Source organism: Ramlibacter sp. (assembly GCF_035655895.1).
Taxonomy (GTDB): domain Bacteria; phylum Pseudomonadota; class Gammaproteobacteria; order Burkholderiales; family Burkholderiaceae_C; genus Ramlibacter.
In genome coordinates this window covers 167284-224124 of record NZ_DASRTN010000011.1, presented here as the reverse complement: position 1 = coordinate 224124, position 56841 = coordinate 167284, and the positions used below count along the sequence as shown (strand labels likewise).

Annotated in this window: 47 protein-coding genes and 4 tRNA genes (2 of these 51 cut by a window edge); 36 read left to right on the top strand and 15 right to left on the bottom strand. The window is 68.9% G+C overall.

Translation table 11 applies throughout. The annotated features are described in order from the left end of the window. Together VFE82_RS13435 and VFE82_RS13430 are read right to left on the bottom strand one after the other, a co-directional pair. Nucleotides 1-474 carry the start of a sensor histidine kinase gene (locus VFE82_RS13435; protein WP_325000823.1) on the bottom strand. 951 nt of this gene lie to the left of the window's left edge, so only the first 474 of its 1425 coding nucleotides appear in the window; the start codon lies at nucleotides 472-474; its stop codon lies beyond the left edge, outside the window. Then, on the bottom strand, nucleotides 471-1142 hold the full coding sequence (locus VFE82_RS13430) for a response regulator transcription factor (protein WP_325000822.1): 672 nt from the start codon (nucleotides 1140-1142) through the stop codon (nucleotides 471-473). The genes VFE82_RS13435 and VFE82_RS13430 overlap by 4 nt, the downstream gene beginning before the upstream one ends. Nucleotides 1143-1272: 130 nt before the next feature. On the opposite strand from VFE82_RS13430, the gene VFE82_RS13425 reads away from it, so the two are divergent. From VFE82_RS13425 to VFE82_RS13370, 12 genes are all read left to right on the top strand, one after another. Then, nucleotides 1273-2226, top strand: coding sequence for a Bug family tripartite tricarboxylate transporter substrate binding protein (locus VFE82_RS13425; RefSeq protein WP_325000821.1), 954 nt, complete (start codon nucleotides 1273-1275; stop codon nucleotides 2224-2226). Between the two features lie 79 nt (nucleotides 2227-2305). Next, a complete protein-coding gene (locus VFE82_RS13420) occupies nucleotides 2306-2824 on the top strand; it encodes a tripartite tricarboxylate transporter TctB family protein (protein ID WP_325000820.1) in 519 nt (172 codons plus the stop codon). 10 nt (nucleotides 2825-2834) lie between these two features. Next, the gene (locus VFE82_RS13415; protein WP_325000819.1) at nucleotides 2835-4343 is read left to right on the top strand and encodes a tripartite tricarboxylate transporter permease; all 1509 of its coding nucleotides are present in this window, start codon (nucleotides 2835-2837) and stop codon (nucleotides 4341-4343) included. A 35-nt stretch (nucleotides 4344-4378) separates the two neighbouring features. Continuing rightward, nucleotides 4379-5839, top strand: a complete 1461-nt coding sequence (locus VFE82_RS13410) for a sigma-54 interaction domain-containing protein (RefSeq protein WP_325000818.1) — start codon at nucleotides 4379-4381, stop codon at nucleotides 5837-5839. Nucleotides 5840-6001: 162 nt separating this feature from the next. Next, nucleotides 6002-7198 (top strand): substrate-binding domain-containing protein, encoded by a 1197-nt coding sequence (locus VFE82_RS13405; RefSeq protein WP_325000817.1) that lies wholly within the window; start codon nucleotides 6002-6004, stop codon nucleotides 7196-7198. Between the two features lie 115 nt (nucleotides 7199-7313). Next, nucleotides 7314-8813: a hypothetical protein gene (locus VFE82_RS13400; RefSeq protein WP_325000816.1), complete on the top strand. Its 1500-nt coding sequence runs from the start codon at nucleotides 7314-7316 to the stop codon at nucleotides 8811-8813. 11 nt (nucleotides 8814-8824) lie between these two features. Further along, a complete protein-coding gene (locus VFE82_RS13395) occupies nucleotides 8825-9661 on the top strand; it encodes an ABC transporter ATP-binding protein (RefSeq protein WP_325000815.1) in 837 nt (278 codons plus the stop codon). Continuing rightward, a complete protein-coding gene (locus tag VFE82_RS13390) occupies nucleotides 9658-10380 on the top strand; it encodes an ABC transporter ATP-binding protein (RefSeq protein WP_325000814.1) in 723 nt (240 codons plus the stop codon). Before VFE82_RS13395 ends, VFE82_RS13390 begins: the two co-directional genes overlap by 4 nt. Then, nucleotides 10377-11351, top strand: coding sequence for a branched-chain amino acid ABC transporter permease (locus VFE82_RS13385; RefSeq protein WP_325000813.1), 975 nt, complete (start codon nucleotides 10377-10379; stop codon nucleotides 11349-11351). Before VFE82_RS13390 ends, VFE82_RS13385 begins: the two co-directional genes overlap by 4 nt. Nucleotides 11352-11362: 11 nt before the next feature. Beyond that, nucleotides 11363-12520, top strand: a complete 1158-nt coding sequence (locus VFE82_RS13380) for a branched-chain amino acid ABC transporter permease (protein WP_325000812.1) — start codon at nucleotides 11363-11365, stop codon at nucleotides 12518-12520. Further along, nucleotides 12492-14684 carry a 3-hydroxybutyrate oligomer hydrolase family protein gene (locus VFE82_RS13375; RefSeq protein ID WP_414708756.1) on the top strand — a complete coding sequence of 731 codons (2193 nt, stop codon included), beginning with the start codon at nucleotides 12492-12494 and terminating at the stop codon, nucleotides 14682-14684. The genes VFE82_RS13380 and VFE82_RS13375 overlap by 29 nt, the downstream gene beginning before the upstream one ends. A 174-nt stretch (nucleotides 14685-14858) precedes the next feature. Further along, nucleotides 14859-15767, top strand: a complete 909-nt coding sequence (locus VFE82_RS13370; RefSeq protein ID WP_325000811.1) for an alpha/beta hydrolase — start codon at nucleotides 14859-14861, stop codon at nucleotides 15765-15767. On the opposite strand, the gene hemH is transcribed toward VFE82_RS13370, so the two are convergent. Next, nucleotides 15748-16851 (bottom strand): ferrochelatase, encoded by a 1104-nt coding sequence (gene hemH, locus VFE82_RS13365; RefSeq protein WP_325000810.1) that lies wholly within the window; start codon nucleotides 16849-16851, stop codon nucleotides 15748-15750. The genes VFE82_RS13370 and hemH overlap by 20 nt on opposite strands. A 17-nt stretch (nucleotides 16852-16868) precedes the next feature. Between hemH and VFE82_RS13360 the strand changes: the two genes are divergently transcribed. After that, the gene (locus tag VFE82_RS13360; protein ID WP_325000809.1) at nucleotides 16869-17561 is read left to right on the top strand and encodes an HAD-IA family hydrolase; all 693 of its coding nucleotides are present in this window, start codon (nucleotides 16869-16871) and stop codon (nucleotides 17559-17561) included. Here the strand turns inward: VFE82_RS13360 and hpnE are convergent. From hpnE to hpnC, 3 genes are read right to left on the bottom strand one after another with little or no spacing between them, the layout of a single operon-like run. Beyond that, on the bottom strand, nucleotides 17533-18834 hold the full coding sequence (hpnE, locus tag VFE82_RS13355; protein WP_325000808.1) for a hydroxysqualene dehydroxylase HpnE: 1302 nt from the start codon (nucleotides 18832-18834) through the stop codon (nucleotides 17533-17535). The two genes, VFE82_RS13360 and hpnE, sit on opposite strands and share 29 nt — an antisense overlap. Beyond that, nucleotides 18831-19670, bottom strand: coding sequence for a presqualene diphosphate synthase HpnD (gene hpnD / locus VFE82_RS13350; RefSeq protein WP_325000807.1), 840 nt, complete (start codon nucleotides 19668-19670; stop codon nucleotides 18831-18833). Before hpnD ends, hpnE begins: the two co-directional genes overlap by 4 nt. Nucleotides 19671-19680: 10 nt before the next feature. Further along, on the bottom strand, nucleotides 19681-20529 hold the full coding sequence (gene hpnC / locus VFE82_RS13345; RefSeq protein WP_325000806.1) for a squalene synthase HpnC: 849 nt from the start codon (nucleotides 20527-20529) through the stop codon (nucleotides 19681-19683). A gap of 76 nt (nucleotides 20530-20605) precedes the next feature. Here hpnC and VFE82_RS13340 point away from each other — a divergent pair, with 76 nt between their 5' ends. From VFE82_RS13340 to VFE82_RS13285, 12 genes are all read left to right on the top strand, one after another. Beyond that, on the top strand, nucleotides 20606-21766 hold the full coding sequence (locus tag VFE82_RS13340; RefSeq protein ID WP_325000805.1) for an efflux RND transporter periplasmic adaptor subunit: 1161 nt from the start codon (nucleotides 20606-20608) through the stop codon (nucleotides 21764-21766). Between the two features lie 7 nt (nucleotides 21767-21773). After that, nucleotides 21774-24956 carry an efflux RND transporter permease subunit gene (locus tag VFE82_RS13335; RefSeq protein ID WP_325000804.1) on the top strand — a complete coding sequence of 1061 codons (3183 nt, stop codon included), beginning with the start codon at nucleotides 21774-21776 and terminating at the stop codon, nucleotides 24954-24956. 175 nt (nucleotides 24957-25131) lie between these two features. After that, nucleotides 25132-25218: transfer RNA gene (locus VFE82_RS13330), tRNA-Leu, on the top strand. 26 nt (nucleotides 25219-25244) lie between these two features. After that, nucleotides 25245-26552, top strand: coding sequence for a trigger factor (tig, locus tag VFE82_RS13325; RefSeq protein WP_325000803.1), 1308 nt, complete (start codon nucleotides 25245-25247; stop codon nucleotides 26550-26552). A 172-nt stretch (nucleotides 26553-26724) separates the two neighbouring features. Then, nucleotides 26725-27333: an ATP-dependent Clp endopeptidase proteolytic subunit ClpP gene (gene clpP, locus VFE82_RS13320; RefSeq protein ID WP_325000802.1), complete on the top strand. Its 609-nt coding sequence runs from the start codon at nucleotides 26725-26727 to the stop codon at nucleotides 27331-27333. A gap of 133 nt (nucleotides 27334-27466) precedes the next feature. Further along, nucleotides 27467-28732, top strand: a complete 1266-nt coding sequence (gene clpX / locus VFE82_RS13315; RefSeq protein WP_325000801.1) for an ATP-dependent Clp protease ATP-binding subunit ClpX — start codon at nucleotides 27467-27469, stop codon at nucleotides 28730-28732. 115 nt (nucleotides 28733-28847) lie between these two features. Further along, a complete protein-coding gene (gene lon / locus VFE82_RS13310; protein WP_325000800.1) occupies nucleotides 28848-31286 on the top strand; it encodes an endopeptidase La in 2439 nt (812 codons plus the stop codon). A 58-nt stretch (nucleotides 31287-31344) separates the two neighbouring features. After that, a tRNA-Gly gene (locus VFE82_RS13305) sits at nucleotides 31345-31420 on the top strand. A gap of 59 nt (nucleotides 31421-31479) precedes the next feature. Beyond that, a tRNA-Cys gene (locus VFE82_RS13300) sits at nucleotides 31480-31553 on the top strand. Nucleotides 31554-31609: 56 nt separating this feature from the next. Next, nucleotides 31610-31701: transfer RNA gene (locus VFE82_RS13295), tRNA-Leu, on the top strand. Between the two features lie 55 nt (nucleotides 31702-31756). Further along, on the top strand, nucleotides 31757-32386 hold the full coding sequence (locus tag VFE82_RS13290) for a DUF6806 family protein (protein ID WP_325000799.1): 630 nt from the start codon (nucleotides 31757-31759) through the stop codon (nucleotides 32384-32386). Nucleotides 32387-32481: 95 nt separating this feature from the next. Next, nucleotides 32482-33810, top strand: coding sequence for an MFS transporter (locus tag VFE82_RS13285; protein WP_325000798.1), 1329 nt, complete (start codon nucleotides 32482-32484; stop codon nucleotides 33808-33810). Between the two features lie 12 nt (nucleotides 33811-33822). Here VFE82_RS13285 and VFE82_RS13280 read toward each other — a convergent pair whose 3' ends face one another. Continuing rightward, a complete protein-coding gene (locus VFE82_RS13280; protein WP_325000797.1) occupies nucleotides 33823-35376 on the bottom strand; it encodes a fumarate hydratase in 1554 nt (517 codons plus the stop codon). Nucleotides 35377-35434: 58 nt separating this feature from the next. Beyond that, nucleotides 35435-36454 (bottom strand): DUF2279 domain-containing protein, encoded by a 1020-nt coding sequence (locus VFE82_RS13275; protein WP_325000796.1) that lies wholly within the window; start codon nucleotides 36452-36454, stop codon nucleotides 35435-35437. A 194-nt stretch (nucleotides 36455-36648) separates the two neighbouring features. Here VFE82_RS13275 and fumC point away from each other — a divergent pair, with 194 nt between their 5' ends. Both fumC and gloA read left to right on the top strand, forming a co-directional pair. Continuing rightward, complete coding sequence (gene fumC, locus VFE82_RS13270) at nucleotides 36649-38040, top strand: class II fumarate hydratase (RefSeq protein ID WP_325000795.1); 1392 nt, start codon at nucleotides 36649-36651, stop codon at nucleotides 38038-38040. 23 nt (nucleotides 38041-38063) lie between these two features. Further along, nucleotides 38064-38603: a lactoylglutathione lyase gene (gene gloA, locus VFE82_RS13265; protein ID WP_325000794.1), complete on the top strand. Its 540-nt coding sequence runs from the start codon at nucleotides 38064-38066 to the stop codon at nucleotides 38601-38603. A gap of 113 nt (nucleotides 38604-38716) precedes the next feature. Here gloA and rpoD read toward each other — a convergent pair whose 3' ends face one another. Then, complete coding sequence (gene rpoD, locus VFE82_RS13260) at nucleotides 38717-41104, bottom strand: RNA polymerase sigma factor RpoD (RefSeq protein ID WP_325000793.1); 2388 nt, start codon at nucleotides 41102-41104, stop codon at nucleotides 38717-38719. Between the two features lie 260 nt (nucleotides 41105-41364). Continuing rightward, nucleotides 41365-43167, bottom strand: coding sequence for a DNA primase (gene dnaG, locus VFE82_RS13255; RefSeq protein WP_325000792.1), 1803 nt, complete (start codon nucleotides 43165-43167; stop codon nucleotides 41365-41367). 101 nt (nucleotides 43168-43268) lie between these two features. On the opposite strand from dnaG, the gene VFE82_RS13250 reads away from it, so the two are divergent. Next, nucleotides 43269-44141: a YihY/virulence factor BrkB family protein gene (locus VFE82_RS13250; RefSeq protein WP_325000791.1), complete on the top strand. Its 873-nt coding sequence runs from the start codon at nucleotides 43269-43271 to the stop codon at nucleotides 44139-44141. An 11-nt stretch (nucleotides 44142-44152) separates the two neighbouring features. Here VFE82_RS13250 and VFE82_RS13245 read toward each other — a convergent pair whose 3' ends face one another. The 3 genes from VFE82_RS13245 to VFE82_RS13235 form a co-directional block, all read right to left on the bottom strand. Beyond that, the gene (locus VFE82_RS13245) at nucleotides 44153-45949 is read right to left on the bottom strand and encodes a gamma-glutamyltransferase family protein (protein ID WP_325000790.1); all 1797 of its coding nucleotides are present in this window, start codon (nucleotides 45947-45949) and stop codon (nucleotides 44153-44155) included. A gap of 50 nt (nucleotides 45950-45999) precedes the next feature. Further along, nucleotides 46000-46758, bottom strand: coding sequence for a 3-hydroxyacyl-CoA dehydrogenase (locus tag VFE82_RS13240; protein WP_325000789.1), 759 nt, complete (start codon nucleotides 46756-46758; stop codon nucleotides 46000-46002). Between the two features lie 179 nt (nucleotides 46759-46937). Continuing rightward, nucleotides 46938-47984, bottom strand: a complete 1047-nt coding sequence (locus VFE82_RS13235) for an extracellular solute-binding protein (protein WP_325000788.1) — start codon at nucleotides 47982-47984, stop codon at nucleotides 46938-46940. A 43-nt stretch (nucleotides 47985-48027) separates the two neighbouring features. Between VFE82_RS13235 and VFE82_RS13230 the strand changes: the two genes are divergently transcribed. Continuing rightward, entirely contained in the window at nucleotides 48028-49014 is a 987-nt protein-coding gene (locus VFE82_RS13230; RefSeq protein WP_414708765.1) for a patatin-like phospholipase family protein, read from the top strand. Between the two features lie 201 nt (nucleotides 49015-49215). On the opposite strand, the gene VFE82_RS13225 is transcribed toward VFE82_RS13230, so the two are convergent. After that, nucleotides 49216-49761, bottom strand: coding sequence for a phasin family protein (locus VFE82_RS13225; RefSeq protein ID WP_325000786.1), 546 nt, complete (start codon nucleotides 49759-49761; stop codon nucleotides 49216-49218). 183 nt (nucleotides 49762-49944) lie between these two features. Here VFE82_RS13225 and VFE82_RS13220 point away from each other — a divergent pair, with 183 nt between their 5' ends. Genes VFE82_RS13220 through VFE82_RS13210 form a run of 3 tightly spaced genes read left to right on the top strand, consistent with a single transcriptional unit; the run spans nucleotide 49945 to nucleotide 52039 of the window. After that, a complete protein-coding gene (locus VFE82_RS13220) occupies nucleotides 49945-50871 on the top strand; it encodes a histone deacetylase (RefSeq protein ID WP_325000785.1) in 927 nt (308 codons plus the stop codon). Continuing rightward, entirely contained in the window at nucleotides 50868-51317 is a 450-nt protein-coding gene (locus tag VFE82_RS13215; RefSeq protein ID WP_325000784.1) for a thioesterase family protein, read from the top strand. Before VFE82_RS13220 ends, VFE82_RS13215 begins: the two co-directional genes overlap by 4 nt. Further along, the gene (locus tag VFE82_RS13210) at nucleotides 51314-52039 is read left to right on the top strand and encodes a nitroreductase (RefSeq protein WP_325000783.1); all 726 of its coding nucleotides are present in this window, start codon (nucleotides 51314-51316) and stop codon (nucleotides 52037-52039) included. Before VFE82_RS13215 ends, VFE82_RS13210 begins: the two co-directional genes overlap by 4 nt. A gap of 119 nt (nucleotides 52040-52158) precedes the next feature. On the opposite strand, the gene VFE82_RS13205 is transcribed toward VFE82_RS13210, so the two are convergent. Next, nucleotides 52159-52377, bottom strand: a complete 219-nt coding sequence (locus VFE82_RS13205; protein WP_325000782.1) for a CsbD family protein — start codon at nucleotides 52375-52377, stop codon at nucleotides 52159-52161. Between the two features lie 171 nt (nucleotides 52378-52548). Between VFE82_RS13205 and VFE82_RS13200 the strand changes: the two genes are divergently transcribed. The 4 genes in view from VFE82_RS13200 to VFE82_RS13185 are tightly spaced (at most 8 nt apart) and all read left to right on the top strand, a layout consistent with a single transcriptional unit that may run on beyond the window. Next, on the top strand, nucleotides 52549-53958 hold the full coding sequence (locus tag VFE82_RS13200) for a sodium:proton antiporter (RefSeq protein WP_325000781.1): 1410 nt from the start codon (nucleotides 52549-52551) through the stop codon (nucleotides 53956-53958). Between the two features lie 8 nt (nucleotides 53959-53966). Continuing rightward, the gene (locus VFE82_RS13195) at nucleotides 53967-54953 is read left to right on the top strand and encodes a D-glycerate dehydrogenase (protein ID WP_325000780.1); all 987 of its coding nucleotides are present in this window, start codon (nucleotides 53967-53969) and stop codon (nucleotides 54951-54953) included. Beyond that, entirely contained in the window at nucleotides 54953-56308 is a 1356-nt protein-coding gene (locus VFE82_RS13190; RefSeq protein ID WP_325000779.1) for a DNA recombination protein RmuC, read from the top strand. Before VFE82_RS13195 ends, VFE82_RS13190 begins: the two co-directional genes overlap by 1 nt. Further along, nucleotides 56305-56841, top strand: partial view of an MFS transporter gene (locus VFE82_RS13185; protein ID WP_325000778.1) — the beginning only. 633 nt of this gene lie beyond the right edge of the window; the window shows 537 of its 1170 coding nt (coding positions 1-537); it begins with the start codon at nucleotides 56305-56307; its stop codon lies off the right edge, out of view. Before VFE82_RS13190 ends, VFE82_RS13185 begins: the two co-directional genes overlap by 4 nt.

Here is a 56841-nt window from a genome sequence, read left to right as displayed (position 1 = left end):
CTCGGCCACCTGCACCACGGCCATGCCGCGCCCGTGCGCCCCGGCCACCGGCTGCAGCAGCACCGCCACGCGCACCTCCTCGCCGTGGAACCGCTCGTCGTAGAAGTCGACCAGCGCCGCGTACGGCGGGCGGGCCGGAATCTCGCCGTGCCAGAACGGCAGGTCATCGAAGCCCGACACCAGTTCGCCATGCAGGCTGGAGACCCGGTAGAACAGCCGGCTGCGGTTGTCGGCCTCGAAGGCCTCCAGGGCGGAGTAGGGCACGGTGGCGCGGATGCGGGCGGCGCCGTCCACGCCGTCGACCTCGAGCTGTTCGCCGATCACCTTGGCCGAGGCCAGCAGCGTGCGGTCGTACGCGGTGTTCAGCGCCGCCAGCGCGCGGCCGTACAGGCTGATCCCGTTGGCGATGATCAGGGCCAGCACCGGCACCAGGATGCCCACCAGCAGATGGCGCCGCAGCGAGCCGGCCCTCATGCCGCCTTGATCAGGTAGCCCAGCCCGCGCAGGGTCATCAGGGTCGCCGCCGTCCCCTGCAGCTTCTTGCGCAATCGGTACACCACGACCTCGACCGCTTCCGGATGCACGTCCTGCTCGCCCGGGAACACCAGCTCGAACAGGCGCTCCTTGCTGACGGCATGGCCCGGCCGCGCCATCAGCGCCTGCAGCAGTGCGGCCTCGCGCGGCGTGAGTTCGAGCACCTGCGCACCGTGGTAGACCGCGCCGCTGGCGCGGTCCAGGCGCAGGTCCGCCACGTGCAGGTCCTCGGGCGGCGCCGCGGCCTCGCCGCGCCGGCGTCCCAGCGCGCGGAGGCGGGCCTCCAGCTCGTCCAGATCGAACGGCTTGGGCAGGTAGTCGTCGGCGCCGGCGTTCAGGCCCACCACCCGGTCGCCAACCGTTCCGCGCGCCGTCAGGATCAGCACGGGCGTGGCCAGGCCGTCGCGCCGGGCGCTCTCCAGCACCTGCAGCCCGTCCAGCCCGGGCAGGCTGAGGTCCAGCACCACGACGTCGGGCGGGGCCATCCGCCAGCGCGCGAGCGCGTGCGCGCCGTCGCCGCAGCAGTCGACGGCCAGCCCGCGGCGCGCCAGGGTCCGCTCGAGCGCGGCGCGCATGGAAGGGTCGTCCTCGACCAGCAGCACTTTCATGGGAGAGGGCGAGGGTAGCGGGGCCGTGCCCGCCCCCCGGTTCAGTAGTTTCCCCAATCCGCTGGACAGCCGATTGACAGCCGGCCAGCGCATGATCCCCGGACCACGAACGAACGCCACAGGAGACACCATGCGTCGCGACACCTTCCTCAAGAGCCTGGCGGCGCTGGCCGCGAGCGGCGCGCTGCCGCTGTCGGTGCAGGCCGCCACGGCGGTCAAGCTGATGATCCCGGCCAATCCAGGCGGCGGATGGGACACGACAGGCCGCGCGCTGGGCAAGGCGCTGCAGGAGGCCAAGGCGGCCGACAGCGTGACCTACGACAACAAGGGCGGCGCGGCCGGCGCGCTCGGCCTGGCGCAGTTCGTCAACGCCAGCAAGGGCGACCCGAACGCGCTGATGGTGATGGGCGCCGTGATGCTGGGCGGCATCATCACGGGCAAGCCGCCGGTGAACCTGTCGCAGGCCACGCCGATCGCCCGCCTGACCAGCGAGTACAACGTGTTCGTGCTGCCGTCGAACTCGCCGTTCAAGACCATGGCCGACGTGGTCGCCCAGCTGAAGAAGGACCCGGGGAGCGTCAAGTGGGGTGGCGGCTCGCGCGGCTCCACCGAGCACATCGCGGCGGCCATGATCGCCCAGAAGGTCGGCGTCGACCCGTCCAAGATCAACTACGTGGCCTTCCGGGGCGGCGGCGAGGCCACGGCGGCCATCCTCGGCGGCAACGTCACGGTCGGCGGCAGCGGCTACAGCGAATTCGCCGAGTACATCAAGGCGGGCAAGATGCGGCCGGTCGCGGTCACCTCGGGCAAGCGCCTGAACGACGTGCCCACGCTCAAGGAGCAGGGCATCGACGTCGAGATCGGCAACTGGCGCGGCGTGTACGGCGCCCCCGGCATCACCGATGCCCAGAAGAAGGCCCTGACCGACATGGTGCTGGCCGCCCTGAAGACCAGGTCCTGGCAGGAATCACTCGAGAAGAACGACTGGACGCCGGCGGTGCTCGCCGGGCCGGCGTTCGCCAAGTTCGTGGACGACGAGTTCGCCAGCCTCCGCGCCACGATGGTCAAGTCCGGCATGGTCTGACCGGCGGCGCACCAACTGCCCAGACCTTCGCACGCCCGGTCCTGCCGGGCGTTTTCATGCGCATCCCGTGGAGGCTCCCATGCCAGACCGCTCCCCATCCTCTCCCCGCCGGGCCCAGGCAGTCGTCGGCGCCGGCATCGTGCTGCTGGGCCTGGGCATCGCCGCGGGCGCGGTGGACATCCCGTCGGGGGCAGGGTACGGAGGTGTCGGCCCGAACTTCCTGCCGTGGGCGGTTGCCGGCGTGCTAGCCCTGTGCGGCGTCCTCATCGTGCGCGAGGCGCTGGGCGGCGGGTTCCGCAACATGGAGGCACCCTCGGGTGCCGCGCGGGCCTGGTGGCCGGGCCTGGCGTGGGTGTCGGCGGGCCTGCTGGCCAACGCGGCGCTGATCACCGTGGTCGGCTTCATCCTCAGCTGCACCCTGTGCTACCTGCTGGCGGTGCAGGGCTTGCGGCGTGCGACGGGACAGGCGGCCGCGGGCGCGCGCACGCTGCTGGTCGACGCCGCCACGGGACTGGCGATCGCCGCACCGGTGTACTGGATGTTCACCCGCCTGCTGGCCATCAACCTGCCGGGCCTGACCGGCACCGGCTGGCTCTGAAGGAGGCCCCATGGACATCCTCGGTGCGCTCCTGCATGGCTTCGCGGTCGCGATCACGCCAGCCAACCTGCTCTGGGCCCTGGTCGGCTGTGCCCTGGGCACGGCGGTCGGCGTCCTGCCTGGCATCGGCCCGGCCGTGGCCGTCGCGATGCTGCTGCCGATCACCGCGAAGGTCGACATCACCTCGTCGATGATCTTCTTCTCGGGCATCTACTACGGCGCGATGTACGGCGGCTCGACCACCTCGATCCTGCTGAACACGCCGGGCGAGACGGCCAGCATGGTCACCGCCATGGAGGGCAACAAGATGGCCAAGAGCGGCCGCGCCGGCGCAGCGCTCGCGACCGCCGCGATCGGTTCCTTCGTCGCCGGCACGATCGCCACCGTCATCGTCACGCTGTTCGCGCCCTACGTGGCCGATGTCGCCGTGCGGCTCGGCCCGCCGGAGTATTTCCTGCTCATGGTGCTGGCGTTCACGACCGTCAGCGCGGTGCTGGGGCAGAGCACGCTGCGTGGCATGACGTCGCTGTTCCTGGGCCTGGCGATCGGGCTCGTGGGACTGGACCAGATCTCCGGGCAGGCCCGCTACACCTTCGGCGTGCCCGAGCTGCTGGACGGCATCGAGATCGTGCTGGTCGCGGTGGGCCTGTTCGCCGTCGCCGAGGTGCTGTACTTCGCGCTCTACGAAGGCCGCGAGAAGGAGACCCGCAACACCATGAGCCGGGTGTCCATGACGGGGCGCGACTGGAAGCGCTCGATCCCGGCATGGCTGCGGGGAGCCGCGATCGGCACGCCGTTCGGCTGCATCCCGGCCGGCGGCACCGAGATCCCCACCTTCCTCAGCTATGCCGTGGAGAAGAAGCTGGCCAAGGGCCAGGACCGGGCCGAATTCGGCAGCACCGGCGCGATCGAAGGCGTGGCCGGCCCCGAGGCGGCCAACAATGCCACCGTGACCGCCGCCATGATCCCGCTGCTGACGCTCGGCCTGCCCACCTCCAACACCACCGCCATCCTGCTCGGCGCGTTCCAGAACTACGGCATCCAGCCGGGCCCGCAACTGTTCACCACCTCGGCGGCGCTGGTGTGGGCGCTGATCGCGTCGCTCTACATCGGCAACGTGATGCTGCTGATCCTGAACCTGCCGCTGGTGCGGCTGTGGGTCCAGTTGCTCAGGATCCCAAAGCCCCAGCTGTACGCGGGCATCCTGATCTTCGCGACGGTGGGCGCCTACGGCATGCGCCAGAGCGCGTTCGACCTGGTGCTGCTGTGGGGGATCGGGCTGCTGGGCGTGCTGATGCGCCGCTTCGACTTCCCGACGGCACCGGTGGTGGTGGGCATGATCCTGGGACCGCTCGCCGAGGCCCAGCTGCGCAACGCCGTCTCGATCGGGGAGGGGAGTGCGGCGGTGTTCGTGCAACGGCCGATGTCGCTGGCGCTGCTGGCCGTCATCGTCCTGGTGCTGGTGCTGCCGCGGCTGGTGAAGCTGCTGTCGACCCGGCGCCGCGCAGCGGCGGCCTAGGCGGGTGGGGAGGGCGGCGCCGCTAACATCGCCGCATGCCGCAAGACGACAGCCTGCCCCGCGACGGCCAGCGCATCCTGGAGCTGGCCGCGCGGTCGATGTTCGACCTGTTCGCCACCGCCAGCGAGGGCATGCTGCTGGTGGACCGCGACGCCCGGGTGGTGTGGATCAACGAGCAGTACAAGCGCTTCCTGCCGGCGCTCGGCTTCGAGCGCATCGAGGACTTCGTCGGCCATCCGGTCGCGCAGGTGGTGCAGAACACCGAGATGCACCGGGTGCTGCGCACCGGCAAGCCGATCCTGATCGACCTGCTGTCGAACAAGGCCGGCACCTTCGTGGTCAGCCGCATCCCCTTGCGCGACGACAGCGGCCAGGTGATCGGGGCGCTGGGCATCGTGCTCTTCGACCACCCCGAGACCACGCTGCAGCCCCTGATCCAGAAGTTCGCGCGGCTGCAGCGCGACCTCGACGACGCCCGGCGCGAACTCGCCAGCCAGCGCCGCACCAAGCACACGCTGGCCAGCTTCGTCGGCTCCAGCCCGCCGGCGGTCGAGGTCAAGCGGCAGGCCCGGCGGGCTGCCCTGTCGTCCAGCCCGGTGCTGCTGCTGGGCGAGACGGGAACCGGCAAGGAACTGCTGGCGCACGCCATCCATGCGGCCTCGCCGCGGGCGTCCGGGCCGCTGGTCAGCATCAACATCGCCGCGGTGCCCGACACGCTGCTGGAGGCCGAGTTCTTCGGCGTCGCGCCGGGTGCCTACACGGGCGCCGACCGCAAGGGGCGCCAGGGCAAGTTCAAGCTGGCCGACGGCGGCACGCTGTTCCTCGACGAGATCGGCGACATGCCGCTGCCGCTGCAGGCCAAGCTGCTGCGGGCCCTGCAGGAAGGCGAGATCGAGCCGCTGGGCTCCAACCAGGTCGTCGCCTTTGATGCCCGCGTGATCGCCGCCACCTCGCGCGACCTGGGTGCGCTGGTGCGCGAGGGCCGTTTCCGCGAAGACCTGTACTACCGGCTCAACGTGCTGCCGATCCGGGTGCCGCCATTGCGCGAGCGCCGCGCCGACATGCCGGCGCTGGTGGAGGTGCTGGGCGAGGCGATGGCCTTGCGCAACGGGAGCCCGCCCCCGGAGATCGGCCCCGACGCCATCGCGCTGCTGGCCGCGCAGGACTGGCGCGGCAACATCCGCGAGCTGCGCAACGTGCTCGAACAGGCCGCGATGCGCAGCGACACCCACCGGGTGGAGGTGGACCACCTCGAGGCGGTGCTGCAGGAGGCCGGCGTCGAGCGCATCGCGCCGCGTCCGCTGGTCGCCGCCGGCGCAGCCGCCGGACCGACCGACCGGTTGAGGCCGCTGGCAGAACAGGTGGCCGAGGTCGAACGCGCGGCCATCCACGCTGCCATGGCCGCCACCGGCGGCAACAAGGTCGCGGCGGCACGCCTGCTGGGCATCTCGCGCGCCAAGCTCTACGAGCGGCTTGGCGATCGGTTGGATGCCTGAAGCTGAGACAAATGTTTGATATTCAGACACTTCACTGTCTGAACATCGAGCATCGACGGGCCCTGAAAGAGGGCGCGTGCCAATGAAATCAAGCACTTGCGCTGCTGGCACGGGGCCTGCAGAGGCGATCCTGCTTTCGAAAACGCATTAGGAGACAAGAACATGCACCGTCGCACCTGGGTGGCGTTCGCCACGCTGGCCGCCTCCGCCCTGGCCGCCCCCCTGGCCTTCGCACAGGCCAAGGACCTCAAGATCGCGCACATCTACAGCCGCACCGGCCCGCTCGAGGCCTACGGCAAGCAGACCCACACGGGGCTGATGATGGGCCTTGACTACGCGACCGGCGGCACCATGGCCGTCAACGGCCGCAAGATCGTGGTCGTCGAGAAGGACGACCAGGGCAAGCCCGACCTGGGCAAGTCGCTGCTGGCGACGGCCTACTCCGACGACAAGGTGGACCTGGCCGTGGGCCCGACCTCGTCGGGCGTCGCGCTGGCGATGCTGCCGGTCGCCGAGGAGTACAAGAAGATCCTGCTGGTCGAGCCGGCCGTGGCCGACTCGATCACCGGCGAGAAGTGGAACAAGTACATCTTCCGCACCGGCCGCAACAGCTCGCAGGACGCGATCTCGAACGCGGTCGCGGTCGACAAGGAGGGTGTCTCCGTCGCCATGCTGGCGCAGGATTACGCCTTCGGACGCGACGGCGTCAAGGCGTTCAAGGACGCCCTGAAGAAGGCCAAGATCGTCCACGAGGAATACCTGCCGCCGACGACCACCGACTTCACTGCCGGCATCCAGCGCCTGATCGGCGCGCTCAAGGACAAGCCGGGGCGCAAGATCATCGCCGTCGTGTGGGCCGGCGGCACGCCGCCGTTCAACGCACTGGCCGACGCCGACCTGAAGAACCGCTTCGGCATCGAGGTGGGCACGGGCGGCAACATCCTGCCGGCGATGAGCGCCTACAAGCGCTTCCCGGGCATGGAAGGCGCGACCTACTACTACTTCGGCATCCCCAAGAACCCGGCCAACGAGGCCATGGTGTCGATGCACTACAAGCAGTTCAAGTCGCCGCCCGACTTCTTCACCGCCGGCGGCTTCTCGGCCGCGATGGCCGTGGTCGCCGCGCTGAAGAAGACCAACGCCGACACCGCAACCGACAAGCTCATCGCCGCCATGGAGGGCATGAGCTTCGAGACGCCCAAGGGCCGGATGACCTTCCGCAAGGAAGACCACCAGGCCATGCAGAGCATGTACCACTTCAGGATCAAGGTGGATCCGGCCTTCGCCTGGGGTGTGCCCGAACTGGTCCACGAGATCAAGCCGGACGAGATGAACGTCCCGATCCGCAACAAGCGCTGACGCGCCGCGGACGGCCACGGCGGCCGCCCGCCTCATCACCGAGCATGGAATGAACCCCCGGGCACACGGGGGCAGGGGACTCGCATCCCGAGCACCAATCCAAAGGAGACGCTCAATGAGGTTCAGACTGCTTCGCATCGTTGCCGCGGCCGCGGCGTTCGCCCTCGGGGGCGCCCACGCGGCGGTGCCCCTTTCCAAGCTCAACGTCGACAAGACGAAGATCTCGGTATCGGGACTGTCCTCGGGCGGCTTCATGGCCAACCAGCTCGGGTACGCGTACGCCGGCACCTTCATGGGCGTGGGCGTGTTCGCCGCCGGCCCGTACATGTGCGCGGGCCACAGCAACTACACCGCCTGCATGTACAACGCCACCGTCTCCAGCGCGATGCTCTCGACGATGCAGGCGGACATCGACAACTGGAGCGGCAGCGCCAACGATGCCAAGTCCGCGGTGGCGCGCCAGAAGATCTACATGTTCGTGGGCAACAACGACACGACCGTCGGCCCCAACCCCATGAACGCCGTGCAGGCCCAGTACGCGAGCAACGGGGTGCCGGCTGCCAACCTGTCGTACGTGAAGTACGCGAGCACCGCGCACGTGTTCCCGACCGACTTCGACAGCACGGGCAACAATGCCTGCAGCAGCAGCATCTCGCCGTACATCAGCAATTGCGGGTACGACGGCGCGAAGGCTGCGCTCTCGTGGTTCTACGGCACCCTGAACGCGCGCAACAACGCCCCGGCGGCCAGCAACTACGTCGAGTTCGACCAGACGCCCTACACCGCCGGCAACGCGGGGATGGCCACCAGCGGCTGGTTGTACGTTCCGGCCAGCTGCGCCGGCGGCGCCGTCTGCAAGCTGCACGTCGCGCTGCACGGCTGCCAGCAGGGCTACGCCACGATCGGCGACAAGTTCGTGCGCAACACCGGCTACACGCGCTGGGCCGACACCAACAACATCGTCGTGCTGTTCCCGCAGGCCAAGGTCGACAACAGCTCGCATCCGACGTCCGCCAGCGGCAACCTGGCCAACCCGAACGGTTGCTGGGACTGGATCGGCTGGTATGGCAACACCTTCGCGCAGAAGGCTGGCGTCCAGATGGCCGCGATCAAGAAGATGGTCGACCAGGTCGCGTCGGGCAGCGGCTCCTCGGATGGCGGCGGGACGACCGGCCTGCCGGCGCCGACCGGCGTGAGGACGTCCGGCGCCACCACCAGCAGCATGGTGCTCGGCTGGACCGCGGTGACGGGCGCGGCGAGCTACAACGTGTTCCGCAACGGCAACAAGGTCAACGCGCTCGGCGTCACGGGCACCAGCTTCACCGACACGGGGCTGGCCGCCGCGACCACGTACTCGTGGACGGTCGCGGCCGTGGACGCGAACGGCGTGCAGGGAGCGTTGTCGGCGGCCGCGAGCGGCACCACCACCGGCACCGCGGCGACCTGCTTCACTGCGAGCAACTACGCCCACACCACGGCCGGCCGGGCGACGACGTCGGGCGGCTACACCTATGCCAACGGTTCGAACCAGAACATGGGGCTGTGGAACACCTTCACCACCACGACCCTGAAACAGACCGGGCCCAACTACTACGTCATCGGCACCTGTCCCTGACCCTGCGCAACGTGACTTCGCTGACCACCCGAGACCTGACCATCCGCTTTGGCGGCCATGTGGCCGTCAATGGCGTGAGCTGCACCTTCGAGCCAGGCACGCTCACCGCCATCGTCGGCCCCAACGGCGCCGGCAAGACGACCTATTTCAACCTGATCTCGGGCCAGCTGAAGGCCACGGCCGGCACGGTGACCCTGGGCGGGCGCGACCTGTCGTCGCTGCCGGCGTCGCAGCGCACGCGCGCCGGCCTCGGCCGCGCCTTCCAGCTCACCAACCTGTTCCCCCGCCTGACGGTGCTGGAGAACGTCCGGCTGGCGGTGCAGGCCACGCGCGAAGGCCCGCACCGGCGCGGCTTCAACCTCTGGAGCGTCTGGAGCGACCACGCAGGCCTGGTGGACCGGGCCGACGACATCCTTGCCTCCGTCGCGCTGAAGGACAAGGCGCACGAACTGGTGGCCAACCTGCCGCACGGCGACCAGCGCAAGCTGGAGGTGGCCCTGCTGATGGCGCTGGAGCCGCAGGTGTTCATGTTCGACGAACCGACGGCGGGCATGAATGCCGCCGAGGCACCGGTGATCCTGGACCTGATCCGGCGGCTGAAGGCCGACCGCACCCGGACCATCCTGCTGGTCGAGCACAAGATGGACGTGGTGCGCGAGCTGGCCGACCGCATCATCGTGCTGCACAACGGCACGCTGGTCGCCGACGGCGAGCCGGCCGAGGTGATCGCCTCGCCCATCGTGCAGGAAGCCTACCTGGGGCTGGCGCCCCGGGACGCCGGCGGCGGTCCGGACGTTGCCGCCCCAAACAGCCTTTCCGTGTCCGCGGGCAGGAGCCAGCAGCCATGACCGATCTGCTCAGACTCGAGGGCGTCCACACGCACATCGGCGCCTACCACATCCTGCACGGTGTCGACCTGGTCGTGCCGCGCGGCCAGCTCACCATGCTGCTGGGACGCAATGGTGCCGGCAAGACCACGACGCTGCGCACGGTCATGGGCCTGTGGCGTGCGTCGCGCGGCCGCGTGGTGTTCGGCGACCGGGACATCACCGCGGTGCCCACGCCGCAGATCGCCGGCCTGGGCGTCGCCTACGTCCCCGAGACCATGGGCATCTTCGCCGACCTCACCGTGCGCGAGAACATGCTGCTGGCGGCGCGCTCCGCCCGGCACGCGGACCAGATGGACCCGGCGCGACTGCAGTGGATCTTCTCGCTGTTCCCCGCGGTCGAGAAGTTCTGGAACCACCCGGCCGGCAAGCTGTCGGGCGGGCAGAAGCAGATGCTGGCGGTGTCGCGCGCCATCGTCGAGCCGCGCGAGCTGCTGGTGATCGACGAGCCGAGCAAGGGCCTGGCGCCGGCCATCATCAACAACATGATCGACGCCTTTGCGCAGCTCAAGGCCAGCGGCGTGACGATCCTGCTGGTCGAGCAGAACTTCAACTTCGCCAGGCGGCTGGGCGACAACGTGGCGGTGATGGACAACGGCCGGGTGGTGCATGCGGGGCGCATGCAGGAGCTGGCCGAGAACGAGGAACTGCAGCAATCGCTGCTGGGGCTGGCGCTATGAAGGACCTGGACTGGAAACCGCTGGCCCTGGTGCCGCTGCTGGCGCTGCTGGTGCTGCCCTTCATCGGCTCGGCCTCGACCTGGGTGACCCTCACCGTCGCCGGCCTGGCGATGGGCATGATCATCTTCATCATCGCGTCCGGCCTGACCCTGGTGTTCGGCCTGATGGACGTGCTGAACTTCGGCCACGGCGTCTTCATCGCCCTGGGCGCGTTCGTCGCCACGAGCGTGCTGGGTGGGATGGCCGACTACACCGGCTCCGAGAGCCTGCTGCGCAACCTGCTCGCCGTGCTGCCCGCGATGCTGGCGGCGATGGCGGTGGCCGCCGCCATCGGCCTGGCGTTCGAGCGCTTCATCGTGCGCCCGGTGTACGGCAACCACCTCAAGCAGATCCTCATCACGATGGGCGGGATGATCATCGGCGAGGAGCTGATCAAGGTCGTCTGGGGGCCGCAGCAGATCCCGCTGCCGCTGCCGGCGGGCATGCAGGGCACGCTGCTGCTCGGCGAGGCCGCGGTGGAGAAGTACCGCCTGATCGCCGTGGTGGTGGGGCTGGCGGTGTTCGCGCTGCTCCTGTGGACGCTCACGCGCACCAAGCTCGGGCTCCTGATCCGCGCCGGCGTGCAGGACCGCGAGATGGTCGAGTCGCTGGGCTACCGCATCCACCTGCTGTTCGTCGGCGTGTTCGTCGCGGGCAGCGCGCTGGCCGGGCTGGGGGGCGTGATGTGGGGGCTGTACCAGCAGAACGTGGTGCCCCAGATGGGGGCGCAGGTCAACGTGCTGATCTTCATCGTGCTGATCATCGGCGGGCTGGGGTCGACCACCGGGGCCCTGATCGGTGCGCTGCTGGTCGGCCTGATGGCCAACTACACCGGCTTCCTGGTGCCCAAGGCGGCACTGTTCTCCAACATCCTGCTGATGATGGCCGTGCTGCTGTGGCGGCCGCAGGGCGTCTACGCGCTGAGCCGCTGAGCGACGAGTCCATGCTGCTGTCCCGCCTCCTGTCCAACGACTTCCCCCGCAGCCGCGTGCTGGCGGTCCTGCTCGTGGCGCTGCTGCTCGCGCTGGCGCTCACGCCCTTCCTCTTCCCCGGCGTGAAGGCGCTGAACGTGGCGGCCAAGGTGCTGGTGTTCACCGTGCTGGTCGCGAGCTTCGACCTGCTGCTGGGCTACACGGGCATCGTCAGCTTCGCCCACACCATGTTCTTCGGCATCGGCGCCTACGGCGTGTCCATCGCGCTCACGCGCATGGGCCCGGGCTGGGGGGCGCTGGCGCTGGGCGTGGCGGCGGCGCTGGTCCTGTCGTTCCTGCTCGCGCTGGCGATCGGCCTGTTCTCGCTGCGGGTGCGGGCGATCTTCTTCTCCATGATCACGCTGGCGTTCGCGGCGGCGTTCCAGACGCTGGCGTCCCAGCTGTCGGAGTTCACCGGTGGCGAGGACGGGCTGACCTTCAAGGTGCCCGAGGTGCTCTCGCCCAGCTTCGAGCTCTCGCCCGAGCCGTTCCTGGGGGTGAGCCTGGACGGCCGGCTGCTCTGCTACTACCTGCTGTTCGTCGCCGCGCTGGTGCTGGTGCTGGCGATGCTGCGCATCGTGAATTCGCCGTTCGGCCGCGTGCTGCAGGCCATCCGGGAAAACGAGTTCCGCGCCGAGGCGATCGGCTACCGCGTGGTGGTGTACCGCACCGCCTCGGCCATCCTGTCGGCGCTGTTCGCCACGCTGGCCGGCGCGATCCTGGCACTCTGGTTGCGCTACAACGGACCGGACACCTCCCTGTCGTTCGAGGTGATGCTGGACGTGCTGCTGATCGTGGTGATCGGCGGCATGGGCACCGTCTATGGCGCCGCCCTCGGCTCGGGCCTGTTCGTGGTGGCCCAGAGCTACCTGCAGGACCTGTTGCGGCTGGCGGGCGACGCAGCCTCCGCCGTCCCCTGGCTGTCCCCCCTGCTGTCGCCCGACCGCTGGCTGCTCTGGCTGGGGTTGCTGTTCGTGCTGTCCGTGTACCACTTTCCCACCGGCATCGTGGGCCGGCTGCGGGCCTCCGGGTCCGCGCCGGGCCGGACGGGCTCGCGCCCGGCGCCCGCATCCAAGACAGAAAACCACCAAGGAGACAACGTTGAACATCCCGCACCGGAAGGCCGCTAGACCGCGGCACCTGCTCTTGCTCGCGCCGCTGGCGCTGGCCGCCTGCGGCGGCGGCAACGAACTGCCGCCGGGCATCACCGAGCATGGCGTCACGGTGTATGCCGCAACCGCCCCGGGCGCGGGAACGACCGCCCAGACGCAGGACCTGCTGACCGGCGGCCTGGGCTACAGCGGGCTGCTTGCCCCGGTGCCGCCGGCCTACGCTGATCCGGTGCGTCCCACGGCCCTCGAACTGCGGCGCAACGCGCTGCATTCGGCCTACCGGCTGCTGGACACCACGCCGAACGGCGGCTTCGGCCGCCTCTACGGGCCGAACGTCACGGTCGACGAGGTGCCGACCGCCAGTGAAGGCCTGATCCCGGGACGCGAGTACCTGGCGTCGCTCGACGACGGCACCGGCGAGAAGCGCGTCGCCATCGCCGTGCAGATCCCCGACAGTTTCGATCCCGCCAATCCCTGCGTGGTCGTCGGACCGTCCTCCGGTTCGCGCGGCGTGTACGGCGCCATCAGCACGGCCGGCGAGTGGGGTCTCAAGCATGGCTGCGCGGTGGCGCTCACCGACACGGGCAAGGGCGTCGGCCTCTACGACCCGGCCGACGACACGGTCAACACGATCGCCGGCACGCGCGCCACGCGTGCCGAAGCCGGCACCCTCAACCACTTCGCGGCGCGCATCACCGATGCCGTCCGCGCTGCCTTCGACGTCGCGTTCCCGAACCGGATCGCCCTGAAACATGCGCACTCCCAGCAGAACCCGGAGAAGGACTGGGGGGCGGACACCCTGGTGGCGACCCAGTACGCCCTGTATGCGCTGAATGACCGCTACGGCACGCCGCAGAAGCCGGCGCCGTTCCACCCCCGCAACACGCTGGTGATCGCCGGGTCGGTCTCGAACGGCGGCGCGGCGGTGCTGCGCGCCGCCGAACTCGACCAGCACAAGCTGATCGACGGCGTGGTGGCGGGCGAGCCGCTGGTGCAGATGCCCACGGCTGCCGGCTACGGCATCGTCTTCGGCGGCCAGCCCGTGGCGGGCCACGGCAAGCCGGTGCTCGATTTCGTCACCTACGGCAACCTGTACCAGCCATGCGCCGCGCTGGCGGCCGGTGCGGCCATGACCGAGCTGACGTTCTTCAACTTCATGCCGATCGCAGGCATGACCGCCCGCGCCCAGGCACGATGCGACGGACTCGCCGCCAAGGGCCTGGTGGCCGGCGCGACGACCGCCGAGCGCAGCGCCGATGCGCTGGCCCGCCTGCGCGCCTATGGCTGGAGCGCCGAGCACGACCAGATGCACAACGCGCACTACGGTTTCGGCAACGGGCCCATCCTGTCGGCGATGTACACCATGGCCTATGGCCGGGCGTCCCTGCTCGACAACCTGTGCGGCAGCAGCTTCGCCGCCGTGGATGCGGCCGGCGCACCCGCGCCGATGGCGGCTGCGGTCAAGGCCCAGGCCTTCGCCACCATGAACGGAACCGCCAACGGCTCGCCGCCGGCCGCGGGTGTCTCGACCGCGCCCGCCGTGGTCTACAACGATTCGCTCGGCGGTGCGCGTGCCTGGCAGCTGGCCGTGTCGCCTTCCACCGGCGTGGCCGACTTCGGTCTCGACAACGCGCTGTGCCAGCGCGCGCTCGTCACCGGCAAGGATCCGGTGACGCAAGCGCCGCTGTCCGCGTCCTCCACCCCGACCAGGGCGCAGAGCGACGCGGTGCGGGCCGGCATGGCCGAGGTCACGATGACCTCGGACCTGAACCGCACGCCGACGCTGGTCGTGGCCGGGCGCAGCGATGCCTTGCTGCCGTCCAACAACTCGGCGCGTGCCTACGTGGCGCGCAACCGGGTGGTCGAAGGCCCCTCGCGCAAGCTGCGGTACATCGAAGTGACGAATGCCCAGCACTTCGACAGCTTCAATTCCCTCAGCGGCTTCGACACGCGCTTCGTGCCCCTGCACGTGTACTACAACCGCGCAATGGATGCGATGTGGGCGCACCTGCGCAGCGAGGCGCCCCTGCCGCCCAGCCAGGTGGTGCGGGCGCTCCCGCGCGGCGGCGTGCCAGGCGCGGCGCCCGCCGTGACCTCCCTCCACCTGCCGGCCATCGCCGCCGATCCCGCGCCCGCGGATGCCATCTCGTTCAGCGGCAACGCCGTGGCGATCCCGAACTGATGGCCACCGGCGCCGCGCCCGTTCTGGTGCAAGGCCGCCATGGCGGCGTGCCGCATCCCCCGGCGTGGCTGGCGGCCTTCAGGGGTGGCCCGGCGGGGCCGCGCCGGGCCCCCGCGCTGCACTGATCGCCGCCTGCGTCCCACCCCGTCTTCGTCACCACAGGGAAGAAGGCCCATGTCCCCGAGTTCACACTACGTCCGTTGCGCCGGCCTCGAGATCCACTTCACCGAGTGGGGATCGGACCAGCAGGAGACGGTGGTCGCCTGGCACGGCCTGGCGCGCACCGGGCGCGACATGGACGACCTGGCGGCGCACCTGGCGCACCGGTACCGGGTGATCTGCCCGGACACCGTCGGACGCGGGCTGTCCCAGTGGAGCGACGATCCGGGCAGCCAGTACACGCTGGCCTTCTACGCCCGCCTGGCGGCCGATCTGTTCGACCGGCTCGGCATCACGGCGGCGCACTGGGTGGGCACGTCGATGGGCGGCGCCATCGGCACCGTGTGTGCCGGGGGCCTGTCGCAGCCCAGGATGAAGGGCCGCATCCGCAGCCTGGTGCTCAACGACAACGCGCCTCGCCTGGCGCAGGCCGCGCTGGAGCGGATCAAGGCCTACGCCGGCAGCCCGCCGGCCTTCGACACCGTGAGCGAACTCGAGGCCTTCTTCCGGCAGGTCTACAAGCCCTACGGCTGGCTGAGCGACGCGCAATGGCGGCGGCTGACCGAAACCTCGACCCGACGCCTGCCCGACGGGCGGGTGACACCGCACTACGACCCGGCGATGGTGCGGCAGTTCACCGACCACCCGCACGACTACGACCTGTGGGCGCACTACGACGCGATCGACGTGCCCGTGCTGTGCCTGCGCGGGGCGGAATCGGACCTCGTGCTGCCCGACGCGGTGGAAGAGATGTTGCAGCGCGGGCCCGGCGCGCGTGGCCTGGCCCGGGTGGTGGAGATCCCGGGCTGCGGCCATGCGCCGGCCCTGAACGTGCCCGACCAGCTCGAGCTGGTGGCGGGCTTCCTCGATGGCTGCCGCGAAGCCGCGGCGGCCGCACGCGCGCTCAGCGCTGCGCACCCCTAGCCAGGGCGAGCTCGCGGGAGCGTGCCAGTTCCTGCGGCCCCGGCGGCGCCTGGGTCGGCCAGCCGGCCAGGTGCGTGGCGGCGATGCCCGCCAGCGCACGGATCCAGGGTGGCTCGGCGTTCAGGCAGGGGATGTAGTGGAAGACCTTGCCTCCCGAGGTCAGGAACGCGTCGCGGCCTTCCTGCGCGATCTCCTCCAGCGTCTCCAGGCAGTCGCTGGTGAAGCCGGGGCAGGCGACATCGACCCGCTGCACGCCTTTGCGGCCCAGCTCGCGCAACGTCGGCTCGGTGTACGGCTCCAGCCACTTCGCCTTGCCGAAGCGCGACTGGAACGACAGCGTGTAGCGGTCGGCTGCCAGCCCGAGCCGCTGGGCCAGCAGGCGGGCCGTCTTGTGGCATTCGCAGTGGTAAGGGTCGCCCAGGTGCAGCGTGCGCTCCGGCACGCCGTGGAAGCTCATGACGAAGTGGTCGGGCTGGCCGTGCTGCTGCCAGTGGCCGTCGATGCGCGCCGCCAGCGCGTCGATGTAGCCTGGGTCGTCGTGGTAGCGGTGGACGAAGCGCATCTCGGGCACGTGTCGCACGCGCCGGCTCCAGTCCGCGACGTCGTCCACCACGCTGGCGGTGGTGGTGCCCGAGTACTGCGGGTAGGCACTGAGCACGAGGATGCGGGTGGCGCCCTCGGCCTTGAGCGCGTCGAGCTGGGAGGCGATCGAGGGATTGCCGTAGCGCATCCCGTAGCGCACCAGGACGCGGTGGCCGGCTTCGCCCAGGGCCCCCTGCAGCAGCAGCGCCTGGCGCTCGGTCCAGAGCTTGAGCGGCGAACCCTCGGACGTCCAGATGCTCGCGTACTTGGCGGCCGACTTCGAGGATCGCAGCGGCAGGATCACGCCGTGCAGGAGGGGCAGCCAGACGGCCCGGGGGATCTCGACCACGCGCGGGTCGCTCAGGAACTGGCGCAGGTAGCGCCGCACCGCGGCAGGCGTCGGTGCGTCCGGCGTGCCCAGGTTGCAAAGCAGAATGCCCGTGACGGGCGGCTGGCCGTGGGTGAAAGGGGGTTCCGTCCGATAAGGCAAGACCGAAGGCATCCGGTATTCTCGCCTGCATGCTCGACATCTCGCGGGTCAGGGCCATCACGCTGGACCTGGACGACACCCTGTGGCCGATCTGGCCCACCATCGCACGCGCCGAGAAGGCGCTGCACGACTGGCTGTGCCCCCATGCGCCGATGGCGGCCGCACTGTTCGCCAACCCGGCGGCCCTGAGGGAGATCCGCAACCACGTGGCCGAGCAGCGACCGGAGTTGAAGCACGACCTGAGCTCGGTGCGGCGTGAATCGATCCGGCTGGCGCTGTACCGCGCCGGCGAGGATCCGCTGCTGGCCGATCCCGCGTTCGAGGTGTTCTTCGCCGCACGCCAGCAGGTCGACCTGTATGCCGATGCCGGGCCGGCGCTCGAGTTCCTGGCCGGGCGTTATCCGCTGGTCAGCCTGTCCAACGGCAATGCCGACCTGCAGCGCGTGGGCATCGGCCGCTTCTTCCGCGCGGCCCTGTCAGCGCGGGAGTTCGGTGTCGGCAAGCCCGACCCGCGCATCTTCGTGGCGGCCGCCGGCGCGGTCGACGTGCAGCCCGAGCAGGTGCTGCACGTCGGTGACGACGCGACGCTCGACGTGCTGGGCGCGCTCAACGCGGGCATGCAGGCCGTCTGGGTCAACCGGAGCGAGCACCAGTGGCCCTACGAGGAGCAGCCGCACGTCACGGTGACGGACCTCACGCAACTGTGCGACCTGCTGCGCTGAGGCGGCCGACCGCGTCGAGCGCCGAGCGCACCGCGCCCTCCAGCGTCGCCGGGTAGGGGCCTGCCACGTAGTCCCCGCAGGCCAGCAGGCCGTCGGTGATCTCGACCGGCGGGCGCTGCAGCCCCGGCGTGCAGGCGAAGGTCGCGCGCTTCTCGACCACGGTCTTGAGCGCACGCACCCGCCAGCCCAGCGAGCCGGCCTGGTCCACCACCTGTCGCTCGAGGGTCGCCGCATCCGTCCGGCTGGCGCTGACCACCCAGGCCAGCAGGCCCGGGGGTCCGCCCAGCCGGGAGCGGTCGAACACGAACTGGGCCGGCGCGCCCGGGTCGCTGCGCAGTGCCAGCAGCGGCAGGGGCAGGGCGGGGCCGCCGGTGGTGTAGACCGTGGCGATCGCCTCGTGCGCGAGGCCGGCTGCCTGCGCGGCCCAGCCTTGCCCGCAGGCGCCCGCCGATTGCGCCAGGCGCTGCGCATCCCACGGGGGGCAGGCGAGCACCACGGCATCAAAGCTGTCGTCGCCGATGCGCCATCCTCCGGCAGCGCGGGAGAGCGCCTGCACCCGCGATGCGGCGCGGACCTCGGCGCCCTGGGCCTGCAACCAGGAGATCGCCGCGTCCGGAAGCAGGCGTCCGAGGTCCACCCGCGGCAGCAGCAGGTTGGACGCAGCCCCGGGGCCGTCGGCCGGCGCGAACAGGGCGTCGCGCATCACGCGCAGGAACACCTGCGCGCTGGCCCGGTCGGCCTGGATGTTGAGCGCCGAGACGCACAGCGGCTCCACCAGGTCGCGCATCACGGCCGGGCGCAGCCCCGCGCAGAGTTGCGACACCGACAGCTGGGGGGCGCAGCGGAACCGTCGCAGCTGCCAGCCGACCGCATGCCGCAGCAGCGAGACCTTGTCGCGGACCGACCAGCCCCGGGCGCCCGCGATGCCGGCGATCGCATCCCAGGGCGCTGCGCGGTCAGGCAGTGCGAGGCCGTCGCCGTCGGGGAAGCGCAGCGTGAGCGGCAGCCGCTGCAGCGCCTGCGATGGATCCACGCCCACGGTGCGCATCAGGCGCAAGGTCTCGGTGTAGGCGCCGATGAGGATGTGCTGCCCGTTGTCCAGGCGCACCGTTGCGCCGTCCGGGAAGGCGAGCTCCACGGTCCGGGCCCGCCCGCCGAACTGGCGCGTGGCCTCGTGCAAGGTGACGGCGTGGCCCGCTTGCGTCGCCGCCACGGCGGCCGCGAGCCCGGCCCATCCGCCGCCGACGACCGCCAGCTTCAGGGGCGCGGTCAAAGCCGGCCGAGGGCCTGGACCTTCCAGGCCAGCCAGAACTTGCGGACCGGGGTGAGGCTCACGCGCTGGTGCAGCACCTGGAAGCCGTCGCGCTCGATCTCACGCAGCAGGGTGCGGTAGATGCTGGCCATCATCAGCCCGGGTTTCTGGCTGCGGCGGTCCTGCGGCGGCAGCAGGGCCAGGGCCTCGTCGTACAGCCGGTGGGCGCGCTCGGCCTGGAACCGCATCAGCGCCTGGAACCGGTCGGAGTACTGGCGCTTGGTCAGCTCGTGCGCCTTGACGTCGAACTGCTGCAGTTCGCTGATCGGGAGGTAGATCCGGCCGCGCAGCGCGTCTTCACCCACGTCGCGGATGATGTTGGTCAGCTGGAAGGCCAGACCGAGCTTGTGGGCGTAGGCGGTGGTCTGCGGCTGCGTCTGGCCGAAGATGTGCGCGGACACCTCGCCGACGACGCCCGCCACCAGGTGGCAGTAGCGCTCCAGCGACGGGTAGTCGAGGTAGCGGGTCTGCGACAGGTCCATCTGGCAGCCCTCGATCACCGCCTGCAGCTGGCGCTCCTCGAGACCGTAGGCACCGACCGCGGGCATCAGCGCGCGCAGCGCGGGGTGCTGCGCCTGGCCAGCGAAGGCGCGCGCCACCTCGGTACGCCACCAGGCCAGCTTGGTCTGGGCCACACCGGGATCGGTCACTTCGTCGACGACGTCGTCGACCTCGCGGCAGAAGGCATAGAACGCCGTGATCGCCTGGCGGCGCGGCTTGGGCAGGAAGAGGAAGGCGTAGTAGAAGCTGCTGCCGGATGCTGCCGCCTTCTCCTGGACGTATTGCTCCGGGGTCATGTCGCCATTGTCACATCCGCGCGGCGCGCCACAGCACCAGCGGCATGTCGAATGCCCCAAGCGTCGGCCGGGAGTGCAGCGTGTCGAATCCGAGTGCGCCGATCCTGTCGAGGATCCGCAGCCCCCCCTGGACCACGGCCCGCAGTTCCCAGCCGGCGCGGCCCGGCACCCGGTGCACCACCGGGCTTCCTCGCAGCATCAGCGTGCGGGCCCAGGCGCATTCCTCCCGCAACAGTGCGCGGCGCGCCGCCGGCGTTGCGGCTTCGGGATGCGCGGGGTCGATGCCGTGCGCGGCGCAATCGGCATCGGGCAGGTAACGACGTCCGCGCGGCAGGTCCCGGCCCAGGTCCTGCCAGAAGTTGATCAACTGCAGCGCGCTGCAGACCGCGTCGCTCTCGGCCAGCGCCTGCGCATCGCTCACGCCGTACAGGTGCAGCAGCAGGCGGCCGACCGGATTGGCCGAGCGACGGCAGTAGTCCAGGAGTTCGTCGCGATCCGCATAACCGATGGCGTCCCGCGTGCGCACCACGTCCTGCTCGAAGGCACTGAGCAGGTCCAGCAGCAAGGGCGCTGGCAGCCGGTGCCGGCGCATCTCCCGGGCCAAGGGGACGAAGACGTCCGGCCAGCGGTCAGAGGGGGCTGCGCCCTCGGCGCACGCCCGCAGGTCGTCTCGGAACGCGCGGAGGTCGTCCAGCCGCTGCTGGGCAGGCGCGTCGCCCTCGTCGGCCAGGTCGTCGGCCGTTCGGGCGAACCAGTAGATGGCAGCGATCGGGGGCCGCAGGGCCGGCGGGCACAGCCAGGACGCGACGGGGAAGTTCTCGTAGTGGTCGACGGCTCTGGCCGGCAGCGGATGGGTCACGGGGCCCGATTCTCGCTTGACAAGCGCGACCGCCCTCAATAGATTACTAACCAGTCAGTCATTAAAAGAGCTCTCCATGGCGTCCACTTCCAAGGCCCGGCCGTTGGCCCGGTTGCTTCTCCTGTCGTCCGCGGTCGTCCTGGTCGCCTGCTCCAAACCCGCACCGGCGCCGGAGCCGGTGCGCTCGGTCAAGGTGCTGACGGTCGGCGCCAGCAGCTTCCACTCGGGGCGGGAGTTCGCGGGCGAGGTGCGTCCCCGGATCGAGTCGCGCCTGGGGTTCCGGGTGGCCGGCAAGATCGTGCGGCGCCAGGCCGAACTGGGCCAGCGCGTGCGGCCTGGCCAATTGCTTGCCCAGCTTGATGCGCAGGACTACCGGTTGTCGGCCGATGCGGCGCGGGCACAGGTCGCGGCCGCACAGACCAACCGGGACCTCGCGGCGGCCGACTTCAAGCGCTACGCGGCACTGCGCGACCAGAACTTCATCAGCGGCGCCGAACTCGAGCGCCGCGACAGCGCGTTGAAGGCCGCCCAGGCGCAACTCGAACAGGCGCAGGCGCAGCTGGCGGCGCAGAGCAACCAGGCGCGCTACACCGACCTGGTGGCGGACGTGGCGGGTGTCATCACGGCCATCGAGGCCGAACCCGGGCAGGTGGTCTCCGCCGGATCGCCGGTGGTGCGCATCGCGCAGGATGGCCCGCGCGACGTGGTGTTCTCGGTCCCGGAAGACCGGGTCGCCGCCATCCGCCCCGGCTCGCCGGTGGAGGTGCGCGTGTGGGCCGGCGGCACGCTGCAGGGCAAGGTGCGGGAGGTCGCGGCCAGCGCCGATCCGGTGACGCGGACCTATCCGGTGAAGGTGGGCCTGGAAGGCCAGGAGCAGCCGCCGCTGGGCGCGACCGCGTACGTCACCCCGCAGGCCTTGAGCCTGGCAGGCTCGCAGGTGATCAAGCTGCCCACGAGTGCCTTGCGCCAGGAGGGGCAGTCGACGGCGGTCTGGGTGCTCGACAAGGCGACCATGACGGTGCGCTCGCAACCCGTGCAGATCGCCACCGCCGATGGCAACGAGGCCGTCGTGGCGGGCGGCCTGCAGCCCGGCACGCTGGTGGTGTCGGCTGGCGTGCACGTGCTCCAGCCAGGGCAGAAGGTGCGCATCTACGAGGAGAAGACGTCCACCGCGGGTGCATCGGGCCAACCGTCGGCGGTCCCGCCCGGCGGGGTGCGGCCTGTCGCCACCAAGTGAGGGCGCCATGAGCAATGCAGACACCGGCAAGGCCGGCTTCAATCTCTCGCGCTGGGCGCTCGAGCATGCGGCGCTGACGCGCTACCTGATGGTGGTGCTGATGCTGCTGGGCCTGGCGGCGTACTTCCAGCTGGGACAGGACGAGGACCCGCCGTTCACGTTCCGTGCGATGGTGATCCGCACCAACTGGCCCGGCGCGACCGCGCAGCAGGTCGCCGAGCAGGTGACCGACCGCCTCGAGCGCACGCTCCAGGAGGTGCCCTTCGCGGACAAGATCCGCAGCTACTCCAAGCCGGGCGAGTCGCAGATCATCTTCCAGATCAAGGACTCCTCGAAGCCGGGCGACGTGGCGAACGTCTGGTACACGGTCCGCAAGAAGGTCGGCGACATGCGCCTGACGCTGCCGGCCGGCATCCAGGGCCCGTTCTTCAACGACGATTTCGGCGACGTCTATGGCGTGATCTACGCCGTCGAGGCCGATGCGGGCTTCTCGTACGCGGAGCTCAAGGACTTCGCCGACGACGTCCGCCAGCAGCTGCTGCGGGTGCCCGACGTGGCCAAGGTGGAGCTGTTCGGCGTGCAGGACGAGAAGCTGTACGTGGAGGTGTCGCAAAAGCGGCTGGCCCAGCTCGGGCTGGACCTGAACCAGGTGCTGCAGCAGCTTGGCCAGCAGAACGCCGTCGAATCGGCTGGCGCCGTGCAGACACCGCTGGACGTCGTGCAGGTGCGCGTGGGCGGGCAGTTCCAGGCAGTCGAGCAACTGGCCGCGATGCCGGTGCGGGGCAGCTCGGGCAACCAGCTGCGGCTGGGCGACATCGCCGAGATCCGCCGCGGTTACGTCGATCCGCCGGCCGTGAAGGTGCGGCACGGCGGCAAGGACGTGATCGCGCTGGGCGTGTCCATGGCCAAGGGCGGGGACATCATCCGCCTGGGGCAGTCGCTGCGCACTGCCGTGGGGCGCATCGACGATGGCCTGCCGGCGGGCGTGCGGCTGGTGCAACTGCAGGACCAGCCGAAGGCGGTGTCCACCTCGGTCAACGAGTTCGTCCACACGCTGATCGAAGCCGTGGTGATCGTGCTGGCCGTGAGCTTCCTCAGCCTGGGCTTCCACAAGCGTCCCGGTGCCGCGGCCTTGCCGCTGTGGAAGCGCTACTACGTCGACATGCGGCCCGGGTTGGTGGTGGGCATCACCATTCCGCTGGTGCTGGCCGTCACCTTCCTGGCGATGGACTATCTCGGCATCGGCCTGCACAAGATCTCGCTGGGCTCGCTGATCATCGCGCTGGGACTGCTGGTGGACGACGCCATCATTGCCGTCGAGATGATGGTGCGCAAGATGGAGGAGGGCTACGACAAGGTCCGCGCCGCCACCTTCGCCTACGAGGTGACCGCGATGCCGATGCTGACCGGCACCTTGATCACGGCGGCCGGCTTCCTGCCGATCGGCATGGCCCGCTCCACGGTGGGCGAGTACACCTTCGCGATCTTTGCCGTGACGGTGGTGGCGCTGGTGCTCAGCTGGTTGTGCTCGGTGTACTTCGTGCCCTACCTGGGCACGCTGCTGCTCAAGGCCAAACCGGTCACCGGCGAGCACCACGAGCACTTCGACACCGCCTTCTACCGGACCTTCCGGCGCACGGTGGACTGGTGCGTCGAACACCGCTGGCTGACGATCGGCGCGACGCTGCTGCTGTTCGCGCTCGGCATTGCCGGCATGGGCAAGGTGCAGCAGCAGTTCTTCCCCGACTCCAGCCGCCCGGAGATCCTGGTCGACCTGTGGTTCCCCGAAGGCACGTCGTTCGCTGCCAACGAGGAGATGACCCGCCGGGTCGAGCAGCGCCTGCTGCGCGAGCAGGGGGTCACCGCCGTGAGCACCTGGGTCGGCTCCGGCGTCCCGCGCTTCTACCTGCCGCTGGACCAGGTGTTCCCGCAGACCAACGTGTCGCAACTCATCGTCCAGCCGCGCGACCTGAAGCTGCGCGAGTCGCTGCGGGTGCAGTTGCCCACGCTGCTGGCGACCGAGTTCCCCGAGGTGCGCGGCCGGGTCAAGCTGCTGCCGAACGGACCGCCGGTGCCCTATCCGGTGCAGTTCCGCGTGGCCGGCCCGAATCCGGAGGCGCTGCGTGTCCGGGCCGACGAGGTGAAGGCGGCGATGCGCCAGAACCCGAACACCCGCGGGGTCAACGACAACTGGAACGAGTCGGTCAAGGTGCTGCGGCTGGAGGTCGACCAGGCGAAGGCCCGCGCGCTGGGCGTGACCAGCCAGTCGATCGCCCAGGCGGCCCGCACCATCCTCACCGGCACGACCGTGGGGCAGTACCGCGAGGGCGACCGGCTGATCGACATCGTGCTGCGCCAGCCGCTGGACGAGCGCGACGCGATCACCGACCTCGGCAATGCCTATCTGCCCACCGCGTCGGGTCGCTCGATCCCGCTCACGCAGATCGCCCGGGCGGTGTTCGTGTGGGAGCCGGGCGTGATGTGGCGCGAGAACCGTGACTACGCGATCACCGTCCAGGGTGACGTGACCGAGGGGCTGCAGGGAGCGACCGTCACGAACGAGCTGCTGCCAGCGTTGAAGAAGCTGGAGGCCGGCTGGCCCCAGGGCTACCGCATCGAGGTCGCGGGCGCGGTGGAGGAGAGCTCCAAGGGCTCGTCCTCGATCGCCGCCGGCGTGCCGATCATGCTGTTCATCACCTTCACCCTGCTGATGCTGCAGTTGCACAGCTTCAGCCGCGCGTTGCTGGTGTTCCTGACGGGGCCGCTAGGCATCGCCGGCGTTGCCGCCGCGCTGCTGCTGCTGGACCGTCCGTTCGGCTTCGTGGCCCTGCTGGGCGTGATCGCGCTCATGGGCATGATCCAGCGCAATTCGGTGATCCTGATCGACCAGATCGAGCAGGACCGCGCGCGGGGTGTGCCGGCCTGGGAGGCGATCGTCGAATCCGCCGTGCGCCGGCTGCGACCGATCGTGCTGACCGCGGCGGCGGCGGTGCTCGCGATGATTCCGCTGTCACGCTCGGTGTTCTGGGGGCCGATGGCGGTCGCCATCATGGGTGGACTGATCGTGGCCACGGTGCTCACGCTGCTGGCATTGCCGGCCATGTACGCCGCCTGGTTCCGGGTGAAGCGGGACACCCCGGGCGCCGTCGGCGCGCCCGCCAGCCCCGCCGCGGTCCCGCACACCGCCTGACCGGTCCGCCATGGAGCGGCCCGCTTGCGGGACGGCCGACCGTGCAGCTCGAGCTGTGCCGGTCGGCGCGCTCCGGCCCCGTGCGCGCAGGCAGGGCGGCGAAGCGGCTTAGAATCTCGGACTGACCGAATCGGGCGGGCGGCTTCTTCCGGGCCGCCCGCCCTGCTTTTGGCGCGCGCGGGTGGCGAAATTGGTAGACGCACCAGGTTTAGGTCCTGACGCCAGCGATGGTGTGGGGGTTCGAGTCCCCCCCCGCGCACCACAGATTCAAGTAGAGAGAGAAACACCATGGCCGTGACCGTTGAAACCCTCGACAAGCTGGAACGCAAGATCACGCTGACGCTGCCCGTCAATGTGATCCAGTCCGAAGTGGACTCCCGCCTGAAGCGCCTGGCGCGCACCGTGAAGATGGACGGCTTCCGTCCCGGCAAGGTGCCGATGAACGTCGTGGCCCAGCGCTATGGCTACTCGGTGCACTACGAGGTGATGAACGACAAGGTGGGCGAGGCGTTCGCCCAGGCCGCCAACGAAGCCAAGCTGCGCGTGGCCGGCCAGCCGCGCATCACCGAGAAGCAGGAGGCTCCCGAGGGCCAGCTCGCCTTCGACGCGGTGTTCGAGGTGTTTCCCGAGGTCAAGATCGGCGACCTGTCGACCGCCGAGGTGGAGAAGATGACGGCCGACGTCAGCGACGCCGCGATCGACCGCACGCTCGACATCCTGCGCAAGCAGCGCCGTACCTTTGCCCAGCGTCCGCAGGACGCCGCAGCGCAGGACGGCGACCGCGTCACCGTCGACTTCGAGGGCAAGATCGACGGCGAGCCGTTCCAGGGCGGCAAGGCCGAGGACTTCCAGTTCCTGGTCGGCGAAGGCCAGATGCTCAAGGAGTTCGAGGACGCCGTGCGTGGCATGAAGGCCGGTGAGAGCAAGACCTTCCCGCTGGCCTTCCCGGAGGACTACCACGGCAAGGACGTGGCGGGCAAGACGGCCGATTTCCTGGTGACGGTCAAGAAGATCGAGGCGGCGCATCTGCCCGAGGTCGACGGCCAGCTGGCCACCTCGCTGGGCATCGCCGACGGCACCGTCGAGGCCCTGCGCGCAGACATCAAGAAGAACCTCGAGCGCGAAGTCAAGTTCCGCCTGCTGGCCCGCAACAAGCAGGCCGTGATGGACGCGCTGGTCGCCAAGGCCGAACTTGACCTGCCGAACAGCAGCGTGCAGGCCGAGGTCGACCGCATGGTCGAGGGCGCCCGGGCCGACCTGAAGCAGCGCGGCATCAAGGACGCCGACAAGGCTCCGATCCCCGACGATGTGTTCCGTCCGCAGGCCGAGCGCCGCGTGCGACTGGGCCTGGTGGTCGCCGAGCTCGTGCGCGCCAACGACCTGCGGGCCAAGCCGGAGCAGATCCGCGCTCACGTGGAAGAGCTCGCGGCCAGCTACGAGAAGCCCGCGGACGTCGTCCGCTGGTACTACAGCGACAACCAGCGCCTGGCTGAGGTCGAGGCCGTGGTCATCGAGAACAACGTCACCGAGTTCGTGATGTCCAAGGCCCAGGTGAAGGACAAGCCGGTGTCCTTCGAGGAGCTGATGGGCCAGTGACGCGGGCTGCCCGGCGCCAGTGCGCACCGGGCAACCGCTGTCCAGCGGCGTGGCGCGGGCAGGTCTGCCCGGCCGGACGAGGGGGCTTGCGCGGGACTTGCAGTCCCCGGCGCAGGCCCCATCTCTTTTTTGGCTACAGTAAGAGCCGCATTGACGAAAGCCGATTCCCCTCATGAGCGCACTTGATACACAGGCCCTCGGCATGATCCCGATGGTCATCGAGCAGTCCGGCCGCGGCGAGCGGTCGTACGACATCTACTCCCGCCTGCTGCGCGAGCGGGTGGTGTTCCTGGTCGGCCCGGTCAACGACCAGACCGCCAACCTGGTGGTCGCCCAGCTGCTGTTCCTGGAGAGCGAGAACCCCGACAAGGACATCTCGTTCTACATCAACTCCCCGGGCGGCAGCGTGAGCGCCGGCATGGCGATCTACGACACCATGAACTTCATCAAGCCGGACGTGTCGACCTTGTGCACCGGCATGGCCGCGAGCATGGGCGCCTTCCTGCTGTCGGCCGGTGCCAAGGGCAAGCGGTTCTCGCTGCCCAATTCCAAGGTCATGATCCACCAGCCGCTTGGCGGCATGCAGGGCCAGGCCTCGGACATCGAGATCCACGCGAACGAGATCCTGAAGACGCGCGCGACGCTCAACCGGATCCTGGCCGAGAACACCGGCCAGCCGCTCGAGCGCATCGAGCGTGACACCGAGCGGGATTATTTCCTCTCGGCCAACGAGGCCAAGGACTACGGCCTGGTCGACCAGGTCATCGCCAAGCGCCCCTGACGAAGGGGCTTGCCCCAGCTGCCGCGCGGGCTCGACAGCCGGTTGCGGCCCAACAACGGCGTCTCCTCTGACAGGAGGCGCCGTTTGCTCTTTGGGTATCATTGAATTTCCAGTCGCGAGAGGCGCACATCCAATGGCCGAGAAAAAAGGCTCATCCAGCGAGAAAACGCTCTATTGCTCGTTTTGCGGGAAGAGCCAGCACGAGGTGAAGAAGCTCATCGCAGGGCCGTCGGTGTTCATCTGCGACGAGTGCATCGACCTGTGCAACGAAATCATCCGCGACGAGCTTCCTGCGGGTGAGGAGCAGCGCGAGGCGCGCGGCGACCTGCCGACACCCGCCGAGATCAAGGCGAACCTCGACAACTACGTGATCGGCCAGGAGACCGCCAAGCGCGCGCTCTCGGTGGCGGTCTACAACCACTACAAGCGTCTGCGGCACAAGGACAAGGCCAAGAAGGACGAGGTCGAGCTCACCAAGAGCAACATCCTGCTGATCGGGCCGACCGGCTCGGGCAAGACGCTGCTCGCGCAGACCCTCGCCCGGATGCTCGACGTGCCTTTCGTCATGGCCGACGCCACCACGCTCACCGAGGCCGGCTACGTGGGCGAGGACGTCGAGAACATCATCCAGAAGCTGCTGCAGAGCTGCAACTACGAGGTCGAGCGCGCGCAGCGGGGCATCGTGTACATCGACGAGATCGACAAGATCTCGCGCAAGTCGGACAACCCCAGCATCACGCGCGACGTGTCGGGCGAAGGCGTGCAGCAGGCCCTGCTCAAGCTGATCGAAGGCACCATGGCCAGCGTGCCGCCGCAGGGCGGGCGCAAGCACCCGAACCAGGACTTCCTGCAGATCGACACGACCAACATCCTGTTCATCTGCGGCGGGGCCTTCGCCGGGCTGGAGAAGGTCATCGAGCAGCGCACCGAGGGCTCGGGCATCGGCTTCGGCGCGGCGGTCAAGAGCAAGAAGGAGCGCACCCTCACCGATGTGTTCCGTGACGTCGAGCCCGAGGACCTGATCAAGTTCGGCCTCATCCCGGAGCTGGTCGGACGGATGCCGGTGGTGGCGACGCTGGCCGAGCTGTCCGAGGACGCCCTGATCCAGATCCTGACCGAGCCGAAGAACGCCCTGGTCAAGCAATACGCCAAGCTGCTGGCCATGGAAGGCGTCGACCTCGAGATCCGGCCGAACGCGCTGCGGGCCATCGCCCGCAAGGCCCTGGCCCGCAAGACCGGGGCGCGCGGGCTGCGCTCGATCCTCGAGCAGTCGCTGATCGACACCATGTTCGAGCTGCCCAACGCCTCGAACGTGGACAAGGTGGTGGTCGACGAGTCCACCATCGAGGAAAGCAAGCCACCGCTGCTGGTGTACCGCGAGGCGGCCAAGAAGGCCTGAAGGCCGCGACAGAAATCCTCGTGCTTTCCGGCGTTCATCCCGCCCTCGGCTGGCCCGGGCGGGTTGAAAATACCCCTGACCGGTCCATATTCGGCTGGTCACCCTAAGGAGTCCCATGTCCGGACACATTCCGCTTCCCGCCACGCCCCTCGACCTGCCGCTGCTGCCGCTGCGGGACGTCGTGGTGTTCCCCCACATGGTGATCCCGCTGTTCGTCGGCCGCCCCAAGAGCATCAAGGCGCTCGAGGCGGCGATGGAAGCCGAGCGCCGCATCATGCTGGTGGCGCAGAAGGCCGCCGCGAAGGACGAGCCCTCGGTCAACGACATGTTCGAGGTGGGCTGCGTGTCCACCATCCTGCAGATGCTCAAGCTGCCGGACGGCACCGTGAAGGTGCTGGTCGAGGGGCAGCAGCGCGCCCGCGTGAACAAGATCGAGGAAGGCGAGCAGCACTTCGTCGCCAACGTCACGCCGGTGGATGCCGCCGAGCAGGAGAGCAAGTCGAGCGAGATCGAGGCGCTGCGTCGCGCCGTGATGCAGCAGTTCGATCAGTACGTCAAACTGAACAAGAAGATCCCGCCCGAGATCCTGACGTCAATCTCGAGCATCGACGACGCCGGCCGGCTGGCCGACACCATCGCCGCGCACCTGCCGCTCAAGCTCGACAACAAGCAGGTCGTCCTCGACCTGGCCGATATCAAGGGGCGGCTGGAGAACCTGTTCGAGCAGATCGAGCGCGAAGTCGACATCCTCAACGTCGACAAGAAGATCCGCTCGCGCGTGAAGCGCCAGATGGAGAAGAACCAGCGCGACTTCTACCTGAACGAGCAGGTCAAGGCCATCCAGAAGGAGCTGGGCGAGGGCGAGGAAGGCGCCGACATCGAGGAGATCGAGAAGAAGATCAAGTCGGCCAAGATGCCCAAGGACGCCTTGAAGAAGGCGGAGGCCGAGCTCAAGAAGCTCAAGCTGATGTCGCCGATGTCCGCCGAGGCGACCGTCGTGCGCAACTACATCGACGTGCTGACCGGCCTGCCCTGGAGCAAGCGCACCAAGATCAAGCACGACCTGGCCAATGCCGAGGGCGTGCTGAACGAGGACCACTACGGCCTCGAGAAGGTCAAGGACCGCATCCTCGAGTACCTCGCGGTGCAGCAGCGCGTCGACAAGGTGAAGGCCCCGATCCTGTGCCTGGTCGGGCCGCCCGGCGTCGGCAAGACCTCGCTCGGCCAGTCCATCGCCAAGGCCACCGGTCGCAAGTACGTGCGCATGGCGCTGGGTGGCATGCGCGACGAGGCCGAGATCCGCGGGCACCGCCGCACCTACATCGGCGCGCTGCCGGGCAAGGTGCTGCAGTCGCTGTCGAAGGTCGGCACGCGCAATCCGCTGTTCCTGCTGGACGAGATCGACAAGCTGGGCACCGATTTCCGCGGCGATCCGTCGAGCGCCCTGCTCGAGGTGCTCGATCCCGAGCAGAACCACACGTTCGGCGACCATTACGTCGAGGTCGACTTCGACTTGTCCGACGTGATGTTCGTGGCGACCTCGAACTCGATGAACATCCCGCCGGCGCTGCTGGACCGGATGGAGGTGATCCGTCTGTCGGGCTACACCGAGGACGAGAAGACCAACATCGCCATCAAGTACCTGCTGCCCAAGCAGATGAAGAACAACGGCGTGAAGGACGCCGAGCTCGAGGTGACCGAGGACGCGATCCGGGACATCGTGCGCTACTACACACGCGAGGCCGGCGTGCGCTCGCTTGAGCGCGAGCTGTCCAAGATCTGCCGCAAGGTGGTCAAGGGCCTGCAGCTGAAGAAGCTCACGCCCAAGGTCTCGGTCACTGCCGAGAACCTGAACGACTACCTGGGCGTGCGCAAGTTCACCTATGGCCGCGCCGAGAACCAGAACCAGGTGGGGCAGGTGGTGGGCCTTGCGTGGACCGAGGTGGGCGGCGACCTGCTCACCATCGAGGCCGCGCTGATGCCGGGCAAGGGCAACATCCTGCGCACCGGTTCGCTGGGCGACGTGATGAAGGAGTCGGTGGAAGCTGCCCGCACCGTGGTGCGCAGCCGCTCGCGCGGGCTCGGCATCAAGGATGAAGTGTTCGAGAAGAAGGACATGCACATCCACGTGCCCGACGGCGCCACGCCCAAGGACGGCCCGAGCGCCGGTATCGCGATGACCACGGCCATCGTGTCCGCGCTCACCGGCATCCCCGTGCGCAGCGATGTCGCGATGACGGGCGAGATCACGCTGCGCGGCGAGGTCACCGCCATCGGTGGCCTCAAGGAGAAGCTGCTGGCTGCACTGCGTGGCGGCATCCGCACCGTGCTGATCCCGGAAGAGAACGTGAAGGACCTGCAGGACATTCCCGAGAACGTGAAGAGCGGGCTCGAGATCGTTCCGGTGAGATGGATCGACAAGGTGCTCGAAGTTGCGCTCGAGCGCCATCCCGCGCCGCTCACCGACGACGAAACCCAGGCAGCGCCGGCACCGCTCGCGACGACGGAGCGGGACGCCGTGCCGGCCACGAGGCCGACTTCGGTGAAGCACTGAAATTTTTTGGTGCACCGCGAGAGCGACACGATTTTCTGTGTCATAATTGCGGTCTTCCGCGGGAGTAGCTCAGTTGGTAGAGCGCAACCTTGCCAAGGTTGAGGTCGAGAGTTCGAGACTCTTCTCCCGCTCCAGATGAATGAAAAAGGGAAGCTGTGAAGCTTCCCTTTTTCTTGGGTCACATCCCAACAGCGGCGCGGTAGCAAAGCGGTTATGCACCGGATTGCAAATCCGTGTAGGTCGGTTCGACTCCGGCCCGCGCCTCCAGTCCCTCAGCCCCGCATCGCCGGGGCTGTTCTTTTTTTGCCTTACAGTGGCCGCGAGCCTCGATGGTGAAATTGGTAGACACAGCGGACTTAAAATCCGCCGCTTGCTTCAAGGCGGCGTACCGGTTCGAGCCCGGTTCGAGGCACCACAGAGACGGCCACCGCGACATGCGAGCCGATTGAGCGCAGAGGCGGACCACAGCAATGGCGAACTACGACAACGCCCCCTTCGAGATCCACGTGCACGGCGACGTTCCGCTGCGCGCGGACGTCACCTACGCGCAGCTCCAGGAAGCGCTCAAGCCCTTGTGGAAGTACGCGGGCGCCAAGTCGCTCGCCGATGGCGCCGAGAGCGCGTACGAAGAGGAGCCCGGCATCAAGTTCGATGCGCAGGAGCACCTGCTGACCATGTGCTGGACCGTTGCGGGCGACGAGAACTTCCGCCAGTCGCTCGACGAGATGTGCATGAGCCTCAATGAACTGGCGGAGCAGGGGGCGGCCATCGAGGTCACGTTCTACGACGCCGAGTTCGACGAGGAGGAAGAGCCGCCCGAGGCCGAGTCGCGTGACGACTTCGTGATGCTGTTCGTGGGTCCCACACCGGCAGCCATCATGCAGGTGCAGCGCGACCTGCTGGTCGAGGACGTCGTGAACCTGATGGAGCGCCATTTCGACAGCCAGGAACTGGGCGGGGTGGTGGCCGAGATCGACAAGCTGTTCTCGCAACGCTTCGACGCACTGGTCAGCTCGCTCGAGATCGGCAAGCCGCCGCGCGGCAGTGGTGGCGGCGGAAGTGGCGGCCACGGCGGCCGCCGACCGCGCCACCTCCACTGACGCCCCGGGGTCGGCGTTCCTGCCGGCTCCGCAGGCCTGCGACAGGGCTCCGGCGCGCGGCGTCCCCGTCAGTGGATGCCACAATCGGCGCCACCATGGCGCTGTTCCCCCAGGAAGCACTCAACCCTGGCGTCCGCAGGCGCGAGGTGTTCGGTTGGGCGATGTACGACTTCGCCAACTCCGGCTACACCACCGTGGTCATCACGGCCGTCTTCGCGGCCTACTTCGTGGGTGGCATCGCAGGCAAGGCGCCCTGGGCGACCTTCGCCTGGACGGCGGCGCTGAGCGCCTCCTACGCCATCGTGATGGTCACCATGCCCAGCCTGGGGGCCTACGCCGACCTGCGGGCCGCCAAGAAGCGCCTGCTGGTCGTCGCGACACTCGCCTGTGTCGCGACGACCGCCGCGCTGGCACTGGCAGGGCCTGGCTCGGTGGGCCTGGCGATCGTGCTCATCGTCCTGTCCAACACCTTCTTTTCGTACGGCGAGTCGCTGACCGCGTCGTTCCTGCCCGAGCTGGCACGGCCCGAGGCGATGGGCAAGGTCAGTGGCTGGGGCTGGGGATTCGGCTACTTCGGCGGCATGCTGGCGCTGGGGCTGTCGCTGGCGTACGTGCTCTGGGCCCAGCAACAGGGGATCCCGGCCGACCGGTTCGTGCCCGTGACCATGCTGCTGACCGCGGCCCTCTACGGCGGCGCGTCGGTGGTCACGTTCCGGCTGTTGCGGGAGCGGGCGGCGCCCGCGACCGGCGCCCTGGGGCAGGGCGGCCTGCGCGCCGCGATGCAGCGCCTGCGGATGACGTTCACCGAGGCCTGGCGCTACCGAGACTTCATGTGGCTGATGGCCTGTGCCGTCTTCTACCAGGGCGGCGTTGCGGTGGCCGTCGCACTGGCGGCCATCTACGCCGAGCAGGTGATCGGGTTCCAGCCGCAGGAAACCATGGCGCTCATCTTCGTGCTGAACCTGGCCGCTGCCGCAGGCGCGTTCGCCTGGGGCTACCTGCAGGACCGCATCGGGCACAAGCTGGCGCTGGGCAGCACGCTGGTGGGCTGGATGCTCACCTGCGTGATCGCCGCGGTGACGACCACCAAGGGAGGGTTCTGGTGGGCTGCGGCGATCGCCGGCCTGTGCATGGGATCGAGCCAATCGGCCGGACGCGCGATGGCCGGCATGTTCGCCCCGCGCCTGCAGGTGGCCGAGTTCTTCGGCCTCTGGACCTTCGCGATCCGCTTGGCCAGCATCATCGGGCCCCTGAGCTACGGGGCGATCACCTGGGCCACGGGCGGCAATCAGCGCATCGCGATCCTGTCGACCGCGGGCCTGTTCCTGGTGGGGCTGGTGCTGCTGATGAAGGTCGACGTGGCGCGAGGGCGTCGGGCCGCCCTGGACGCCGATGAGGCCGCGACCGCAGCGGCCACGGCCTGATGGTCGCCCCTGTCAGGCAGCCGCGACCGGGATGTTCCTGAATTCGCCGGTGGCGATGCGCTTGCTCCACTCGGCGGGCCCGGTGATGTGCGCACTGGTGCCGCCTGCATCCACCGCGACGGTGACCGGCATGTCGACCACGTCGAACTCGTAGATCGCTTCCATTCCGAGGTCGGCGAAGCCGACCACGCGCGCGGTCTTGATCGCCTTGGACACCAGGTACGCCGCGCCGCCGACCGCCATCAGGTAAGCCGACCGGTGCTTCTGGATCGCCTCGATGGCGGTCGGGCCGCGCTCGGCCTTGCCGATCATCGCGATCAGGCCGGTCTTGGCCAGCATCATGTCGGTGAACTTGTCCATGCGCGTGGCGGTCGTCGGGCCGGCCGGTCCGACCGCCTCGTCCTTCACCGGGTCGACCGGCCCGACGTAGTAGATGACCCGGTTGGTGAAGTCCACCGGCAACTGCTCGCCCCTGGCGAGCATGTCCTGGATGCGCTTGTGCGCGGCGTCGCGGCCCGTGAGCATCTTGCCGTTGAGCAGCAGCGTGTCACCCGGCTTCCAGCTCGCGACTTCCTCGCGCGTCAGCGTGTCCAGGTTCACCCGCTTGCTCTTCTGGGTGTCCGGCGCCCACTCCACCTTCGGCCAGAGATCCAGGCTGGGCGCCTCCAGGTACACCGGACCGCTGCCGTCCATCACGAAATGCGCGTGCCGGGTGGCAGCGCAGTTCGGGATCATGGCCACCGGCTTGCTCGCCGCATGCGTCGGGTACATCTTGATCTTGACGTCGAGCACCGTGGTGAGCCCGCCCAGGCCTTGTGCCCCGATCCCCAGGGCATTGACCTTGTCGTACAGCTCCAGTCGCAGCTCCTCGACCTGGGTGAGTTTCTCGCCGCGGCCGGCCTTGGCCTGCAGCTCGTACATGTCCAGGTCGTCCATCAGGCTCTCCTTGGCCATCAGGACCGCCTTCTCGGCGGTGCCGCCGATGCCGATGCCCAGCATGCCGGGCGGGCACCAGCCCGCGCCCATGGTCGGCACCGTCTTGAGCACCCAGTCGACGATCGAGTCGCTGGGATTGAGCATGACCATCTTGCTCTTGTTCTCGCTGCCACCGCCCTTGGCGGCAACGGTCACATCGACCTTGTCGCCCGCCACCAGCTCCGTGAAGATCACTGCCGGCGTGTTGTCCTTGGTGTTCTTGCGGGCGAACTGCGGGTCGGCGACGACCGAGGCGCGCAGCATGTTGTCGGGATGGTTGTAGCCCCGGCGCACGCCCTCGTTGATGGCATCCTCGAGCGAGCCGGTGAAGCCCTCGAAACGCACGTCCATGCCGACCTTGATGAACACGTTGACGATGCCGGTGTCCTGGCAGATCGGCCGGTGGCCGGTCGCGCTCATCTTGCTGTTGGTCAGGATCTGGGCGATGGCATCGCGCGCGGCCGGGCTCTGCTCGCGCTCGTACGCGCGTGCCAGGTGGGCGATGTAGTCGGCCGGATGGTAATAGCTGATGTATTGCAGCGCCGCCGCGATGGATTCGATCAGGTCGGCTTGCTGGATGGTCGTCGGCATGGTGTCGGGTGCGGGGAGGGCAGTCCCCGATTATCCCATCCGCTGCCGAGCCGCGGCCTCAGTCCAGACGTCGCCCCACGTAGCCCGCGGTCGGAAACTGGATCAGATCGAAGACCCGGTCAGTCGCCCGCTGGAACGGCGTCGAGTGCATCTGGCCGCCGTAGAAGCCGTCGGCGAGCAGCCGCGAGAGGTTGAGGCTGATGCCGACATAGAGGTCGCGCCGGCGTTCGCCCCCTGGGTCGAAGCCGCGGGCCTGGTAGCCCACCCCGAGTTCCAGGTACCGCAGCACCGGATGACGCTGCAGGGCGGCGAAGCCGTCCGCCTTGGTGACCAGCAGGTACCGCTGGCCCGAGTAGTCGCCGAAGGGGTCGAAGCCGGAGCCCGGGGAGCGCCGGTACGCGAAGCGGAAATCGAACTTGTCGTCGAGCGAGGGGTTGCCTTCGAGCACCACGCCCAGGGCAGCGCCCGCGATGTTCATCGCGGCATCCTGCGCGCTGAACTGGTAGGCGCGCGAGAAGCCGTCGAGCACCTCGATGCCGGTGAAGATGCCGAACGTGGTCCAGCCCGCCAGCCGGATCGCGGCTTCGCGGCTGTTGCCGGCGTACTCGAACAGCGGCGTCAGCAGCCGCACGTTGGCGTAGTTCGTGTACATGTGCCCCAGCTTGTCGGCGCCGCCGTAGGGCGTGTCCGCGCCGAACCATCCCTCGTTGGTCGTCTTGAAGCCGCCGCCGAAGCCGGTCTCCCACCACTTGGCCTGGCCATAGGCGGCGAACAGCGCAGTGCCCGTGCCGATGATGGCCGCATTGCGCCAGGTGAGGTCCGCCTGCCGTTCGTCCTGCCGAGCGGAGATCTGCGACGCTGGCGTCGACGGGCGGCCCTGCGCCGCGCGCCAGGGGCCGGTTGGTGGCGCATCCGCACCGAAGGTCCAGGGGGCGGGGGCGGGCTGCCCGACGGTTGCCGTCGCACCATCCGTCGGCTCGGCGATGGCGGGCAGCCAGCTGGCACAAGCCAGCAGCGGCAGCGCTCGCCGCGCCAGGAACGCAGGCAGGGTTCTTGTTCTGGGAAGCAGACGGAGCACGCTGCCACTCTAAGGCGCGGCTGGCAGGCGGATGGTGCCGGCTTCCGACGGGTAGCAGTTCTTACACCCGCACTCGCGACGGTCGTGCGGCGCCAGGCCATGTCAGTGCGACGGCAGAGCACGCGATGGCCGCTTGCGCCACAAGCTCGCGCGACTCTGGTACGGTGCCCCCTCGTTCCAACCTCCCGCCGACCATGCCCACCCGTACCGAGAAAGACACCTTCGGGCCGATCGAAGTCCCGGCCGATCGCCTCTGGGGCGCCCAGACGCAGCGCTCGCTGCAGAACTTCGACATCTCCGGCGAGCGACAGCCGCGCGAGATCATCCGGGCCCTGGTCCAGATCAAGCGGTCGTCGGCCGTGGCCAACCATCTGCTGGGCCTGATGGACGACCGCAAGGCGTCCGCCATCATCGCCGCCGCCGACGAGGTGCTGTCGGGGGGGCTGTGGGACGAATTCCCGCTGGTGGTGTGGCAGACCGGTTCTGGCACGCAGACCAACATGAACGTCAACGAGGTGCTGGCCAACCGTGCCTCGGAGCTCCTCGGCGGCCCGCGCGGGGAAGGGCGGCTGGTGCACCCGAACGACGATGTCAACCGCAGCCAGTCGTCCAACGACGTGTTCCCGACCGCGATGCACGTCGCCGCCGTCGACGCGATCCGCAGCCGCCTGCTGCCATCCCTGATGCAGCTCAGGGAGACACTGGCCGCCAAGAGCCAAGCGTTCCGCGACATCGTGAAGATCGGGCGCACGCACCTGCAGGATGCGACGCCGCTCACCCTGGGGCAGGAGTTCTCGGGGTATGTCGCGCAACTCGAGCAGGCGGACCGGCACCTGCACGCCAGCCTGCCCCATCTGTGTGAACTGGCGCTCGGCGGCACGGCGGTCGGGACCGGCCTGAACGCGCCGCCCGGCTACGCGGAGAAGGTGGCGGGCGAACTTGCGCGCCTGACCGGCCTGCCGTTCGTCACGGCCCCCAACAAGTTCGAGGTGATGGCCGCCGCCGATGCGCTGGTGCATGCGCACGGGGCGCTCAAGACGCTGGCCGCCAGCCTCATGAAGATCGCCAACGACATCCGGTGGCTGGCCAGTGGGCCGCGCAGCGGCATCGGCGAGATCTCGATCCCGGAGAACGAGCCGGGCTCCTCGATCATGCCGGGCAAGGTCAACCCGACCCAGAGCGAAGCGCTGACCATGCTGTGCTGCCAGGTGTTCGGCAACGACGTGGCGATCAACTTCGGCGGCGCCTCCGGCAACTTCGAGCTGAATGTCTTCCGGCCCATGATCGCCCACAACTTCCTGCAGAGCGTGCGGCTGCTGGCCGACGGCATGCGCAGCTTCGATGCGCACTGCGCAGTCGGCATCGAGCCCAACCGGGAGCGCATCGCCGAACTCGTCGGGCGTTCGCTGATGCTGGTCACCGCGCTGAACCCGCACATCGGTTACGACAAGGCAGCCCAGATCGCGAAGAAGGCGCACAAGGAAGGCACCAGCCTGCGCGATGCGGCGATTGCCAGCGGGCACGTGACGGCGGAGCAGTTCGACCAGTGGGTGCGCCCCGAGCAGATGGTCGGCTCGCCCCGCTGATGCCAACGCCGGACCGACCGACCATGCCCTTCTCGACCGAGACGCACCCCGGCGTGAGCAGCAGCGTGCCGCACGCCACGCAAGGCTTCGTGCTCAACCACTCCATGCTGCGGGTCAAGGACCCTCAGGTCGCCCTGGACTTCTACACACGGGTGCTCGGCATGCGCGTGCTGCGCAAGCTGGACTTCCCCGAGATGAAGTTCTCGCTGTACTTCCTGCACCGGCCGGTCGACGGCGAGGCGCCGCCCGAGGATGCCAGCGAGCGGACCGCCTGGACCTTCAGCCAGCGCGGCATCCTGGAGCTCACGCACAACTGGGGCACGGAGAACGACCCGCAGTTCCGTTACCACGACGGCAATGCACAGCCACAGGGCTTCGGACACATCTGCTTCTCGGTGCCCGACCTGGACGCGGCCGTGGCCTGGTTCGACCAGAACCAGGTCCGGTTCGTCAAGCGTCCCGACCAGGGACGGATGCGCGACGTCGCCTTCATCCAGGATCCGGACGGGTACTGGATCGAGATCGTGGAGGCCGGCCGGCTGAAGGCACTCGGACAGGTCTGAGCGGCCGGCCGCGTGCGGCCGCCGGTGCGTGCCGGCGCATGCACGCGGTCCGCCCGTCCCGCCAAAACGATGAAGGGGCCCTGCGGCCCCTTCATCGCTTGCTGCCCGACCGCTTACAGCGTGTCGATGAAGCTGCGCAGCTTGTCGCTGCGGCTCGGGTGCTTCAGCTTGCGCAGCGCCTTGGCCTCGATCTGGCGGATCCGCTCGCGGGTGACGTCGAACTGCTTGCCGACTTCCTCCAGCGTGTGGTCCGTGCTCATCTCGATGCCGAAGCGCATGCGCAGCACCTTGGCTTCGCGCGGCGTGAGCGAGTCCAGGATGTCCTTGACCACGTCGCGCAGGCCAGCCTGCATCGCGGCCTCGATCGGGGCCGTGTTGCCGGTGTCCTCGATGAAGTCGCCCAGGTGGCTGTCGTCGTCGTCGCCGATCGGCGTTTCCATGGAGATCGGCTCCTTGGCGATCTTCATGATCTTGCGGATCTTGTCTTCCGGGATCTCCATCTTGGCTGCCAGGATGCCGGCGTCCGGCTCGAAGCCGAACTCCTGCAGGTGCTGGCGCGAGATGCGGTTCATCTTGTTGATCGTCTCGATCATGTGCACCGGGATGCGGATGGTGCGCGCCTGGTCGGCGATCGAGCGGGTGATGGCCTGGCGGATCCACCACGTGGCATAGGTCGAGAATTTGTAGCCGCGCCGGTACTCGAACTTGTCGACCGCCTTCATCAGGCCGATGTTCCCCTCCTGGATCAGGTCCAGGAACTGCAGGCCGCGGTTGGTGTACTTCTTGGCGATCGAGATCACGAGGCGCAGGTTGGCCTCGATCATCTCCTTCTTGGCCTCGCGCGAGGACGCCTCGCCCTCGTTCATGCGCTTGTTGATTTCCTTCAGCTCGGGCAGCGGCACCACCACGCGCGACTGCAGGTCCATCAGCTTCTGCTGCAGCTCCTGGATCGGCGGGATGTTGCGGGCCAGCACGGTGCTCCAGGGCTTGCCGGCGGCCGCCTGCTTCTCGACCCACTTCAGGTTCAGCAGGTTGGGAGGGAACTCCTTGACGAAGGTCTCCTGCGGCATGCCGCACTTGTCCACGATGATGCGGCGCAGTTCGCGCTCCTTCTTGCGCACGTCATCGACCTGGCCGCGCACCATGTCGCACAGCTTCTCGATGGTCTTGGCCGTGAAGCGGATGGTCATCAGCTCCTCGGACAGGGCCTTCTGGGCCTTGTGGTACGCCGGGGTGCCGTAGCCTTCCTTGTCGTAGATCTTGTGGACCTTCTCGAACAGTTCGGCGATGCGGTCGAAACGCTCCAGGGCCTGGGCCTTGAGTTCCTCGAGCTTCTTGGTCAGCGCCTTGGAGCCGCCATTGCCGTCGTCATCGTCGTCCGCGTCGAACTCGTCGAAGTCCTCCTCGGCCACGTAGTCGTCGGCCTCGTTCGGATCGGAGAAGCCGTCGACGATGCTGGAGATGACGACCTTGCCCTCGCGGATCTCCGCAGCCATGCGCAGGATCTCGGCGATGGTGGCAGGGGAGGCGGAGATGGCTTCCATCATCGCCTGCAGGCCGCCCTCGATGCGCTTGGCGATCTCGATCTCGCCTTCGCGCGTGAGCAGTTCGACCGTGCCCATCTCGCGCATGTACATGCGCACCGGGTCGGTCGTGCGGCCGAACTCGCTGTCGACGGTCGACAGGGCGGCCTCGGCTTCCTCTTCCGCTTCCTCCACCGTCGCCGCGGTCGGCGTGGTGTTGTTCAGCAGGAGCATCTCGGCGTCGGGCGTCTGCTCGTACACCGCCACGCCCAGGTCGTTGAGCATGGTGACCACCACTTCCAGCGTCTCGGCGTCGACCAGCTTCTCGGGCAGGTGGTCGGTGATTTCGCCGTGCGTCAGGTAACCGCGGGTCTTGCCCAGCGTGATCAGCGTCTTCAGGCGCTGGCGCCGCTTGAGCATTTCCTCTTCGGACAGGACGGTCTCGTCCAGGCCGAATTCCTTCATCAAGGCGCGTTCCTTCGCCTTGCTGATCTTCATGCGCAACGGCTTGACCTTCTCGGTCGCCGTGCTCTCGGCTGCCGGCTCTTCCGCGAACTCCGCCTCGATATCGGACAGGTCCTCGTCCTCCGACTCGGCCTTGTCCCCGGCAGCCTTCGGCTTGCGGCCGCGCTTGGCACCGGCGGCCTTCGGCGGTGCGTCCGACTCGGCGGCAGCGGCCTTGGGCGGCCGGCCCGGCTTCTTCTTCGCGGGTTCTTCCGCGGCGACGGCGACCTTGGCGGTCTTCTTCAGTTCGTCCTTGGCGGCGGCTTTTTCGGGCTTGGCGGTGGCGGTCTTGGTACTGCTGGGCACGGGCTTGGCTTTCGTGGGAGTCTGCTTGCTGCCGGACCTGGTCGGGCTGTCGGCCGTCTTGACGACCTTCAGTCCCGCCTTGGCAGGCGCCGGAGCAGCTTTGATCACATTTTTCGCGCTGGGTTTCGCAGGCGGCTTGGCGAGCTTCGCGGACTTTTGAGCGGGCATGAAGAACCTCGGAACAACAAGAACGGCAGAAACTGGGGCGCCAAAAACTACCCGGCGCGGGCGACAGGCCGGCTGCGCAGCAGCCGGACCTTCATGGGCAAGATGGGTGGGCGAACATTTGGAGTGCAGTCCTTGCGGTGGATTGGCCCGGTCGTGCCCGCTGTGGGGTCACTGTCGGCCGGCCCGGAGGTGCTGCTGTCGCTCTTGCCGCTGACAAACCTGACATTATACCGCCAGGCCCGGATTTCAAGACCCGCTGCTCAGAGCGCAGCTTCCAGTCCCCGCCGTCGTGCATGCAGGTCGCGGTAGCGGTCCAGGTCGCCTGCGGCGATGGCCGCCGTCTCCTCGGCCTTCAAGCGGTCGACCAGCATCCGATCGAGCAGGTCGCGCAGCTCGGCCGTCGCCTCGGACAGGGGCGTTCCGGCCGTGGGCACCTCGCTCATCAGGCGCATCGCGAACTCCGCCAGGGGGTGCTCCGCGAGTGCTTCATGCAGCTGGCCCCAGGGCAGCGCGCCGTGCTCGTGCACCTGCGCGTCGAGCCAGCCGAAGAGCGCGCCGTGCTGCTCCGGCAGGGCGCACAGCAGGGCATGGTCCTCGTTGGTGAGCTGTTCCCAGGCCGTGGCGTTCGCCAGCAGCAGGCGGGCGGCATGGTCCGCCCTGCTCACGGGCGGCTTGCGGCCGGGAATACGCCGCGGCGCCTCCGGCCTGCGGGCCTGCGAGCGGGCCTCGCCGTCCGGGCGCGGCGGCTTGCGGCCCGGTCGCCGGGCCGGCCGCCCGCTCCAGAGTCCGGCCAGGTCGTCCGTCTCGAGTTGCACCTGGTCGGCGATCTCGCCCAGCAACTGGCGCTTGAGCGCGCCTTCGGGCAGCAGTTCCCACAGAGGCTTGGCGTTGGCCGCCAGGTGGGCGCGTCCCTCGGCCGTCGAGAGCTCGCAGCCTTCTCGGGCAGCTTCGAGGAGAAAGCGCGACAGTGGCATCGCCTCGGCCACGTGGCGGGCGAACGCGTCACGGCCGAAGTCCCGGATGTAGCTGTCCGGATCGTGCTCGGACGGCAGGAACAGGAACTTGACGCTGCGCACGTCGGTGGCATAGGGCAGGGCCCCATCCAGCGCCTTGCGCGCCGCGCGCCGTCCGGCCGCATCGCCATCGAAGCTGAAGACCACGCTGTCCGTGAAGCGGAACAGCTTGTGCACATGCTCCGGCGTGCAGGCCGTGCCCAGCGTCGCCACCGCGTTCGGAAATCCGTGCTGCGCCAGCGCGACCACGTCCATGTAGCCTTCCGTCACCAGCACGTAGCCGAACTCGCGCAGGTGGTTGCGGGCCTCGTACAAGCCGTACAGCTCCCGGCCCTTGCTGAACACCGGCGTTTCCGGCGAATTCAGATACTTGGGTTTCTCGTCGCCCAGGACGCGGCCGCCGAAGCCGATGCACTCGCCCTTGACGTTGCGGATCGGGAACATCACGCGGTCGCGAAAGCGGTCGTAGCGCTTGTCGTCGTCGCCGACGATCACCAGGCCGCTCTCGGCCAGCAACGGGTCGTCGTAGTTGGCGAAGACGCTGGCCAGGGCGCGCCAGCCTTCCGGGGCGTAACCGAGCCCGAACTCCCTGGCGATCTCGCCGGACAACCCCCGCCCCTTGAGATACGCGATGGCCCGGGCCGAGGATTTCAGATGCTTGCGGTACGCGCTGCCCGCCTTTTCCAGCACGTCGGTGAGCGTGGCCTGCTTCTGGCGTTCCTGCGCCGCGCGCTCGCGCTCCTGGGGCGAGCGCTCGTCCTCGGGAACCTCGAGACCGTACTGGCCGGCCAGGTCCTTCACCGCCTCGACGAAGCCCATGCCCGCGTGCTCCATCAGGAAGCCGATCGCGTTGCCGTTCTTGCCGCAGCCGAAGCAGTGAAAGAACTGCTTGGTGGGGCTGACGGTGAAGGACGGGCTCTTTTCCGCATGGAAAGGGCAGAGTCCCGAGAAGTTGGCCCCTGTCTTCTTCAGCTGCACATAGCGCCCGACGATCTCCACGACGTCGGCGCGCGCCAGCAACTCCTGGATGAACGACTGCGGGATGGCCATCTGCCGGTATTCTGACCCAACGGCGCTGCAGGACCGACCAGCACCGGGGAGCACCGGAAGCCCGCAGACCGCGGGGGGCAGCCCGGCGGCATACTGCGGCCATGCCTGTCCTCAGCCCGGCCGCTGCGCATGTGCTGGCCCACCCCGGCGCTTTCGCCCGGCAGGTGCTGCGAGGGTTCATGCAGAACCAGGGACTCCTGCTCGCCGGCGCGGTCGCCTACTACGCGCTGCTGTCGGTCGTGCCGTTGCTGATTCTCGCGGTGATCGCCCTGTCGCATCTGGTGGACCAGGCCGAACTGCTGGACACCCTGGGGCGCTACCTCGAATGGCTCCTGCCGGGGCAGTCGCGCGCAGTGCTCTCCGAACTGTCGTCGTTCATCGCCCACCGCGATGTGGTCGGGTGGGTGCTGCTGGGCACGATGCTGTTTTTCAGCTCGCTGGCCTTTGCGGTGCTGGAGAAGGCGATGTCGGTGATCTTCCTGCACCGGGTGGTGGTGCGTCGCCGGCATGTTCTCGTGTCGGCGCTGATGCCGTACTGCTACGTGTTCTGCCTGAGTGCGGGCCTGCTGGCGGTCACGCTGATGGCGAGCGGCCTGGAGACGCTGGGGCAGGAAAGCTTGCGGCTGGGCGGACGAGAATGGTCGCTGAGCGGGCTGTCGGTCGTGCTGCTCTACCTGCTCGGCCTGACAGGCGAGATCGTGCTGCTCACCTCCCTGTACATCGTGATGCCCGTCGGCCGACTGACGTGGCGCCATGCCTTGCCGGGCGGGGTGACGGCTGCACTGCTGTGGGAAGCCACGCGGCACCTGCTGGTCTGGTACTTCGGGACGCTCTCGCAGGTCAACGTGGTCTACGGCTCGCTGACAACCGCGATCGTGGTGCTGCTCAGCCTGGAAATCGCTGCCACCTTCCTGTTGCTGGGGGCGCAGGTGATCTCGGAGTACGAGCGACTGCACCGCACGCAGGCCAGCTGAGCGGTCGTCGATCAGTCTCCCCGGACCACGCCTTCGCGGCGCGGATCGGCTCCGCCGAACCAGAACATCTCGCCGTGCGCCTGGCCGCGGGTGATGGCCTGCAGCCCGCTGGTCATGGCCTGTTCGCGCACCTCGGCGCCGCGGGCGCGCAGGGCGTCCACCGTCGCCGGCGGGAACCGGTTCTCCTCCAGCACCGTGGGGCCGTTGACGGCTGCGAAGTTCGGCAGGTCGATGGCCTGCTGTGGCGTCATGCCCCAGTGCAGGACCGCATACAGCGCCTTGGCGGTGTAGTGGATGATCAGCGCGCCGCCGGGGCTGCCGACGCTCATCACCAGCTGTCCGGAAGCCTTGTCGAAGACCAGCGTGGGCGCCATCGAGGACCGGGGGCGCTTGCCGGGCTGGACGCGGTTCGCGACCGGGCGGCCCTGCGCGTCAGCGGGTGTGAAGCTGAAGTCGGTCAGCTGGTTGTTCAGCAGGAAACCCTTGACCATCTGCCGTGAACCGAACTGGTCCTCGATGGTCGTCGTCATCGCGACGGTCCGGCCTTGCGCGTCGACGATGCTGATGTGCGAGGTGCCGGATTCCGGCTGCGCCGGCATCGGGGCAAGCACCGCGCGTGCACCCGCCGGCATCCCGGGCTGGGCGACCTTCATGCTTCTCGGGCCGATCAGCCTGGCACGCTGCGCGAGGTAGGCCGGATCGAGCAGGCTGCTCCAGCGGCCGCCCGGCGGCTGGACGAAATCGGGGTCGCCGATGTACTGCGCCCGGTCGGCCAGTGCCAGCCGCGCGGCTTCCGTGTAGAGGTGCAGCCAGTCGGCGCCCGGCACGCCCTTGGCGAGTGGCAGTGATGCGGCGTCGGTGCGGGCCAGGATGCCCAGGATCTGGCCGATGGCAATGGCGCCCGAGCCGGGGGGAGGGAAGCCGCAGATGCGGAAGACGCGGCCGTCCACCCGCTCGTCGTGGCAGATCGGGTCGCGCTTCTTCGCCCTGTAGCCGGCCAGGTCGGCCAACGAGAGCTTGCCGGGGTTCGATCGATGCGCGTGCACCTTGTCGACGATGGCCTGCGCGATCTCGCCTTCGTGCAAGGCCGCGGAGCCCTCGGCGGCGATGCGCCGGAGCACGGCCGCCAGCTCGGGGTTGCGCAGCACCGTGCCGACGGCGTGCGGCTGGCCGTCGGCCTGGAAGAAGTACGCTGCGGCCGCAGGATCCTTGCGCAGGTGTGCGTCGGACGTGAGCAGGGCGTTCAGGCGCGGGCTGACCTGGAAGCCGCGCTCGGCCAGCATGATGGCTGGCTGGAACAGCGTGGCCCAGGGCAGCTTGCCGTGCTGCCGATGCGCCATCTCCAGCATGCGCACGGCGCCCGGCACCCCGACCGAGCGGCCACCGACGACCGCCTCATGGAAGGCCAGCGGCCTGCCATCAGTGCCGAGGAAGAGCTTGTCGTCGGCGGCCGCGGGGGCCGTCTCGCGTCCGTCGAACGCTTCGACCTCCTGGCCGTCGAAGTGGAGCAGGAAGGCGCCCCCGCCGATGCCGCTGGACTGCGGCTCCACCAGGGTGAGCACCATCTGCACCGCGACCGCGGCATCGATCGCCGAGCCGCCGGACACGAGAATCCGGTGCCCGGCCTCGGCGGCCAACGGGTTGGCGGCGGCAACCGCGAACCTCCGGCCTGCCCAGCCCGGTTGATCCGTGCGGCCGGCGGCGGCCTCCGGCTGCAGCGGGCGAGGCTCGCCGGCGCTGTCGCCGGGCGCGGCCGCACAGCCGGCGAGCGCCGCGGCGAGGGCCAGGGCCCGCACCGCGGTGTTCATGCAACGTCCTGCGCGCAGGCCCATGCGACCCTTGCGAGGCCCGGGACGACTCAGCGCGGGGCGAGCCGGATGGCGCCGTCGAGCCGGATCACCTCGCCATTGAGCATGTCGTTCTCGAAGATGTGGCGTGCCAGTTTCGCGTAGTCCTGGGGCGTGCCCAGGCGCGACGGGAAAGGCACGCTGGCCGCCAGCGAGTCCTGCACATCCTTGGGCATGCCGAACAGCATCGGCGTGCCGAAGATGCCGGGGGCGATGGTCATGTTGCGGATGCCGTTGCGCGCGAGATCGCGGGCGATCGGCAGGGTCATGCCGACCACGCCCCCCTTGGAGGCGCTGTAGGCCGCCTGGCCGATCTGGCCATCGTAGGCGGCGACGGAGGCGGTGGAGATCATGCAGCCACGCTCGCCGGTGGGCTCCGGCTCGTTCTTGCTCATCGCCTCGGCGGCCAGGCGGATCATGTTGAAGCTGCCGACCAGGTTGACCATGATGGTCTTGGTGTACAGCGCCAGGCTGTGCGGGCCGTTCTTGCCGACCGTCTTCTCGGCCGGCGCAATGCCGGCGCAGTTCACCAGACCCATCAGCTTGCCCAGGGACACCGCCTTCGCGACGACCGCCTGGCCGTCCGCTTCCTGGCTGACGTCGCACTTGACGAACGCGCCACCGATTTCGCGGGCCACGGCCTCGCCCTTGTCGGCCTGCATGTCGGCGACGACGACCTTGCCGCCCTCGGCCGCCAGCATGCGCGCGGTACCTTCGCCCAGGCCCGATGCGCCGCCCGTGACGATGAAGACCTTGCCCTTGATGTCCATGGTGTGCTCCTGTTCGTGTTGACGTGCACGTCAATTATGGAGGAGGTGCAGGAGCAACCGAGGCGCTCCTGACCGCCCGTCGAGCTCCGGAATAGCCAAGGGCCGCCCCGAGGGCGGCCCTTGGCTGGTGCCGCGTGGCGGGCGGAACACTCAGTCGGTGCCGCGCATCGTCCAGCGTCTCACTTGAAGCCGACGCGGTCGAGCATCTGCTGGACCTTCACCGTGTTCGCGCCGACGGCGGTCAACGGGATCGTCTCGGCCTTGAAGTCGCCGCCGCCGCTCATCGCCTGCAGGGCCGGGTTGCCCACTTTCACGCCCTTGGCCGTGGGCCACTCGTTGTTGCCGTTGGCGAAGTAGTTCTGCGCCTCGGGGCTGGCCAGGTACTCGAGGAACCTGACGGCGTTGGCGGGGTTCTTCGAGTTCTTGGCGACGGCGCCGCCGGCGATGTTCAGGTGGGTTCCCCAACTCTGCTGGTTGGGGAACACCACGGCGACCTTCTCCATGGCCGCGCGGTCCTCCGGGTTGGCCGAACGCATCATCCGGGCGATGTAGTACGTGTTGCTCACCGCGATCTGGCACTCGCCCGCGGCAACGGCCTTGATCTGGTCGGTGTCGCCGCCCTTGGGATCGCGCGCCAGGTTGGCCTGCAGGCCCTTGAGCCACTCCTGGGCCTTCGCTTCGCCCAGGTGTTCGGTCACGGCGCCGAACAGCGACAGGTTGTACGGATGCGAGCCGGAGCGGATGCAGATCTTGCCCTTGTTCTTGGGGTCGCCGAGTTCCTCGTACGTGTCGACATCCTGCCGCTTGACGCGGACCTTGTCGTAGACCACCACGCGGGCGCGCGTGGAGAACCCGAACCACGGGGTGCCTTCGGCCGTGGTCGTGCCGCGGTACTGCGCCGGGATCGCTTCCTCCAGCACGGCCGATTTCACCGGCTTGAACAGGCCGTCGACCTCGCCCTTGTACAGGCGTGCCGCGTCGACCAGGAGGATCACGTCCGCAGGCGACGCGGCGCCCTCGGCCTTGAGGCGGGCGAGAATGCCGGCGTCGTCGGCATCGACCCGGTTGATCCGGATGCCGGTGGCCTTGGTGAAGTTCGAGTACAGCGCCTCGTCGGTGGAGTAGTGCCGGGCCGAATACAGGTTGAGCACCTGCTCCTGGGCATGGGATGCACCGGCTGCCATGGCGGCAGCGGAGAAGGCGAGGGCGAGCACTTTGCTTTTCATGGGAGGACTCCGTGGCGAGGAATGGGGAGAGGGATCGGGCCTGATGGTGAATCAAACAAGAATCATTCTCAATTATGCACGGCGCCGGGCGACGGTGGGCCTGCTGGCCTTGCTGCTGACAGCCTGCACGACCGTGCCACCAGCCGTCCAGCCCGTGCCAGCCCCGCCCCTGCCGCCTGCGCCTGCGACGCAGCTGAAGCCGCCCCGGCTGGGCATTGCGCTCGGCGGTGGCGCTGCCCGCGGCTTCGCGCACATCGGCGTGATCCAGGTGCTGGAGGAAGCCGGCCTGCGGCCCGACCTCGTGGTGGGCACCTCGGCGGGCAGCCTGGTGGCATCGCTCTACGCGAGTGGCCGCAACGGGACGCAGCTGCAACAGGTCGCCGAAGCGATGGACGAGGCCGCGATCACCGACTGGACGCTGCCGCTCTTCAACCGGGGCATGCTCCGGGGGGAGGCGCTGGCCCGGTACGTGAATGGGCTGGTGGGCAATCGCCTCATCGAGCAGATGACGCTGCCGCTGGGCATCGTGGCCACCCGGCTGGACAGCGGCGAAGGGGTGCTGTTCCAGCGCGGGGACACCGGCACGGCCGTGCGTGCGTCCAGCGCTGTCCCGGCTGTCTTCCTGCCGGTGCGCATCAGTGGCAGCGAGTACGTCGACGGCGGCCTCGTGGCGCCTGTGCCGGTGCGCTACGCGCGGCAGATGGGGGCGGAGGTGGTGCTGGCCGTCGACATCTCGGCCGCCCCGGAAGGCAATCCTTCAGGGGATCCGCTGCAGATCCTGCTGCAGACCTTCGCGATCATGGGCAAGAGCATCAACCGCTGGGAGCTGCTGGAGGCTGACCTGGCCGTGCGTCCCCTGCTGGTGGGTGTGGGCAGCGCAGACTTCACGGCCAAGCGGCGCGCGATCGAGGCGGGACGGGCGGCGATGCAGCGGCTGCTTCCGCAGCTGAAGGCCGCCATGGCGGCCAAGACGCGCGTCGTCCCGCTGCAGGCCGAGCCCCCGATGGGACGGCCGAGCATCGCGCCGTAGCCGCTGCGGCCGGCCATGAAAAAAGCCCCAGCCGAAAGGCTGGGGCTAAGGGATCCCTGAACCTGAGAAGGTTTCGAAAGGACCCGAGGAGACAACCTGAAGAACTCCCGTCCATCACGAGAGTGTCGTGATAGATGTTCCGCGGTGCGGGGAGTTCCTGCTCGATCGAAATGCAGGCGGGAACTCCCGCTTCAAGAGCGATCAGCGCTTGGCCTTGGCGGTGGACTTGCTCGCGTTCACCGCCGTGTTCGCCACGGCGTTGAAGTTCGCTTCGGCGACTTCGGTGGCTTGCTTGACGGCCTTCTGGACCGACTCCAGTGCGTTGTTCCCGGCGGCAACGGCGCTCTTGAACACGGCCACGGCGGTTTCGGAGCCGGCAGGCGCGTTGCGGGCAGCGTTGTCGACCACCGCCATGAACTTGCGCTGGGTGTCGGTGGCCTGGGCTTCGAAGGTCTTGCCGAACTCGGCGCCAGTGCCCGCGGCGATGTCGTACAGGTGGCGGCTGTAGGCAGCGGTCTTCTCTGCGAGCGGTTGGAACAGGCTGGCTTGCAGAGCAAGCAGTTCCTGCGCGTCCTTGACGCTCAGCACCGACTGGGTGGTGCCGGCCGCATCGGCCAGTGCGGCCTTCGAGGCGGTCAGGTTCAGTTCGACGAGTTTCTCGACGCCTTCGAAGGCCTTGGTGGTCAGGCCGAACAGGGTGTCGGCGGTGGCTTTCTGGGTGGCGAGGATTTGATCAACGGTCAGCATTGCGGAGCTCCAGTGGGTGGCGGGGGGAGGGTGCTCCACCGCGGCCAAGGCCATGTTGCAGTGCAGCATGGGGACGAGTATAGGGAAATGGGCGACGAACGCAAGGAGAATTTGCTGCATTGCAGCAAACTGTTTCGATCGCGGGCGTGAACCTCATCGGCAGCCACTCCGGACAATGCACAGATGCAGGTTTTCTATGCCACCCAGTTCGTCCTGCCACTCCCCCCTGGGCACCGCTTCCCGATGGCCAAGTACCAGCTGCTGCGCGACCGGCTCGCCGGCGAGGTTCCCGCGGTGCAGCTCATGCAGGCCCAGGCCGCAACTGACGGCGAACTGGCCCTGGCCCACACACCCGGCTACATCGAGGCAATCTCGAGCGGTACCGTCGAGCCGACCATCCTGCGCGAGATCGGCTTTCCCTGGAGCCCAGCCATGGCCGAGCGGGCCCGACGCTCCGTTGGTGCCACGATCTCGGCCTGCCGAGTCGCGCTGCGGGAAGGCGTGGCCGCCAATGTGGCGGGCGGCACCCACCACGCCAGCGCGGACCGGGGCGGCGGCTTCTGCGTGTTCAACGACGCGGCAGTGGCCGCGCGACTCATGCAGGCCGAGCAAGGTAGGCGGGGAAAGGCGCTGCGCGTCGCCGTCATTGATCTCGACGTCCACCAGGGGAACGGCACGGCGAAGATCTTCCGCGACGATCCGACGGTGTTCACCCTGTCCCTGCACGGGCAGAAGAACTTCCCGTTCCGCAAGGAGCGGGGCGATCTCGACATCGACCTGCCGGACGGCTGCCGCGACGACGAGTACCTGCTGGCACTGGAGCATGCCCTGGACGAGCTGCAGCGGCGCTTCGATCCCGGGATGGTCATCTACCTGGCCGGAGCCGACCCGCACGAAGGAGACCGGCTCGGGCGATTGAAGCTCAGCTGGGACGGCCTGGAGGGGCGGGACCGCCGCGTGTTCGACTGGGCGTGGGAGCGGGAGATCCCGCTCGCGATGGCCATGGCCGGGGGCTACGGCCACCGCATGGAAGACACGGTCCAGGTGCAGGTGAACACGTTCCGCGTCGCCACGCAGTACTGGCACCGCTGGCAGAATCGACGCCGATGAGCGACAGCAGCCCGCCTTCCAAGCCGCAGCCGGAGCCACGCAGCGCCTACCGCGCGTTCCGGCCCATCACCACCCGCTGGATGGACAACGACGTCTACGGCCACGTCAACAACGTCGTCTACTACAGCTGGTTCGACACCGCCGTGAACGCGCACCTCATCGACCGCGGAGTGCTCGACATCCACGGCGGCGACACCATCGGCCTGGTGATCGAGACGCAGTGCAACTACTTCGCCCCGCTGGCCTTTCCCCAGTCCGTCGAAGCCGGCGTCCGCGTGGCGCGGCTGGGCTCGTCCAGCGTCCGCTACGAAGTCGGCCTGTTCGCCGCCGGTGAGCCGGTGACGGCCGCGAAGGGACATTTCGTCCACGTCTACGTCGATCGGACGACGCGGCGGCCGGTTCCACTGCCCGCGTCGTTGCGTCGAGTGCTCGAGGAACTGCAATGAACAAGCCCCAGGTGAGCACGCGGGTCGCCGATCCGGCGAGCGTCGCCGATGCGATCGGCAGCCGCTTCTCGGCCCGGGCGTTCCTGCCCACGTCCGTCCCCCGCGAGGTGCTCCAGAGGGTGCTGGAGCTGGCTGCCCGGGCACCGTCCGGCACCAACACGCAGCCGTGGCGGGTGTATGTGCTGCAGGGGCGCAGCCGCGAGGAGCTCGTTCGCCAGGTGTGTGCCGCGCACGATGCCATCTACGCCGATCCGTCCCAGGCGGCGGAGTACCGCGAGGCCTACGACTACTACCCCGAGAAGTGGGTGTCGCCGTACATCGACCGCCGGCGCGAGAACGGCTGGAGCCTCTACGGCCTCCTCGGCATCGCGAAAGGCGAGAAGGACAAGATGCATGCGCAGCACCAGCGGAATTTCCGCTTCTTTGATGCGCCCGTGGGGCTCATGTTCACGCTCGACCGCGTGATGGGCCGAGGGTCGCTGGTCGACTACGGCATGTTCCTGCAGAACCTGATGGTCGCGGCCCGCGCCGAGGGCTTGCACACCTGTCCGCAGGCCGCGTGGAACGGCTTCGCCAGGATCATCCTGCCGCATGTGGGAGCCGGGCCGGACGAGATGCTGGTCTGCGGCATGGCCCTGGGCTACGCCGACGCGTCGGCTCCGGTGAACGCGTTCCACACGCCCCGCGAACCGGTCGCCGCGTTCACGCGCTGGCTCGACTGATCGTCAAGAAGCGGGCGCGACGCCGGTGCCTCGGCGCCGCGCCCTGCAGGCCGGCCGTCCCGCCGGACGGTCCGGTGGCCGGCGGCGTCCGACCGCCGGCTGATCCTGTCGCGCCGCGTTCAGGAGCCGTCCCGCCGGTCGCGTTGCGGACGCTGCTCTGCCGGGGTCGACCGCTGAGATCCGTCGCCGGCGATCCCGTGACGTTCCTGGAGCAGGCCCAGCAGTCGTTCGCGTCGCCCGGCGATGATGCCCAGGTCGTCCCGGGTCAGCCGTCCCCATTGCTCGCGCAACTGGCCCCGGAACTGTCTCCATCGTCCCTGGATGCGGTCGTGGTTCATCGTCGATCCCGATCGGATGGGCCATGGTCGGGCGGGGCCGGCGGCCCGCCGGTAGGAGCTTCCGGCGAGCCGCGGTAGGCGCCTGCCGACAGCAGAGTCACAGGCTGTGGCCCGCGCCAGCCGTTATGCTCGGCGAGCCCGGGTCAAGCCCGGTGCGCCTGGAGGAGACACATGAATTTCGCACGTCCGCTCGGGCTGGCTCTCGCGCTGCTCGTGCCACAGCTGGCACACGCAGCCGAGGTCGACGGCCGGCAGCTCGCCACCTGGTGGGCCATTCCGTTCGCCGGTCTGCTGCTGTCGATCGCGCTGATGCCGCTGCTCGCCCCGCGCTTCTGGCACCACCACTTCGGCAAGGTCACGGCGGGCTGGTCGCTCGCCTTCCTCGCGCCGTTCGCCGTGCTGTTCGGCCCGGGCGCCGCAGGCGTCGCCCTGGTGCATGCGCTTTTGGCCGAGTACGTGCCTTTCGTCATCCTGCTGACGGCGCTCTTCACGGTGGCCGGCGGCATCTACATCCGCGGCAACCTGCACGGCAGCCCGGGCCTCAACACCGCGCTGCTGGCCATCGGTGCCGTCCTGGCGAGCTTCATGGGCACCACCGGGGCATCGATGCTGCTGATCCGGCCGCTGATCCGCGCCAACGACAACCGTCGCCACAAGGCGCACGTGGTCGTGTTCTTCATCTTCATCGTGTCCAACGCGGGCGGCTCGCTCACACCGCTGGGCGACCCGCCGCTGTTCCTCGGATTCCTCAAGGGCGTCGACTTCTTCTGGACCGTGCGGCACATCTTCCCCGAGACGCTGTTCCTGGTCGGCTGCCTGCTGGCGCTGTTCTTCGCGCTGGACAGCTGGTACTACCACCGGCGCGAGGAAGTGCAGCCCGCCGATCCGACGCCCGACACCCGCCGCATCGGCTTCGACGGCGCGCGCAATTTCTGGCTGCTCGCCGCGATCGTGGGGCTGGTGCTGCTGTCCGGCACCTGGAAGTCGACGGTCGCGTTCCATGTGGCGGGGGTGGAGATCGGGCTGCCGGGCCTGGTGCGCGACATCGGCCTGATCGGCGTGGCAATGCTGTCGCTGCAAGTGACGCCGGCGCGGGTGCACGCCGACAACCAGTTCTCCTGGGGGCCGATGCAGGAGGTCGCCAAGCTGTTCGCCGGCATCTTCCTGACCATCGTCCCGGTCATCGCCATGCTGCGGGCCGGGGTCGACGGTCCGTTCGGGCCGATCGTGTCGGCGGTCACCAGGCCCGACGGCACGCCGGACCCGGCCATGTATTTCTGGGCGGCTGGTGCGCTGAGTTCGTTCCTCGACAACGCGCCGACCTACCTCGTCTTCTTCAACACGGCCGGCGGCGAAGCGGGCGTGCTCATGACCCAGCTGGCGGCGACGCTGGCGGCCATCTCGGCCGGATCGGTCTTCATGGGCGCGAACACCTACATCGGCAACGCGCCGAACATGATGGTCAAGGCCATCGCCGAGGACCGCGGTGTCACAATGCCCAGCTTCTTCGGGTACATGGCGTGGTCCGGCGCCGTGCTGATCCCGCTGTTCGTCGTCATGACCTTCATCTGGTTCCGATAAAGCACGCCATGAACAAGCCCGCCGTCCTGGTCGCCCGAGCCGTTTTTCCCGAAGTCCTGACCCGCCTGGAGCAGCATTTCCAGGTCGAGCACAACCAGGCCGACGAGGTCTGGTCGCGCGACCAGCTGGTGGCCCGCCTCAAGGGCAAGGCCGGCGTGTTCACCACCGGCGGCGAGCGCATCGACGCCGAGGTCCTGGCCGCCTGTCCGACGCTGAAGATCTGCGCCAACATGGCGGTGGGCTTCAACAACTTCGACCTTCCGGCCATGACCGCCGCCAAGGTGCTCGGCACCAACACGCCCGACGTGCTGACCGAGACCACCGCCGATTTCGGCTTCGCGCTGCTGATGGCCACCGCGCGCCGCGTCACGGAAGGCGAGCATTACCTGCGCGCCGGCCAGTGGACCAAGTGGGCCTACGACATGTTCGCCGGCTCCGACGTGCACGGCAGCACGCTGGGCATCCTGGGCATGGGCCGCATCGGCCAGGGCATCGCGCGGCGCGGCGCGCACGGCTTCGGCATGAAGGTGATCTACCACAACCGGTCGCGGCTGTCCCCCGAGCTCGAGGCCGAGTGCAAGGCCTCGTACGTGTCGAAGGAGGAGTTGCTGCGCAGCAGCGACCATCTCGTGCTCGTCCTGCCGTACTCGGCGCAATCGCACCACGCGATTGGCCCCGCCGAACTCGCGCAGATGAAGCCGACGGCCAACCTCGTCAACATCGCGCGCGGCGGCATCGTCGATGACGCCGCGCTGGCGCAGGCCTTGCGCGACAGGCGCATCGCGGCGGCCGGACTCGACGTGTTCGAGGGCGAGCCCAAGGTCCATCCGGACCTGCTCACCGTTCCGAACGTCGTGCTGACGCCGCACATCGCCAGCGCCACGGTCCCGACCCGGCGGGCGATGGCCAACCTGGCGGCCGACAACCTGATCGGCTTCCTGGTGAACGGCAAGCCGCTCACCCCGCTGAACCCCGAAGTCCTGGCCGCTGCGTGATGGCGCCATGGCTGCTGGCGGGGCTGGGCATTGCCAGCCTCGCCGTCCTGATCACGCTCGCCCTCGTCATCGTGCTGCTGCTGCGCAAACCGGCGCAGCCCGACACCGGACGCGCCGAACTGATGGCCGCGAACGAGCGGCTGGAGCGCGAGCTGCGGCGCGAGATCAGCGAGGGCTCGCGCGGCGTGCGCCAGGAGATGACGCACACCCTGGCCACCTTCCAGGAGGCCGTGGTCCGGCAGGCCGCCGAAGCGACGCGCACGCAGAACACGCAGATCGACGCCTTCGCCCAGCAGCTCGCACTGCTGCAGAAGACGCTGGCCGACACGCTGACCACCCAGCTCCAGGGGTTGTCGGAGCAGAACGCTCGCCGGATCTCGGAAGTGCGCGCCACGCTCGAGGCGCAGCTGGCGATCCTGCAGCAGACCAACACGGCCAAGCTCGACGAGATGCGCAAGACCGTCGACGAGAAGCTGCAGACCACGCTCGAGGCGCGGTTGGGTGAGAGCTTCAAGCAGGTGGCCGACCGGCTCGAGCAGGTCCACAAGGGTCTTGGCGAGATGCAGACGCTGGCGCAGGGCGTGGGCGATCTGCAGCGCGTGCTGACCAACGTGAAGACCCGCGGGATGTTCGGCGAGGTGCAGCTCGAGGCGCTGCTCGAGCAGGTGCTGACGCCCGAGCAGTACGGCCGCCAGGTCGAGACCAAGCCTCGCAGCAACCAGCGGGTGGACTTCGCCATCCGCTTTCCCGGCCGCAGCAGCGACGGCACGCCCGTGTGGCTGCCCATCGACGCCAAGTTCCCGCGCGAGGACTACGAGCGCCTGCTCGATGCGCACGACCGGGCCGACGCCGCGGCGGCCGACAGCGCCTCGCGCGCGCTCGAGGTCCGCATCCGGCAGGAGGCCAAGTCGATCTGCGAGTCGTACCTGGCGCCCCCGCACACCACCGATTTCGCGATCCTGTTCCTGCCGATCGAGAGCCTGTATGCCGAGGTGCTGCGCCGCCCCGGCCTGATGGACCACCTGCAGCGCGACTACCGGGTGACGCTGGCCGGTCCGACCACGCTGCTGGCGATGCTCAACAGCCTCCACATGGGCTTTCGCACCCTGGCCCTGGAGCGGCAGGCCTCCGAGGTCTGGAAGGTGCTCGGCGCCGTCAAGACCGAGTTCGAGCGGTACGGCACGTGGGTCGACAAGATCCGCGAACAGGTGCGCAAGGCGTCCGAGACCCTCGAGACCGCGAGCACCCGGACCAACCAGATGCGGCGCGCGCTCAAGGTGGTCGAATCGCTGCCGGAAGGCCAGGCCCAGGCCTTGCTGCCGCCGCTGGCCGAGGGAGACGACGGCACCGCATGACGGAGCGCAAGGGTGCCGAGCTCGCCCGGCTCATCACCGGCCAGGTATTCCTGCATGCCAGCATGGCCGGCATGCGCATGGCGGCGCCGCTGCTGGCGCTGCGTGCCGGCTACAGCGAGGCCGCCGTCGGGGTCCTGCTGGCGTTGTTCGCGCTGACGCAGGTCTTCCTGGCCCTGCCGGCCGGGCGCTACGCCGACCGGCACGGACTGCGACGGCCATTCGGCTGGTCCGTCCTCGCCGCCACGATCGGGGGCGCCGTGGCCGTGGCATTCCCCGTGTTCCCGGCGCTGTGCGCGGCGGCGCTGCTGACCGGTGGCGCGACGGGGGCGGCGTCCATCGCGCTGCAACGGCATGTCGGGCGGGCGGCCGAGGGGCCGACCCAGCTCAAGCAGGTGTTCTCCTGGCTGGCCATCGGGCCGGCGTTCTCCAACTTCCTCGGGCCGTTCGCGGCCGGCGTGGCGATCGACCACGGCGGCTTCCGGCTGGCATTCGCGCTGGTCGGCGTGCTGCCGCTGGTGGGGTGGTTCTGGGTG

What these genes read in the sequence shown, in the direction of transcription:
- VFE82_RS13250 (WP_325000791.1), top strand. Translation starts at nt 43,269, where the DNA reads ATGCCTGTCCTCAGCCCGGCCGCTGCGCATGTGCTGGCCCACCCCGGC.
- VFE82_RS13290 (WP_325000799.1), top strand. Translation starts at nt 31,757, where the DNA reads ATGGCGAACTACGACAACGCCCCCTTCGAGATCCACGTGCACGGCGAC.
- clpX (WP_325000801.1), top strand. Translation starts at nt 27,467, where the DNA reads ATGGCCGAGAAAAAAGGCTCATCCAGCGAGAAAACGCTCTATTGCTCG.
- fumC (WP_325000795.1), top strand. Translation starts at nt 36,649, where the DNA reads ATGCCCACCCGTACCGAGAAAGACACCTTCGGGCCGATCGAAGTCCCG.
- VFE82_RS13220 (WP_325000785.1), top strand. Translation starts at nt 49,945, where the DNA reads ATGCAGGTTTTCTATGCCACCCAGTTCGTCCTGCCACTCCCCCCTGGG.
- VFE82_RS13415 (WP_325000819.1), top strand. Translation starts at nt 2,835, where the DNA reads ATGGACATCCTCGGTGCGCTCCTGCATGGCTTCGCGGTCGCGATCACG.
- VFE82_RS13340 (WP_325000805.1), top strand. Translation starts at nt 20,606, where the DNA reads ATGGCGTCCACTTCCAAGGCCCGGCCGTTGGCCCGGTTGCTTCTCCTG.
- VFE82_RS13385 (WP_325000813.1), top strand. Translation starts at nt 10,377, where the DNA reads ATGAAGGACCTGGACTGGAAACCGCTGGCCCTGGTGCCGCTGCTGGCG.
- VFE82_RS13420 (WP_325000820.1), top strand. Translation starts at nt 2,306, where the DNA reads ATGCCAGACCGCTCCCCATCCTCTCCCCGCCGGGCCCAGGCAGTCGTC.
- VFE82_RS13235 (WP_325000788.1), bottom strand. Translation starts at nt 47,984, where the DNA reads ATGAAAAGCAAAGTGCTCGCCCTCGCCTTCTCCGCTGCCGCCATGGCA.
- VFE82_RS13205 (WP_325000782.1), bottom strand. Translation starts at nt 52,377, where the DNA reads ATGAACCACGACCGCATCCAGGGACGATGGAGACAGTTCCGGGGCCAG.
- VFE82_RS13230 (WP_414708765.1), top strand. Translation starts at nt 48,028, where the DNA reads ATGGTGAATCAAACAAGAATCATTCTCAATTATGCACGGCGCCGGGCG.
- VFE82_RS13380 (WP_325000812.1), top strand. Translation starts at nt 11,363, where the DNA reads ATGCTGCTGTCCCGCCTCCTGTCCAACGACTTCCCCCGCAGCCGCGTG.
- hpnD (WP_325000807.1), bottom strand. Translation starts at nt 19,670, where the DNA reads ATGACCCCGGAGCAATACGTCCAGGAGAAGGCGGCAGCATCCGGCAGC.
- VFE82_RS13410 (WP_325000818.1), top strand. Translation starts at nt 4,379, where the DNA reads ATGCCGCAAGACGACAGCCTGCCCCGCGACGGCCAGCGCATCCTGGAG.
- VFE82_RS13215 (WP_325000784.1), top strand. Translation starts at nt 50,868, where the DNA reads ATGAGCGACAGCAGCCCGCCTTCCAAGCCGCAGCCGGAGCCACGCAGC.
- dnaG (WP_325000792.1), bottom strand. Translation starts at nt 43,167, where the DNA reads ATGGCCATCCCGCAGTCGTTCATCCAGGAGTTGCTGGCGCGCGCCGAC.
- hemH (WP_325000810.1), bottom strand. Translation starts at nt 16,851, where the DNA reads ATGCCTTCGGTCTTGCCTTATCGGACGGAACCCCCTTTCACCCACGGC.
- rpoD (WP_325000793.1), bottom strand. Translation starts at nt 41,104, where the DNA reads ATGCCCGCTCAAAAGTCCGCGAAGCTCGCCAAGCCGCCTGCGAAACCC.
- VFE82_RS13240 (WP_325000789.1), bottom strand. Translation starts at nt 46,758, where the DNA reads ATGGACATCAAGGGCAAGGTCTTCATCGTCACGGGCGGCGCATCGGGC.
- VFE82_RS13285 (WP_325000798.1), top strand. Translation starts at nt 32,482, where the DNA reads ATGGCGCTGTTCCCCCAGGAAGCACTCAACCCTGGCGTCCGCAGGCGC.
- gloA (WP_325000794.1), top strand. Translation starts at nt 38,064, where the DNA reads ATGCCCTTCTCGACCGAGACGCACCCCGGCGTGAGCAGCAGCGTGCCG.
- VFE82_RS13190 (WP_325000779.1), top strand. Translation starts at nt 54,953, where the DNA reads ATGGCGCCATGGCTGCTGGCGGGGCTGGGCATTGCCAGCCTCGCCGTC.
- VFE82_RS13370 (WP_325000811.1), top strand. Translation starts at nt 14,859, where the DNA reads ATGTCCCCGAGTTCACACTACGTCCGTTGCGCCGGCCTCGAGATCCAC.
- VFE82_RS13225 (WP_325000786.1), bottom strand. Translation starts at nt 49,761, where the DNA reads ATGCTGACCGTTGATCAAATCCTCGCCACCCAGAAAGCCACCGCCGAC.
- VFE82_RS13195 (WP_325000780.1), top strand. Translation starts at nt 53,967, where the DNA reads ATGAACAAGCCCGCCGTCCTGGTCGCCCGAGCCGTTTTTCCCGAAGTC.
- VFE82_RS13430 (WP_325000822.1), bottom strand. Translation starts at nt 1,142, where the DNA reads ATGAAAGTGCTGCTGGTCGAGGACGACCCTTCCATGCGCGCCGCGCTC.
- VFE82_RS13405 (WP_325000817.1), top strand. Translation starts at nt 6,002, where the DNA reads ATGCACCGTCGCACCTGGGTGGCGTTCGCCACGCTGGCCGCCTCCGCC.
- VFE82_RS13210 (WP_325000783.1), top strand. Translation starts at nt 51,314, where the DNA reads ATGAACAAGCCCCAGGTGAGCACGCGGGTCGCCGATCCGGCGAGCGTC.
- VFE82_RS13335 (WP_325000804.1), top strand. Translation starts at nt 21,774, where the DNA reads ATGAGCAATGCAGACACCGGCAAGGCCGGCTTCAATCTCTCGCGCTGG.
- lon (WP_325000800.1), top strand. Translation starts at nt 28,848, where the DNA reads ATGTCCGGACACATTCCGCTTCCCGCCACGCCCCTCGACCTGCCGCTG.
- VFE82_RS13425 (WP_325000821.1), top strand. Translation starts at nt 1,273, where the DNA reads ATGCGTCGCGACACCTTCCTCAAGAGCCTGGCGGCGCTGGCCGCGAGC.
- VFE82_RS13390 (WP_325000814.1), top strand. Translation starts at nt 9,658, where the DNA reads ATGACCGATCTGCTCAGACTCGAGGGCGTCCACACGCACATCGGCGCC.
- clpP (WP_325000802.1), top strand. Translation starts at nt 26,725, where the DNA reads ATGAGCGCACTTGATACACAGGCCCTCGGCATGATCCCGATGGTCATC.
- VFE82_RS13245 (WP_325000790.1), bottom strand. Translation starts at nt 45,949, where the DNA reads ATGAACACCGCGGTGCGGGCCCTGGCCCTCGCCGCGGCGCTCGCCGGC.
- VFE82_RS13200 (WP_325000781.1), top strand. Translation starts at nt 52,549, where the DNA reads ATGAATTTCGCACGTCCGCTCGGGCTGGCTCTCGCGCTGCTCGTGCCA.
- VFE82_RS13400 (WP_325000816.1), top strand. Translation starts at nt 7,314, where the DNA reads ATGAGGTTCAGACTGCTTCGCATCGTTGCCGCGGCCGCGGCGTTCGCC.
- VFE82_RS13360 (WP_325000809.1), top strand. Translation starts at nt 16,869, where the DNA reads ATGCTCGACATCTCGCGGGTCAGGGCCATCACGCTGGACCTGGACGAC.
- VFE82_RS13280 (WP_325000797.1), bottom strand. Translation starts at nt 35,376, where the DNA reads ATGCCGACGACCATCCAGCAAGCCGACCTGATCGAATCCATCGCGGCG.
- tig (WP_325000803.1), top strand. Translation starts at nt 25,245, where the DNA reads ATGGCCGTGACCGTTGAAACCCTCGACAAGCTGGAACGCAAGATCACG.